At 68.8% G+C, this 43751-nt stretch carries 38 protein-coding genes and 1 tRNA gene; 23 read left to right on the forward strand and 16 right to left on the reverse strand.

All coding sequences use genetic code 11. The annotated features are described in order from the left end of the window. On the forward strand, window positions 1–691 hold a 691-nt coding region (locus G3N96_RS20610; RefSeq protein WP_206138293.1), incomplete at its 5' end, for a hypothetical protein. A gap of 100 nt (window positions 692–791) precedes the next feature. Then, entirely contained in the window at window positions 792–1412 is a 621-nt protein-coding gene (locus tag G3N96_RS20615; protein ID WP_206138294.1) for an HAD family hydrolase, read from the forward strand. A 9-nt stretch (window positions 1413–1421) separates the two neighbouring features. Here the strand turns inward: G3N96_RS20615 and G3N96_RS20620 are convergent, their stop codons facing one another. Beyond that, window positions 1422–2531 (reverse strand): fatty acid desaturase, encoded by a 1110-nt coding sequence (locus tag G3N96_RS20620; protein WP_206138295.1) that lies wholly within the window; start codon window positions 2529–2531, stop codon window positions 1422–1424. Window positions 2532–2736: 205 nt separating this feature from the next. On the opposite strand from G3N96_RS20620, the gene G3N96_RS20625 reads away from it, so the two are divergent. Then, complete coding sequence (locus G3N96_RS20625; RefSeq protein WP_206138296.1) at window positions 2737–3774, forward strand: AraC family transcriptional regulator; 1038 nt, start codon at window positions 2737–2739, stop codon at window positions 3772–3774. A 60-nt stretch (window positions 3775–3834) separates the two neighbouring features. On the opposite strand, the gene G3N96_RS20630 is transcribed toward G3N96_RS20625, so the two are convergent. The 5 genes from G3N96_RS20630 to cysD all read right to left on the reverse strand — a co-directional run bounded on the left by G3N96_RS20630 (window position 3835) and on the right by cysD (window position 10758). Continuing rightward, on the reverse strand, window positions 3835–4884 hold the full coding sequence (locus G3N96_RS20630; protein ID WP_206138297.1) for a beta-propeller fold lactonase family protein: 1050 nt from the start codon (window positions 4882–4884) through the stop codon (window positions 3835–3837). After that, the gene (locus G3N96_RS20635) at window positions 4871–6238 is read right to left on the reverse strand and encodes an MFS transporter (RefSeq protein WP_124585272.1); all 1368 of its coding nucleotides are present in this window, start codon (window positions 6236–6238) and stop codon (window positions 4871–4873) included. Before G3N96_RS20635 ends, G3N96_RS20630 begins: the two co-directional genes overlap by 14 nt. A 300-nt stretch (window positions 6239–6538) precedes the next feature. Next, complete coding sequence (locus G3N96_RS20640; protein WP_124585276.1) at window positions 6539–7726, reverse strand: helix-turn-helix transcriptional regulator; 1188 nt, start codon at window positions 7724–7726, stop codon at window positions 6539–6541. 129 nt (window positions 7727–7855) lie between these two features. Next, window positions 7856–9778, reverse strand: coding sequence for a sulfate adenylyltransferase subunit CysN (cysN, locus tag G3N96_RS20645; protein WP_206138298.1), 1923 nt, complete (start codon window positions 9776–9778; stop codon window positions 7856–7858). Then, window positions 9778–10758, reverse strand: coding sequence for a sulfate adenylyltransferase subunit CysD (gene cysD / locus G3N96_RS20650; RefSeq protein ID WP_277399451.1), 981 nt, complete (start codon window positions 10756–10758; stop codon window positions 9778–9780). The genes cysN and cysD overlap by 1 nt, the downstream gene beginning before the upstream one ends. Window positions 10759–10888: 130 nt before the next feature. Here cysD and G3N96_RS20655 point away from each other — a divergent pair, with 130 nt between their 5' ends. The 4 genes from G3N96_RS20655 to G3N96_RS20670 are packed head-to-tail and all read left to right on the forward strand — an operon-like array spanning window position 10889 to window position 15019. Beyond that, window positions 10889–11998, forward strand: a complete 1110-nt coding sequence (locus G3N96_RS20655) for a DUF1214 domain-containing protein (protein WP_206138300.1) — start codon at window positions 10889–10891, stop codon at window positions 11996–11998. Further along, window positions 11995–13188, forward strand: coding sequence for a sulfotransferase (locus tag G3N96_RS20660; protein ID WP_206138301.1), 1194 nt, complete (start codon window positions 11995–11997; stop codon window positions 13186–13188). Before G3N96_RS20655 ends, G3N96_RS20660 begins: the two co-directional genes overlap by 4 nt. Before the next feature lie 41 nt (window positions 13189–13229). Continuing rightward, entirely contained in the window at window positions 13230–14021 is a 792-nt protein-coding gene (locus tag G3N96_RS20665; RefSeq protein ID WP_206138302.1) for an SDR family oxidoreductase, read from the forward strand. 17 nt (window positions 14022–14038) lie between these two features. Further along, complete coding sequence (locus G3N96_RS20670) at window positions 14039–15019, forward strand: acetyltransferase (protein ID WP_206138303.1); 981 nt, start codon at window positions 14039–14041, stop codon at window positions 15017–15019. A 62-nt stretch (window positions 15020–15081) separates the two neighbouring features. Here the strand turns inward: G3N96_RS20670 and G3N96_RS20675 are convergent, their stop codons facing one another. Both G3N96_RS20675 and G3N96_RS20680 read right to left on the reverse strand, forming a co-directional pair. After that, window positions 15082–15534, reverse strand: coding sequence for a nuclear transport factor 2 family protein (locus G3N96_RS20675; protein WP_089440585.1), 453 nt, complete (start codon window positions 15532–15534; stop codon window positions 15082–15084). Between the two features lie 13 nt (window positions 15535–15547). Continuing rightward, window positions 15548–16027, reverse strand: coding sequence for an SRPBCC domain-containing protein (locus G3N96_RS20680; RefSeq protein WP_124585285.1), 480 nt, complete (start codon window positions 16025–16027; stop codon window positions 15548–15550). A 357-nt stretch (window positions 16028–16384) separates the two neighbouring features. On the opposite strand from G3N96_RS20680, the gene G3N96_RS20685 reads away from it, so the two are divergent. Then, entirely contained in the window at window positions 16385–17863 is a 1479-nt protein-coding gene (locus G3N96_RS20685) for a deoxyribodipyrimidine photo-lyase (protein WP_206138304.1), read from the forward strand. Between the two features lie 22 nt (window positions 17864–17885). Here G3N96_RS20685 and G3N96_RS39725 read toward each other — a convergent pair whose 3' ends face one another. From G3N96_RS39725 to G3N96_RS20695, 3 genes are all read right to left on the reverse strand, one after another. Then, window positions 17886–18008, reverse strand: coding sequence for a hypothetical protein (locus G3N96_RS39725; protein WP_260431426.1), 123 nt, complete (start codon window positions 18006–18008; stop codon window positions 17886–17888). Further along, a complete protein-coding gene (locus G3N96_RS20690; protein WP_241022748.1) occupies window positions 17999–19225 on the reverse strand; it encodes an MFS transporter in 1227 nt (408 codons plus the stop codon). Before G3N96_RS20690 ends, G3N96_RS39725 begins: the two co-directional genes overlap by 10 nt. A 186-nt stretch (window positions 19226–19411) precedes the next feature. Further along, window positions 19412–20353: a LysR substrate-binding domain-containing protein gene (locus G3N96_RS20695; protein ID WP_206138305.1), complete on the reverse strand. Its 942-nt coding sequence runs from the start codon at window positions 20351–20353 to the stop codon at window positions 19412–19414. A 187-nt stretch (window positions 20354–20540) separates the two neighbouring features. Here G3N96_RS20695 and G3N96_RS20700 point away from each other — a divergent pair, with 187 nt between their 5' ends. Together G3N96_RS20700 and G3N96_RS20705 are read left to right on the forward strand one after the other, a co-directional pair. Continuing rightward, entirely contained in the window at window positions 20541–21581 is a 1041-nt protein-coding gene (locus G3N96_RS20700; RefSeq protein ID WP_206138306.1) for an alpha/beta fold hydrolase, read from the forward strand. A gap of 152 nt (window positions 21582–21733) precedes the next feature. After that, window positions 21734–22489 (forward strand): 4'-phosphopantetheinyl transferase superfamily protein, encoded by a 756-nt coding sequence (locus tag G3N96_RS20705; protein ID WP_206138307.1) that lies wholly within the window; start codon window positions 21734–21736, stop codon window positions 22487–22489. Between the two features lie 21 nt (window positions 22490–22510). On the opposite strand, the gene G3N96_RS20710 is transcribed toward G3N96_RS20705, so the two are convergent. Then, entirely contained in the window at window positions 22511–23431 is a 921-nt protein-coding gene (locus tag G3N96_RS20710; RefSeq protein WP_206138308.1) for a glutamate/aspartate ABC transporter substrate-binding protein, read from the reverse strand. 213 nt (window positions 23432–23644) lie between these two features. On the opposite strand from G3N96_RS20710, the gene hutH reads away from it, so the two are divergent. From hutH to G3N96_RS20760, 10 genes are all read left to right on the forward strand, one after another. Then, window positions 23645–25168: a histidine ammonia-lyase gene (gene hutH / locus G3N96_RS20715; protein WP_206138309.1), complete on the forward strand. Its 1524-nt coding sequence runs from the start codon at window positions 23645–23647 to the stop codon at window positions 25166–25168. 4 nt (window positions 25169–25172) lie between these two features. After that, window positions 25173–25868: a histidine utilization repressor gene (hutC, locus tag G3N96_RS20720; RefSeq protein WP_039369341.1), complete on the forward strand. Its 696-nt coding sequence runs from the start codon at window positions 25173–25175 to the stop codon at window positions 25866–25868. 39 nt (window positions 25869–25907) lie between these two features. Then, on the forward strand, window positions 25908–27596 hold the full coding sequence (gene hutU, locus G3N96_RS20725; RefSeq protein ID WP_089425798.1) for a urocanate hydratase: 1689 nt from the start codon (window positions 25908–25910) through the stop codon (window positions 27594–27596). A gap of 2 nt (window positions 27597–27598) precedes the next feature. Beyond that, entirely contained in the window at window positions 27599–28210 is a 612-nt protein-coding gene (locus G3N96_RS20730; protein WP_206138310.1) for a HutD family protein, read from the forward strand. Between the two features lie 4 nt (window positions 28211–28214). Then, on the forward strand, window positions 28215–29438 hold the full coding sequence (gene hutI / locus G3N96_RS20735; protein ID WP_206138311.1) for an imidazolonepropionase: 1224 nt from the start codon (window positions 28215–28217) through the stop codon (window positions 29436–29438). A gap of 4 nt (window positions 29439–29442) precedes the next feature. Further along, window positions 29443–30819 carry a formimidoylglutamate deiminase gene (locus tag G3N96_RS20740; protein ID WP_206138312.1) on the forward strand — a complete coding sequence of 459 codons (1377 nt, stop codon included), beginning with the start codon at window positions 29443–29445 and terminating at the stop codon, window positions 30817–30819. A 59-nt stretch (window positions 30820–30878) separates the two neighbouring features. Further along, window positions 30879–31676 carry an N-formylglutamate deformylase gene (gene hutG, locus G3N96_RS20745; protein WP_206138313.1) on the forward strand — a complete coding sequence of 266 codons (798 nt, stop codon included), beginning with the start codon at window positions 30879–30881 and terminating at the stop codon, window positions 31674–31676. 760 nt (window positions 31677–32436) lie between these two features. Next, window positions 32437–33243 carry a gamma-glutamyl-gamma-aminobutyrate hydrolase family protein gene (locus G3N96_RS20750; RefSeq protein ID WP_206138314.1) on the forward strand — a complete coding sequence of 269 codons (807 nt, stop codon included), beginning with the start codon at window positions 32437–32439 and terminating at the stop codon, window positions 33241–33243. Window positions 33244–33255: 12 nt separating this feature from the next. Beyond that, window positions 33256–34593, forward strand: coding sequence for a glutamine synthetase family protein (locus G3N96_RS20755; protein ID WP_206138315.1), 1338 nt, complete (start codon window positions 33256–33258; stop codon window positions 34591–34593). A 28-nt stretch (window positions 34594–34621) separates the two neighbouring features. Further along, complete coding sequence (locus tag G3N96_RS20760; protein ID WP_206138316.1) at window positions 34622–36016, forward strand: aspartate aminotransferase family protein; 1395 nt, start codon at window positions 34622–34624, stop codon at window positions 36014–36016. A gap of 94 nt (window positions 36017–36110) precedes the next feature. Here G3N96_RS20760 and G3N96_RS20765 read toward each other — a convergent pair. Further along, a tRNA-Val gene (locus G3N96_RS20765) sits at window positions 36111–36185 on the reverse strand. A 98-nt stretch (window positions 36186–36283) separates the two neighbouring features. Beyond that, window positions 36284–37186 carry a LysR family transcriptional regulator gene (locus G3N96_RS20770; protein WP_206138317.1) on the reverse strand — a complete coding sequence of 301 codons (903 nt, stop codon included), beginning with the start codon at window positions 37184–37186 and terminating at the stop codon, window positions 36284–36286. Between the two features lie 173 nt (window positions 37187–37359). On the opposite strand from G3N96_RS20770, the gene G3N96_RS20775 reads away from it, so the two are divergent. The 3 genes from G3N96_RS20775 to G3N96_RS20785 all read left to right on the forward strand — a co-directional run bounded on the left by G3N96_RS20775 (window position 37360) and on the right by G3N96_RS20785 (window position 41823). After that, window positions 37360–39111 carry an acyl-CoA dehydrogenase family protein gene (locus G3N96_RS20775; protein WP_206138318.1) on the forward strand — a complete coding sequence of 584 codons (1752 nt, stop codon included), beginning with the start codon at window positions 37360–37362 and terminating at the stop codon, window positions 39109–39111. Further along, the gene (locus G3N96_RS20780) at window positions 39108–40304 is read left to right on the forward strand and encodes a CoA transferase (protein WP_206138319.1); all 1197 of its coding nucleotides are present in this window, start codon (window positions 39108–39110) and stop codon (window positions 40302–40304) included. Before G3N96_RS20775 ends, G3N96_RS20780 begins: the two co-directional genes overlap by 4 nt. Before the next feature lie 103 nt (window positions 40305–40407). Further along, window positions 40408–41823, forward strand: a complete 1416-nt coding sequence (locus G3N96_RS20785; RefSeq protein ID WP_206138320.1) for an MFS transporter — start codon at window positions 40408–40410, stop codon at window positions 41821–41823. A gap of 168 nt (window positions 41824–41991) precedes the next feature. Here G3N96_RS20785 and G3N96_RS20790 read toward each other — a convergent pair whose 3' ends face one another. Together G3N96_RS20790 and argA are read right to left on the reverse strand one after the other, a co-directional pair. Further along, entirely contained in the window at window positions 41992–42267 is a 276-nt protein-coding gene (locus G3N96_RS20790; protein WP_006478357.1) for an oxidative damage protection protein, read from the reverse strand. A 49-nt stretch (window positions 42268–42316) separates the two neighbouring features. Further along, a complete protein-coding gene (gene argA, locus G3N96_RS20795; protein WP_069248380.1) occupies window positions 42317–43696 on the reverse strand; it encodes an amino-acid N-acetyltransferase in 1380 nt (459 codons plus the stop codon). Window positions 43697–43751 lie beyond the last annotated feature (55 nt).

Genomic DNA, 43751 nt, shown 5'->3' on the forward strand with positions numbered 1-43751 from the left:
TACGGCGCCGGCCGAGGCGGTCGGCCGCGCGGTGTTCGGCGAATCGAACCATCCGCAACTCGAAGCGTGCTTCCGCGCCGCGCAGGCCAGCTTCCCGAATCTCTATCCCGACTACGCGCCGCGCATCGAGCGGCACATCCGGCAACTGGTGCCGCTCAAGCTCGCGACGATCGCGACGATCGGTGACGGCGCGCTGGAGACGGCGGGCAACCTCGTCGAAGCCGTGGCGGCCACGACGCGCGAGTTCAATGAACTCGGCGCGGCGGACATGATGGCCGGCATGCTCGCGCAGGCGACGCGCAAGGCCGGCATGTTCGAACGCTGGTTCGGCACGGCGACGGATCATGTCGACTACCGCGCGGCGATCGGGGCGCTCAAGCAGTCGCTCGGCTTCTTCCCGCGCCGCACCGAGGACCTGGCCGCGAAGGTCCGCCATGCGGAAGAAAACCTCGTGGTCGTGCTCGCGGCGCTGAGCACGGTGTCGGACGTCGTGCGCGCGCCGGACGATGCAGGGGTCGAGCGCACGCTGTTCGATCGCCGCAACATCGTCGGGCAGGCGGTGCAGCAGATCCGCATGCAACCCGCGCAATTGCGCGGGCTCGACGAACGCGTGACCGATCTGCTGTCGCGCGCCGATCATCTGATGAACGTCGTGCTGCCGGCGGCGTTGGCGGCGCGGCCGCAGCGCTGAGCACACGCTGCGCAGGCCGCGCCGCATCACGCCATTTCACGTGCACCGGCGCGAGTCTGCTATCTTCCCGGGCATCTCATCGCTTTCCCGCCGATTCTCCATGACTGACCGCATCGTTGCCGCATTCGATTTCGACGGCACCATCACGACGACCGACAGCTTTCGCCATTTCGTCCGCTATGCGGTCGGACCGCCGCGCTTCGCGTGGGCCGGATTGCGCGCGCTGCCGTGGATCATTGCGATGAAGGCCGGGCTGCTGTCGCGTGGCGATGCGAAGGCGAAGTTCGCGTCGTTCGCGTTCGGGCCGGTGCGCGAGGATACGCTCGATGCGCAGGCGCGCACGTTCGTCGACACCTATCTGCCGAGCCTCGTGCGCCCGGAAATGCTCGAACGCGTCCGCGAACATCGGGCACGCGGGCACGAAGTCGTGCTGGTGAGCGCGTCGCCGTCGCTGTATCTGGAGAAGTGGGCGACGACGGCCGGCTTCGATGCGGTGCTCGCGACGCGGCTGGCGTTCGAGCACGGCAGCTTCGCCGGTCGGCTCGACGGCGAAAACTGCTGGGGGCCGCAGAAGGTCGTGCGGCTGCGCGGGTGGTGGGGCGACCGGCCGCCGAAGCAGTTGTTCGCGTACGGCGACAGCCGCGGCGACAAGGAAATGGCCGAGCTCGCGAACTGGTCGTGGATCCGCGGCCAAGGGCCGATGCCGCCGATCGGCGGTTGAGGCGGTGCGTTACGCGTCGGCCTGAGCCTGGCGCGTAGCGCGCGCCGGACGATAGCCGCCCCAGCGATTCGCCCGTGCGAACGTGCCGACGTCGTTGAAGCGCACGCCGACTTCACGCAGCGCCGCATGGGCGGTGCGCACGGTCAGCTGGCGGATGTAGAACGGGTCGCGCACCACGAAGTGATGAATCGCGTGCGTGCTGCCGAAATTGAAGCAGAACAGCTGGAACGGCAGCATCCACCACGGGTTGAGCACCTGCGTCTGCTGGATCACGTTGCGTGAGTCGATATCGCCGAAGTAATGCATGTTCGAGCTGACGAAGTTGATGCAGAAGCTGCGCACGAAGTTCGGGCCGAGCCACACCACGGCCAGGAAATCGACAACGCTCATCGTGCGCTCGACCATGGCCGGCACCGTCACCGCGTAGCCGAACGCATGCAGCGCGAACAGGCCGACGTGATAGACGATGAACGCGTGCCACAGCACGTAATACACGTGACCGACCGGCATGTACGACGACACCTGCTCGACGCGCAACTGCAGGCGCTCGGACGGATCCTGCACCGGCTGCGCGGCCACATACTGCTTCACCTTGCGGCGCATCGCGGTGGGCCGCAGCACGACCGCGAGCATGCCGTCCGCGATCATCAGCAGCCGCTTCACGCCCCAGCGCTCGCCATTGGTGATGCCGAATTCCTCGAGATCCGATTCGCCGCCCGACACCTTGTGGTGATGCAGGTGCATGCGCCGCCGCGTCCACGGGTTGATCGTGCCGGGCCGCGTGAGCCAGCACAGCGCCATCATCAGGTGGTAGGCCCACGGCGTCTTCTTGAAGTACATCAGGTGGATCAGGTCGTGCTCGAGCTCGTGGATCAGCGACGTGACGAACGCGGCGAGCGGCAGCGCGACGTACCACGCGATCGATCCGCGCGCATGGAGCCACGCGATCGCGAGCATCGCGCTCACCGAGACGGCCATCACGGTCGCGCCGACGAGGTTCTGGTTGTCGAGCAGCGGAAAGCGCGCGCGAATCGCGTCGCTCGCGGCGTTGACCTCGCGGCGGACGTACGCGACCTTGTCCGCGTCGTGGCGAAAGGCGGTTCGTGCGGGTTGGCTCATCGACCGGGATTCCTGCGGAAAGGGTGGGGCGCAATGCCGATGTGACAAGCATAGGCGCGCACCGGACCGCACGCGAGGGCCGCGGGTGCCAATGGTGGTGTCATTTCGGGCCACGATGGCCGGCCGGCGTGGCTAGAGTCGCGCCCTGGTGTCATTACGGGCCAGCGACGCTACAATCCGCCGAAACCGCTCCGGAGTCCGCCGCATGGTCCTGTCCGTCCCGGATGCCGCGCGCCAGCTGAACAAGGCGACGGTGTCGTCCGCGTATGCGTTGTTCATGCTGATGCTGGCCGAGGAGCGCGGCATCGACGGCGGCCGCGTGCTGGCCGGCTCGGGCGTCGAGCGCGACCGGCTCGCGCAGCCCGATGCGCGCATCACGCCGCTGCAGCAGGCGGCGATCGTGTTCAACCTGCTCGACGCGACGGACGACCCGTCGATCGCGATCGAGATCGGCCTGCGCAGCAGCCTGACGAAAGCGGGACTGATCGGCTTCGGGCTGATGAGCTGCGCGACGCTCGGCGAGGCGATCTCGCTCGGCATCCGCTACCTGCCGACGCGCGTGCCGTTCTTCTCGGTGCGGCTCGCGCAGCTCGACGGAATCGTCGACATCGACGTGCTCGAGGCGTTTCCGCTCGGCCGGCTGCGCCAGTTCGCGGTCGAGAACTTCCTGGTCGAGACGGCGATCCTGTTCAACTCGCTGCTGCATCCGGTGCCGGGGCGCACGCTGCAGTCGCGTGCCGAACTCCATTTCGAATGGCCGGAGCCGCCGTGGTTCGAGCGTTATCGCGCGCGGCTGCCGCGCTGCCATTTCGACGCGAGCGCGAACCGCATCCGCTGCGACGCCGCGTTGCTCGACGAACCGATCGGCACCGCGAACGCGCACACCGCGCAGATGATCGTGCAGCAGTGCGAGGCCGAGCTCGCGCGGCTCGGCTATGCGGAAAGCATCGTCGAGCGCGTGCGCAACCTGCTGATCTGCGGCGAGGGCGGCTATCCGTCGGTCGACGACGTCGCGCGCGAGCTGCATGTGTCGGCGCGCACGCTCAAGCGCAAGCTCGCCGAGTACGGCGCGACCTATTCGACGCTGCTCGACGAGATCCGGTTGCGCGACGCGCTACGGTTGCTCGAAGGCACGCGGTTGCCGGTCGACGAGATCGCCGCGCGCGTCGGCTATACGGATCGCGCCAATTTCACGCGGGCGTTCAAGCGCTGGACGGGCGTCGCGCCGAGCGAGCGGCGCTGAACGCGGGCAAGCACGGGGTTGCGCGGCGCGTCTGCCGAGTCACGCCCGCGTATCGCCGTTTCAGACGATCTCGATCCAGTTCGCCCCGCGTCCGCCCGGCACGCGCGCGTGCGGCGACAGTGCGCCGTCGTCCGGCGCGATCGCATACACCGACACGAATTCAGACTGTTCGCCGCAGGCGACGAGCCAGCGCCCCGACGGGTCGATCGCGAACCCGCGCGGCTGCGTTTCGGTGGCGGTCGCGTGCGCGGGTTCGAACGTGCCGTCTCCGGTGCGGCGATAGCAGAGCAGGCTGCTCGACGTGCGTTCGCTCACGTAGGCGAAACGCTCGTCGGGCGTCAGGTGCAGGTCGGCGGCCCAGACGGACGGTTCGGCGGGCGCGGGCGGCCGCGCATGGCCTTGCGCGAGTTCGGCGACGGCCGGATGGCGCGCGCTCACATGCGCATCACCGAGCCGGCCGGTTTCAGGGTCGCGCGCGAACGTCGCGAGCGTGGCCTGGAATTCGCTGACGACGATGAGCGTGCGGCCGTCATCCGCGAATTGCAGGTGACGCGGGCCGAACCCGGCCGGCACGCGCGTTTCGCCGTGCTCGCGTGCACGCAGGCCGGCCGCGTCCTCGACGAGCGCGAAGCTGAACACGCGATCCGAGCCGAGCGAGCTGACGTACGCGAAACGGTTGTCCGGCGAGACGATCACCGCGTGCGCGTTCGCGATGCCGCCCGTGACCTGCAGCGGCGCGCCGTCGCCGTCGCGCACGCGCGCGGCGTCGTAGAGGCTCAGCGAATTCCCGCCGTACGACGCGCCGAGCAGCCAGCGGCCGCTGCGGTCGAGCGACAGGTACGCATGGCTCGCGTCGATCGCGGTGGTGCCGATGCGCACGAGCGCGCCGGTGGCCGGCACGACGCGGAACGCGACGATCGTCGGTTGTTCGCCGCGCGTCGCGACGTAGAGCCGCGCGCGGTCGGCCGGCACGGCGATCGGCATCGCGACGTCGGCCGCGGGATAACGGGCGAGCGGCGCCAGCGTGCCGTCGGCCGCGAGCGAGAAGGTGGCGAGGTCGCCGTCGGCGGCATTCGAGACGACGACGGTCAGGCGGTCAGTGTTCGGCATGACGGAGCATCGAAGCGTTCGTGAAGGACGCGTCGGCCGGCAGGCCGCGCGGCGGATCGCTGCGCCGATGCGTGCGCGCGAACAGCGCGGCGACCGCGGCGACGAGCGAAGCGATCGCGAGCGCATACAGCCCGCCCGTGATCGAACCCGTATGTTGCTTCAGATAGCCGAAGGCCGTCGGTGCGACGAAGCCGCCGAGGTTGCCGACCGAGTTGATCAGCGCGATCACGGCCGCGGCCACGCGCGTGTCGAGATAGCCCTGCGGGATCGGCCAGAACAGCGACGAGGCGGCCTTGAAGCCGAGCGCGGCGAAGCAGATCGACGCGAACGACCATACCGGATCGTGCGACGTCGACGCGAACAGCCCGCACGCGGCGAGCACCAGCGCGACCGCGAGCCAGCGCTGCGGATGCTGCCACTTCGACGACAGCACCGCGAAGCCGTACATCGCGCCGATCGCGATCATCCACGGAATCGTGTTGTACAGGCCGACCTGGAAATCGGTGAGCCCGCCCATCTTGCGGATGATCGTCGGCAGCCAGAACGTGGCCGCGTAGATCGTCAGCTGGATCGAGAAATACAGGAAGCAGAACAGCATGATCTGCGGGTCGCGCAGCAGCGCGGTGGCGCGCACCGGCACGTTCGAGCGGACGTCGCGCGTCGCGCGCTCCTCGTCGAGCGCGTGCTGGAGCGCCGTGCGTTCTTCGGCCGTGAGCCACGTCGCGTCGCGGATATGCGATTTCAGCAGCAGCCAGCTCGCGCCGCACAGGGCGACCGAGAACAGCCCTTCGATCAGGAACATCCATTGCCAGCCTTCGAGGCCGAAACCGCGGATCGACAGCAGCGCGCCGGTAACGGGCCCGGACAGCACCGACGCGAACGCGGAACCGCCGAGGAAGATCGCCATCGCCTTGCCGCGCTCCTGCGGCGGCAGCCATTGCGACAGGTACAGCACGACGCCAGGAAAGAAGCCGGCCTCGGCCGCGCCGAGCAGGAAGCGGAGCGCGTAGAACGACGTGTCGTTCCACACGAACGCCATCGCGGCCGCGACGATGCCCCAGGTCGCCATGATCCGGGCCAGCCAGATGCGTGCGCCGTAGCGCTGCATCAGCAGGTTCGACGGCACCTCGAACAGCGCGTAGCCGACGAAGAACAGCCCGGCGCCGAGGCCGTACGCGGCCGCGCCGATGCCGATCGACGCCTCGAGGTGGCGATCGACGAAGCCGACGTTCACGCGGTCGATGTAGTTCGCGATGAACATGATCAGCACGAGCGGCAGCACGTGCCACTTCACTTTCGAGACGGCGGACGCGAGCGGGTCGCGTCCGGACAGGGCGGGCGAGGGCGGGTTCAAGCGTGTCTCCGGTCGGGCGGCGGCGGACGGGGCGGTGGCCCGCGTCGGCATCCGGGTGGCGGTCGGTGTAGTATGTCGTCGTATGACATGCTACGCCTGAGTGACGATGATGAGGTCGCGGGTTTACCCGTGAATTGCTCAGATATTGGGGAATTTCATGACGCGTGTCGGTTATCTATTCACGTCTGATGACGTATGACATGAGGTGGGTGCGCGCTAATTGTTGCGTCTTCGGTGGCGGTTCGCCCTGCGCAGGAGGCATCGGACGGGCAGCCCGTCCGGCGGCTGCCGTCGCCTCTGCTACGCCATCGACACGACGCTGTTGAGCAGCGTCTTCACGAGCACGGCCTGTCGCGTCGCACCCGTTTTCGCGAAGATGCCGCGCAGGTGCGCGCGCGCGGTGTTCTTCGTGATGCCGGTCGCGGCGGCCGCTTCGTCGAGCGTCAGCCCGTCGACGAGCAGCAGTGCGATTTCGGTCTCCATCGGCGTGAGCCGGAACAGCCGGTGCAGCATGTCGCGCGACGTCTGCGGCGACGACGCCGGATCGCGGACGAACACGGCGACGGCCGGCCGGTGCTGGCGGTCCTCGGCGCCGCGGTAGGGCGCGAGCGGGCGCAGCAGCACGCTCAACGGCATCGCACCGCCGGGGCGCGACAGCGTGGTGGCTTCGATGCGCGCGAGCGCGCCCGCGCGGAAATGCTCGAGCGCGGCCTGCAGCGCCTTCTGCAGCCGGCGTTCGTCGAGCGGGCACGATGCGTGGAGCCGCTCCTGGCGCACGCACAGCCCGTCCTGCTGCTCGATCAGCCGTTCGGCGATGCGGTTGCGCTTGATCACGCGGCCGTCCTCGTCGACGATCGCGGTGCCGACGTCGAGCCGGTCGACGGTGCCCGCATACAGCGCGCGTTCGGCATCGAGCACGTCGAACGCCGCGTGCAGCTCGACCGCCCGCTGCAGGTGCGGCAGCAGCGTCGCGACCTGCGCGCGCTCGGCCGCGTCGAAATCGCGGCCGCCGTGCGCGCGGCTCACGAAGAACGCGCATTCGACGCCGCGTTCGCCGCGCAGGTTCGCGCCGAGGATGTAGCGCAGGTCGAGCGGCTGCAGGTACTGCCGGTAGAAATCGTGCGCGCGCCACGCGGTTTCGCCGAACAGCCGGTCGGCCGTGAAGACCTGGCCGGGCGGCTGGTCGAGAAACGGGCACAGCGCGTAGAACTGCTCGCTGTACGACGGCTCGCCGGGCAGCAGCGGGCCATGCGCCGACGCGTTGATGATGAGCCCGTGCCGTGCGCCGCCCGGATTGCGCAGCACCAGCGTCGTGAAGCGCGCATCGAGCCGCGCACGGACTGCTTCGAGGAAGCCGGCCCACGGGGTGGGCTCCGACGGGCCCTGATAGACGAGCCCGAGCCACGCGCTGAGTTCGCGCGCCGTCCACGCCGCGTCGTCGAAACCGTCGTGTGCGGCCGGATCGCCGGGCGCCAGCGCGATGGACATGCTCGTGTTCTCCTGGTCGGGATGAAGGATTCCCGGACCAGCATACCGGCCGCCCGGCGGCCCGCGTCATCCGAACGGAGTAGGTGACGCGGGCAGTCGGTCAACTGCCGGGCTGCCCGCTTGCCGCGCTTACGCCGCGCGCTCGCGCAGCAGGTACGCGACGATGCGGTTCGCCGCTTCTTCCGGCGACTCGGCGACCGTGTCGACGCGCAGTTCGGGCTGCGCGGGCGGTTCGTACGGCGAATCGATGCCCGTGAAGTGCTTCAGCTCGCCGCGCCGCGCCTTCTTGTACAGGCCCTTCGGATCGCGCTCCTCGGCCACCGCGAGCGGCGTGTCGACGAACACTTCGACGAACTCGTCGTGGCCGACCCGCGCGCGCGCCATGTCGCGCTCCGCGCGGAACGGCGAGATGAACGATACGAGCGTGATGAGCCCCGCGTCGAGCATCAGCCGCGCGACCTCGGCGACGCGCCGGATGTTCTCCACGCGATCGGCCTCGGTGAAGCCGAGATCGCGATTGAGCCCGTGCCGCACGTTGTCGCCGTCGAGCAGGTACGTATGCTTGCCGAGCGCATGCAGCCGCTTCTCGACGAGATTCGCGATCGTCGACTTGCCGGCGCCCGACAGGCCCGTCAGCCACACGATGCGCGGCGTCTGCGCCTTCTGCGCGGCACGCGCGGCGCGGTCGACGTCGACGGCCTGCCAGTGCACGTTGTGCGCGCGGCGCAACGCGAAGTGCAGCATCCCGGCACCGACCGTGTCGTTGGTGACGCGGTCGATCACGATGAAGCCGCCCGTGTGGCGGTTGCGGTCGTATGGGTCGAACGCGACCGGCCGGTCGAAGCTCAGGTTGCACACGCCGATCTCGTTGAGCGCGAGCGTGCGCGCCGCGAGATGCTCGCGCGTGTTCACGTCGATCTTGTACTTCGGCGTCGCGCTGGTCGCGCCGACCGTCTGCGTGCCGAGCTTCACGAGATACGGGCGGCCGGGCAGCAGCGGCGCGTCGTGCATCCACACGAGCGTCGCCTCGAACTGGTCGGCTACTTCAGGCGGCGCGTCCGCGCGCGCGATCATGTCGCCGCGGCTGATGTCGATCTCGTCGGCGAGCGTGAGGGTGACCGCGTCGCCGGCGCGCGCGAGGTCGCTTTCGCCGCGTTGCGTGATCACCGACGCGACGCGGCTCTCCTTGCCGGACGGCAGCACGCGCACGCGCTCGCCGACGCGGATCTCGCCCGATGCGATGCTGCCCGCGTAACCGCGAAAGTTCAGGTGCGGGCGGTTGACCCACTGCACCGGCAGCCGGAACGGTTCGTCGCGCGTCACGCGCGCGGCGAGCGGCAGCGTGTCGAGATGCTGCATCAGCGTCGGGCCCGCGTACCACGGCATCCGCGCGCTCGACGCGATCACGTTGTCGCCGCGCAGCGCCGACATCGGGATGCTGACGATCTCCGCCAGTCCGAGCTCGGCCGCGAACGCGCGATAGTCGGCGTCGATGCGCTCGAACACGGCGCGGTCGTAGTCGACCAGGTCCATCTTGTTGATCGCGAGCACCACGCGCTTGATGCCGATCAGCGCGACGAGATGACTGTGGCGGCGCGTCTGCGTGAGCACGCCCTTGCGCGCATCGATCAGGATCACCGCGAGATCGGCGGTCGACGCGCCGGTGATCATGTTGCGCGTGTACTGCTCGTGGCCGGGCGTGTCGGCGACGATGAACTTGCGTCGCGCGGTCGCGAAGAAGCGGTAAGCGACGTCGATCGTGATCCCTTGCTCGCGCTCGGCCGACAGGCCGTCGACGAGCAGCGCGAAATCGAGTTCGCCGCCCTGCGTGCCGACCTTTTTCGAATCGGCCTCGAGCTGCGTGAGCTGGTCGTCGAACAGCATGTTCGATTCGTAGAGCAGGCGGCCGATCAGCGTGCTCTTGCCGTCGTCGACGCTGCCGCACGTGATGAAGCGCAGCAGGTCCTGGGTGGGTGCGTGCGCTTCGTCGGCGGCGCTTGCCTCGGGGGCGTGGCGCGCGAGCGTGTCGGGCGCGGTGAGAACGTGTGCCATCAGAAATATCCCTCCTGTTTCTTCTTTTCCATCGAACCGGCCGAATCGCTGTCGATCAGTCGTCCTTGACGTTCCGACGTGCGCGTCGCGCGCATCTCCTGCAGGATGTCGTCGAGCGACGTCGCGTCGCTGTCGATCGCGCCCGTCAGCGGATAGCAGCCGAGCGTGCGAAAGCGCACCTTGCGCATTTGCGGCACTTCGCCGTCGCGCAGCGGCAGGCGTTCGTCGTCGACCATGATCAGCGCGCCGTCGCGTTCGACCACGGGCCGCTCCTTCGCGAAGTAGAGCGGCACGATCGGGATCTCGTGAAGCTGGATGTACTGCCAGATGTCGAGCTCGGTCCAGTTCGAGATCGGGAACACGCGCAGGCTTTCGCCCTTGCGCTTGCGCGCGTTGTACAGCGACCAGAGCTCGGGGCGCTGGCGCTTCGGGTCCCAGCGGTGCTGTTCCGAGCGCAGCGACACGATGCGCTCCTTCGCGCGCGATTTCTCCTCGTCGCGGCGGGCGCCGCCGAACGCGGCATCGAAGCCGTAGTGATCGAGCGCCTGCTTGAGCCCCTGCGTCTTCCACACGTCGGTGTGCACGGCCGAGCCGTGCGTGAACGGATCGATGCCGTTCGCGACGCCGTCAGGGTTGATGTGTACGCGCAGGTCGAGGCCGAGGCGCGCGGCCGTCTCGTCGCGAAACGCGATCATCTCGCGGAATTTCCAGGTCGTATCGACGTGCAGCAGCGGAAAGGGCGGCTTCGCCGGGTAGAACGCCTTCATCGCGAGATGCAGCATGACCGAGCTGTCCTTGCCGATCGAATACAGCATCACCGGGTTCTCGCTCTCGGCGACCACCTCGCGCATGATGTGGATGCTTTCGGCCTCCAGCCGCTCCAAGTGGGTCAACATCGTTCGTCTCCTTGTTTCATGCCGGCGCCGCGCGACATGTGCGGCGTTTCGTGCATGACACCGACGGTATCGAGCGAGCGGCATGCCGCTCTTCGTCCGGGTGGACTAAATCGCGGCACGGCGGTGGAGCGGATCTTTCCTTAGTCCACCCGGACGAAGTGGCGCGCGGCGGCGACGCCTAAGGTGAGCGCTCGACCATCGGCGGAGACGACACATGGCGGACGACACACGTGCCACGCAATTGCTTTCGGGCCAGACCTGGGCCGATTTCTGCGACACCCTGAAACGCAGCGGACAACAGATCCTGCGCGCCGAGGCGCCGGACGATCCGCTGACGCGTGCGGAAGGATTCCGCTACCTGAGCCGGCTGATGCGCATCGCGCTCGACATGCATGTCGAGTTCGCGGACGGCGCATGGCCCGGCTTTTTCTCGCCGTCGCACGAGACCGCGAAGATCGGTGCCGACAATCCCGACAACCTGTACCAGTACGCGCGTCTCGACGGCCGCTGCGAATACCGTGTGACGGGGCGGCGCGGCACGGTGGCCTATCTGAGCTTCGGCACGCAGAAGGGCGGCTACGAGACCGACGGCAAGATGCTGCAGACGGGCTTTCTCGACGCGAAGCAGCTCGAGATCGCGCCGGACGGCAGTTTCGAGATCGTGTTGAGCGGAACGCCGCGCGCGGGTAACTGGGTACGCATGGAGCCGGGCACCAACGCGTTGCTGGTGCGCCAGACCTTCCTCGACCGGCGCGCGGAAACGCCGGCACAACTGAAGATCGAGCGCGTCGGCGCCGACGATCGCCCGGCGCCGCTCGACCCGCTCGTGCTGCAGGGCGGCCTCACGCGCGCCGCGCAGTTCGTCGAGCAGACGTCGAAGCTGTTCGCGGACTGGGCCGCGAGCTACCGGTCGCACGTGAACGCGCTGCCGCCCGCCGACCAGGCGCTGTGCCAGTCGGTCGGCGGCGATCCGAACATCTACTACTACCACTCGTGCTGGTCGCTGGCCGATGACGAAGCACTCGTTATCGACGTCGACACGGTGCCCGACTGCGATTTCTGGAACGTGCAGCTCAACAACTACTGGATGGAATCGCTCGATTACCGGCACTTCGATATCTGCGTGAACAAGCACAGCGCGCGGCTGAATGCGGACGGCGGCGTGACGGTGGTCGTCGCGGCCGCGCGGCCCGGCAATGCGAACTGGCTCGATACGGCCGGGCATCGCACCGGCACGATCTGCTGGCGCTGGGTCGGCGCCGCGCAGCCGGTGCATCCGCGCACGCGGGTGGTGAGGCTCGCCACGCTGAAGGAGGCCGCATGAACGCGCCGCTGGATCGAACCCGCACGCTGCTCGCGCCCGACGGATTGATCGCCGAAGCCGTGTCGCGCACGGGCGGACTGACCGCGTTCGGTGACGGGCCGTATCGGGAAGCGCTCGACGTGATGTGCGCGTCGCTGATCGACGAAGCGAAGCTGTCCGCGCGCGGCGCGGAGATGATGCGCGAGAAGCTCGTCGGCCAGCTCGTGAACCGGCTCGTCATCGAGGACTACTTCCGGCGTCATCCGGAAATCGCGGAGATCGCGATCGACGATCCGCTCGTGATCGTCGGCCTGCCGCGCACCGGAACGACGCTGTTGCAGCGCCTGCTGGCCGTCGACCCGCGCTTCCATGCTGCGGCGTGGTGGGAAACCCGCTACCCGGCGCCGCTTGCAGGCGAGACGCTCGCCGAGCCGACGGTGCGCATCGCGCGTGCGCGGGCCGAGGTCGCGACGATGATCGACTGCATTCCGCAGATCCTGACGATCCATCCGCTCGATGCGATGCTCGCCGACGAGGAGTTCATGCTGATGGAGCATGCGTTCGTGTGCGCGATGGATTCGTACGCGAACGTGCCGCGCTACACGGCGTGGCTCGCGCGACAGGATCTCACGCCGGTCTATACGTACCTGAAGCGGATGCTGCAGTTCCTGCAATGGCAGAAGGCGCAGCGCGGCGTCGCGCCGGCCGCGCGCTGGCTGCTGAAGACGCCGCAGCACCTGCATGCGCTCGACGTGCTGTGCCGGGTGTTTCCGCGTGCGCAGGTCGTGCTCACGCACCGCGATCCGGCGCAGACGATTCCATCGATGGCGAGCATGGCGCACACGTTGTGGCAGATGTATGCGGACGATCCGGATCCGCTTGCGGTCGGCGCGCAGTGGAACGCGGGGATGGCACGCGCGATCGGTGCGGCGATGGCCGCGCGCGACGCGCTGCCGGCCGACCGCTTCCTCGACGTGCGCTTCGAGGACACGGTGTCGAATCCGCTCGGCGTGGCCGAGGCCGTGTACGCGTTTGCCGGGATGCCGCTCGATGCGCGGCAGCGCACGGCGATGACGGACTGGATGGCGCGCAACGGCCGCGACAAGCGTGCCGCACACGACTATTCGATCGCGCGCTTCGGCTTCAACGATGCGCAGCTCGCGCGCGACTTCGCCGCGTATCGCGCGCGGCACCTGCGGGCGGCCGGCTGACGGCCATTGCTCGCGAGATCAACGACAACCAGGAGACAACCATGTTGCTGAAGGACAAGATCGTCGCGATTTCCGGGATCGGGCCGGGGCTCGGCGTGAAGCTCGCCGTCGAGGCCGCGCGCGAGGGGGCGCGCGGCGTGGTCGTCGCGGCGCGTACGCTTGAAAAGCTCGACGATGCCGAAGCGCGAATCCACGCGCTCGGCGTCGGCTGCGACGTGCTGAAGGTGCAGACCGACATCACCGACCGAGCGCAATGCCGGCAGTTCGCGACGCAGGCCGTCGAGCGCTTCGGCCGGATCGACGCGCTCGTGAACAGCGCATTCGTGCACGGCACGTTTCCGGAACCGGTGGAGGAGGCCGACCTCGACGGCTGGCGTGCGGTGTTCGACACCAACGTGTTCGGCACGATGGCGCTCACGCAGGAAGTCGTGCCGCACATGAAGCGGCAGCAGCGCGGCGCGATCGTGATGATCAACACGCAGGCGACCCGCAAGCCGTTTGCAGGGGAAGGCGGCTACGCTGTATCGAAGGGGGCGCTCGCGGTTGCGGCAAAATACCTGGCGCGCGAACTCGGCGTGCACGGCATTCGTGCGAACAGCATCCACATGGGGTGGATGTGGGGCGTGCCGACCCAGGCGTATTTCCGGCAGGCGGCTGCCGAGTACGGCATGACGGAACAGCAGATCGTCGCGCCGATCGCGTCGAACCTCGCGCTCGCGAAGCTGCCGACCGACGACGACTGCGCACGCGCGGCGCTGTTCCTCGCGTCGGACTATGCGAATGCGGTGACGGGCGCGACGCTCGACGCGAATGGCGGCGATTTCATGCCCTGACGATGGAGCAAGGGAACATGCAGGACAACCACGACACACGACACTTCTTTGCATTCAACGGCGACGCGGACGGGCTGTGCGCGCTTCAGCAACTGCGGCTCGCGGAGGGCGTGCACGGCACGCTCGTGACCGGCGTGAAACGCGACATCAAGCTGCTCGAGCGGATCGACGCGCGGGCGGGCGACATCGTCACCGTGCTCGACGTGTCGCACGACCAGAATCGCGACGCGTGCGCGCGGCTGCTGCGCGACGGCGCGACGGTTCGCTATTTCGACCATCACTTCGCGGGCGAATTGCCCGACGATCCGTGCTTCGACGCGCACATCGACACGGCGGCCGACGTCTGCACGAGCGCGATCGTGAACCGCTATCTCGACGGCCGGCACGTGCGCTGGGCGATCGTCGCGGCGTTCGGCGACGAGTTGCCGGCGCTCGGCCGCGCGCTGGCGAGTGAGCACGGGATTGGCGACGCCGAGCGCGACACGCTCGCCGAACTCGGGCTCTACCTGAACTACAACGCGTACGGCGAGTGTGTCGGCGATCTGCATTTCGACCCGGCCGCGCTCGCCGATGCGATGCTGCCGTGCGTCGACCCGCTCGATTTCGTGCGCGAGACAACCGTGTTCGCCGCGCTGCGCGACGGCTACCGCGACGACATGGCGCGTGCATGCGCACTCGCGCCGCTGCGCGAGGTGCCCGGTGCGACGCTGGTCCGGATGCCTGATCATCCGTGGGCGCGGCGCGCGACCGGCATGCTCGCGAACGAGCGGATGCGCAACGCGCCGCATGCGGCGCTCGCGGTGCTGTCGCCGCGCGCGGACGGCGGGCTCGTCGTCAGCGTGCGCGTGCCCGATGGCCGGCCGCTCGGTGCCGACGAATTCTGTCGCGGCTTTCCGACCGGCGGCGGGCGCAAGCGCGCCGGCGGCATCAACCATTTGCCGGAAACCGAGTTCGACGCATTCGCCGAGCGATTCGAGGCCGCGTTCAGGCTCGATTGACGCAGCTGGCTACGATGGTGCGTGCGTCGTGCACCTTCGCACGACGCGCGCATCGTGATGGATCAACCGGTCGCGCCCGCAAGCACGGCCGGCACGTTGTGACCGTAACAACGTTCCTCCACGCGCTCGGCGATGCGCCAACCCTGCGCGGTGCGCACGAACCGGTCGACGTACCACAGCCCGAGAAACATCACCTGCGTGCCGCCGTCGGGCAGCGCGACTTCCATCGGATTGAAGCAGATCGTGCGGCTGCGCGCGGCGTCACCGTCGAGCCGGATCGACAGGTTGCCGACCATGTGCTGGTACTGCGGAAATTGCGGCAGCACCGTGCGCAGCCACGCCTTCACCTCCGGATAGCGGCCGGCGATGCCGCCCATCGCGCGATAGTCGATTGCAGCGTCAGGGGTGAACACCGCGTCGAGCGCGTCGAAGTCGCGCGTGTCGATCGCAGTCGAATACGCGACGATCAGCTCGCGGATGTCGTGATGGTCGGACAGCGTTTGCAGGTCGGGCATCGGCGGTCTCCGGTCACGCGCCGTTGCGCCGGCGTGCCGCGTGGAGCGCCTCGGCGCGCTGCTTCACGTCGCGCGCGCACTGGTCGAAACCCTGTTTCACCCAAGCGCCGTGGTTCTGCATGATCGTGTCCGCGTTGACGCCGAGGAACTGGTCGGTCGTGAAATAGCGGCAGCGCTCCGCACCGATCGCGTCGATGTACTGGTCGCGGCGCGCGGCGTCCTTGTTGTCGGCGGTCGGGCGCTGCTCCCACGACAGCAGGCGCTCGGGTTCGTACGCGACGAGGATCTCGTTGACGGGAATCACGGTCTCCGTGCCCGGGATGCGCACCTGCATGTGCACGAAATCGCCGATCCTGCCGGTCGTTTCGAAGCCGACGCAGAACGTGTTCCATTCGCCGTAGCGCGGGAAGTCGGTCAGCACTTCCCAGACGACGGCGGCCGGTGCGTCGATGTCGACGGTGATCGAGGTGACGAGATTCGAGGGTTTGGTCATGGCGATGTATCGGATCGGATGAAACCGCGCCTACCCGGGGTGGCGGGACGCTTCGCGGCGGTCGGAAGGCGCCGCGCCGGTATCGGTCGGCGCGCGTGACGGGTGGGGCTCGGGACGTGCGGGGCGTTTTCGCCCGCACGTGCCGCGCAGCGCACCCGACATCGAGCGTAGGCCGGCACACGCGGCGAAGAATCGTCGGAATGGACTAAGGCGTTTCACCGGGGCGGCGGGGTGGTGCGATTGTCGCGACGGTCGGCGGCAGGGACGCGCCGGCGCATCATGCGCGCAGACCGTCGACACCACGCAGCGCAGCCGCGACAATACGGGTCTCTTTCCGCTTTCGTCATCGAGGTGCCCGTGTCCGCCAAGTCGTCCGTTGCTCCCGCGATCGTCTGGTTCCGCGACGATCTACGCGTGACCGACCAGCCCGCGCTGACGCGTGCGGTGGAATCGGGCCGGCCGCTCATTTGCGTATTCGTCGACGACACGGGCGACGGCGCCGGGCGAGCGCTCGGCGGCGCGGCGCGCTGGTGGCTGCACGGGTCGCTGGCCGGGCTCGACGCGGCGCTCGCGCGTCATGGCGGGCGGCTGCTGCTGTTGCGCGGCGACGCGCCGCGCGAGATCGACCGCATCGTGCACGACACGGGCGCGCAAGCCGTGTACTGGAACCGCCGCTATGCGCAACCGCAGCGCGACGCCGACGCGGCGCTGAAGGCGTCGCTCAAGGCGCGCGGCGTCACGGTCGAGAGCAGCAACGGCAGCCTGCTGAACGAGCCGTGGGAGGTGCTGACGGGCAGCGGCACCCCGTATCAGGTGTTCACCGCGTACTGGCGAGCGGCGCGCCGGGATCGCACGGTCGCCGCGCCGCTGCCGGAACCTGAGCGGATCACGTTTCATCCGTGGCCGAAAGCCGCGCGCGACAGCGCGCTGGCGCTCGACGCGCTTGCGTTGCGGCCGCATTCGCCGGATTGGGCCGGCGGCCTGCGCGAGGCGTGGCCCCTGCCCGACGAAGCCGGCGCGCACGCGCAGCTCGACGCGTTCCTGACGACATCGCTCGCCGGCTATGCGGACGCGCGCGATCTGCCCGGCCGTCCCGCGACGAGCCGCCTTTCGCCGTTCCTGCGCTTCGGCAACGTGTCGCCGCGACAGGTGTGGCATGCGGTGCAGGGCGCCGCAAGCGCGGGCGGCGCGGCGGTTGCCGCGGACGCCGACAAATTCCTGAGCGAACTCGGCTGGCGCGAATTCAGCTACACGCTGCTGTACCACTTCCCGGCGCTCGCGACCGACAACTTCCGCGCGCAGTTCGACGCGATGCCGTGGCGTGACGATCCCGCCGCGCTGCGCGCATGGCAGCGCGGGCTGACCGGTTATCCGCTCGTCGATGCGGGCCTGCGCGAACTGTGGACGACCGGCTGGATGCACAACCGCGTGCGGATGGTCGTCGCGTCGTTCCTGATCAAGCATCTGCTGATCGACTGGCGTGCGGGCGAAGCGTGGTTCTGGGACACGCTGGTCGACGCCGATTCCGCGAACAACGCGGCGAGCTGGCAGTGGGTGGCCGGGTGCGGCGCCGACGCCGCGCCGTATTTCCGCATCTTCAATCCGGTCGCGCAGGGGCAGAAGTTCGATCCGGACGGCGCGTACGTGCGGCGCTGGGTGCCCGAGCTTGCCGGTCTCGACAACGCCTCGATCCACGCGCCGTGGGAAGCGTCGCCGCTGGAGCTCGACGCCGCCGGCGTGCGGCTCGGTGTCGACTATCCGGCGCCGCTCGTCGAGCATGCAGCCGCCCGTGCCCGCGCGCTCGATGCGCTGGCGGCATTGCCGAAGCGCCGCTGACCGCACGCTCCGGATTGCCGCATCAATTGCAGAACGCGACGTGTTCGAGCAGCGCGTACGCGACACCCGAACCGAAATAGGCCGCGCCGCACCACGCGACGAACGCGAGCGTGCCGGCGGCCAGCGCCGCGCGGATCATGCCCATGCCGCGTTGCCCGATGCGGGACGCGCGACGCGCGCGTCGTTGATCGGCAGGTGCAGCAACGCCGCGAGCACGCCGAGCGCGATCGAGCCGATCCACAGCGGCAGGTACGAATGCGTCGCGTCGTACACCACCGCGCCGAGCCAGACGCCGAAGAAGCTGCCGAGCTGATGCCCGAAGAACACGAAGCCGAACAGCGTCGCGATGTAGCGCACGCCGAACATCTGCGAGATCACGCCGTTCGTCAGCGGCACGGTGCCGAGCCACGTGAATCCCATCACGGCCGCGAACACGTAGACGCTCGCGGGCGACAGGGGGGCTGCGACGAACACGGCCATCGTGAGCGCACGCACGAGGTACAGCACCGACAGCACGTACTTGCGCCGCAGCAGCCCGCCGAGATGGCCGCACGCATAGGTGCCGGCCACGTTGGTCAACGCGATCAGCGCAAGCGCGACGCTCGCGTGGCGTGCCGGCAGCCCGTGGTCGAGCAGGTACGCGGGAAGATGCGTCGCGATGAACGCGAGCTGGAAGCCGCAGGCGAAGAAACCCGCGTTCAGCAGCCAGAAGCCGCGATGCGCGAACGCCTCGCGCACGGCTTCGCCGATCGACTGGTCGGGGCCGGCGGCGGCAGCCTGCGCGGGGCGGTCGCGTAGCAGCAGGGCGAGCGGGGCAAGCAGCGCCGCGACGAGCGCCAGTGCGACGAACGCGTGCCGCCAGCCGATGCCGCCGATCAGTTCCTGCGCGACGGGCACCATGCAGAACTGGCCGAGCCCGCCGATCGCGCCCGCAACGCCGAGCGCCCAGCCGCGCCGGTCCGGCGGAAACAGGCGGCTCAGCGCGCCATAGATCGACGCGAACGCCGAGCCCGACAGCGCGATGCCGATCACGAGCCCGGCGCCGACCGTGAACATGCCGGTCGTCGCCGCGTGCGCCATCGTGACGAGCCCGGCCGCATACAGCAGCATTCCGGCGACGATCACGCGCAGCGAGCCGAAGCGATCGGCGACCATCCCCGTGAACGGCTGCGCGACGCCCCAGATCAGGTTCTGCAGCGCCAGGGCGAGCCCGAACGCTTCGCGCGACCAGCCGTGGTCGAACGACACCGGCGCGAGGAACAGGCCCTGCACGTGGCGGATGCCGAGCGCGGCGCCCATGATCAGGCCGCCGGCCAGGACGGGCAGCCAGCGGCGGCGGACTTCCTGCTCGATCGGGGTCATGCGTGTCTCCGGATGAAGGCGCGCGGCAAGACGGCCGCGCTCGATCCGATTAGACGATCGGGCCCGTCGTCGCTCAAGCGATCATTCGGTCAGGTTGGCATGCGTGGCAGGAATGCGATGTGGAGCGCGCGGGAGGAGCGGGCGTGCCCGGCAGCGGTCGGGTCGATACGCAAAGGCCGCGCCGGCTTACACCGACGCGGTGTCGTGCGCACGCATCGCGGTATCGCATTCGGCCGCTTCGGCGAGCATCCAGTCGCGCACGTCGGCGACTTCGCGGCGCGGGGCCGGATCGTGCTGGAACAGCCAGTAGCCGTACGCATCCGACAGCGCCTGCGTGTGCGGCCCGAGCACCGCGAGCCGCCCGTCCGCCAGCATCGGCGCGACGAGCGCGAGCCGGCCGAGCGCGACGCCCTGGCCCGCGATCGCCGCCTGGATCACCTGGTCGTACTGGTTGAAGCGCAGCACGCCTTTCGGGCGCGCGCCGCCGAGCCCGGCCGCGTGCAGGTGCGCGCGCCACTGCAATTGCGGCTGCGGCGGCCCGTCGAATTCGAGCAGCACGTGGTCGGCGATCGCGGCCGCGTTCGTGACGGGCCGCGCGGCGAGCGCCGGATGCGCGACCGGCACGACGATCTCGTCGAACAGGCGCAGCGCGCCGGCCGGCGCGCGGTCGCGCGGACAGTAGCGGATCCCGAGGTCGATGCCTTCGGCGCGCAAATCGAGTACCTTGTCGTTCGCGGCGACGCGCAGGTCGATCTCCGGCAGGCGCGCCTGCAGCCGCCCGAGCCGCGGCAGCAGCCACAGCGCGGTGACGCCGATGCTCGCGGTGATCGTGACGGGCTGGCGCTCGCGCGTGGCCGCGAGCGAGGCGACGGTGTCCTGCAGCCCGTGCAGTGCCGCATCCGCGACGCGAAACAGCCGCTCGCCTTCCGGCGTGAACGCGATCTTCCGGTAGCCGCGCTGCAGCAATGCGACGCCGAGGTGCGCTTCGAGCGCGTGTACCTGGCGGCTGACCGCCGATTGCGTGACGCACAGATCCTGCGCGGCGAGCGTGATGCTCATGCGGCGGCCGACGGCGACGAAACCGCGGACGAGGTCGAGCGACGGGAGGCGGACGAGCGGCGTTGACATGCGCGTGACTCATGCGAACGGAGCAGCAAGATTGGTTGAGAACGCGGGGCGCGTCAAGTTCAATGGAGGCTGGTGCGGGCGGTGAAGGATGGGGCGGGCGACGCGCCGGCCGGCTGCGAAGCATGGGCGTGGGCAGGCGCTGACGCGCTCACCCGGACGGACCGCGAAGCATGGGACTGGAGACACGATGACGATTTCGAACGAAGGCAGCGAAATGACGCAGGGCACCCGCGCGGCGGACGCATTGCCGCCCGAGCCGGTGACGCTGCGCGCGGCCGACGGCTATGCATTGCGCGGCCATGTATGGCGCCATCGCGGCGGCAGTGTCGTGCGGCCGGTGACGGTCATCAATTGCGCGACGTCGGTGCGTTGCGACTACTACTTTCGTTTCGCGGCCTGGCTGTTCGCCCAGGGGCGCGACGTGCTCGTCTACGACTATCGCGGCATCGGCGGGTCGCGCCCGGCGCGGCTCGCGAAGCTGCGCGCGAACTGGCTCGACTGGGGGCGGCTCGATTGCGAGGCCGCGCTGCACTACGCACGCGACGCGTTTGCGGGCCAGCCGATCGACGTCGTCGCGCACAGCATCGGCGGGTTCGCGCTTGGGCTCGCCGCATCGAACGTCCACGTGCGGCATGCGGTGACGGTCGGCGCGCAGTATGCGTACTGGCGCGATTACCTGCCGGCCGAACGGCGGCGCATGTGGTGGAAGTGGCACGTCGCGATGCCGGTGCTCGCGGCCGTGTTCGGCTACGTGCCCGCGAAGCGGCTCGGCTGGATGGAGGACACGCCGCGCGGCGTCGCGATGTCGTGGGTGCGCGCGCAGGCACGTTTCGAGGAGGGCTATACGAGCGGCCCGCTCGCCGAACCCGCCGCGAGCCGCGCCGCGTTGCCCGCCCGCTTCGCGGGGCTGTCGGCGCCGATGCTCGCGATTGGCCTCGACGACGACGGGTTCGGCACGGTCGAGGCGATCGAGCGGCTGGTCGGCTACTACACGGGCAGCGACGTCACGCATCTGCGGATCGCGCCGGCCGACATCGGCGTCGACGCGATCGGCCATTTCGCGTTTTTCCACAGCCGCTTCACCGAAACACTGTGGCCGCTCGCGCTCTACTGGCTGCAACACGGCGTGCTGCCGGCCGATGCACCGGGCAACGTGCATGCGATTCACCCGGCATCGCGCGGGCATGGGCCCGGCAGCGGCGTGCCGGGCGTTGCCGCGAACGGGTGACAGGGCGGCCGCGCCATGCATCGCGCATGCCGAGAGGACAAGCGCCGGCGTAGCGCACGGTGCCGGCATCGACGCCGGCGGGCCGCAACGGTTCGCCCTGCCGCCTGATCGATTAACATCGGACGTTTCCTTCCACAGGCCGCCGCACGCCGATGCTCGTCCCGCCCGATTCCGTTTCTCCGTCCGACAGCCCCCGCGCCTGGCGCATGCTGCGGCTCGACGCGCCGCCCGCCGCGGCCCGCGCCGGCGTGCGGATCGCGCGCGTCGATTTCGACTGGCGCGTGCCGCTTGCGTCGCCCGCATATGCCGCACTCGGCAATGACGAGCGCGCGCGCGCCGCACGCTTCATGCGGCATGAGGATGCGGTGCGCAGCGCCGCGACGCGCGCCGCGCTGCGCGACGTGCTCGGCACGGCCCTCGGCATCGCGCCGCAGGCGGTGGCGATCGTCGTCGACGCATCGGGTCGGCCGTCGCTGGACGGCGCGCATCGCGCATCGCTCGACTTCAACGTATCGCATGCGGGCGACCATGCGTTGATTGCGTGGGCCCCCGCGGGGCGCGTCGGCGTCGATATCGAGTCCTGCAATCGCACGGCCGACTGGCGCGCGCTGACGCGCGAAGTGTGCGCGCCCGCCGAAGCCGCCTATCTCGACAGCCTGCCGCCGGCCGAACGGGCCGGCGCATTCATGCGCGTCTGGAGTGCGAAGGAGGCGCTGCTCAAGGCGCTCGGCACGGGCATCGTCGGCGGCCTGGGCGCGTTCGCGGTCATGCCGCCGCGCGATGGCGCGACCCCCGCGACGACGATCGTCGAGCCGGCCGCGCCTGCTGCCGGCGTCGTGGCGTTCGATGCGGCGTGGCTCGACGCGGCGCCCGGCTATGCGGCATGCGTCGCGTGGACGCGTGCGTGAGCCGCGCTCGGCGCGCGGCGCTCATTCGAGCGGCGCGTCGTTCGGCGCCGCATAGCGCGCCTTGATCGCGTCGCTCATCGCGAAGTCGAACGACAACCCCTTCGGCGGTACCGGCTTCATGAACCACTTGTCGTACAGCGCGTCGATCTCGCCGCGCTTCATCAACTGCACGAGCACGCCGTCGACGAGCGCCTTGAACGGCGGATCGTCCTTGCGCAGCATGAACCCGTAGGCTTCCGACGATTGCGGCGTGCCGACGATCTGCCAGTCGGCCGGCTTCGCGGCGAGCTGGCGCACGCCCGCGAGCAGCACGTCGTCCATCATGTACGCGGCCGCGCGGCCCGATTCGAGCGTGAGGCGTCCTTCGCCGTAATCCTTCGCGCTGATGATCCGCATGTTCATCTTCCTTTCCTCGTTCATCTTGCGCAGCAGGCGCTCGGACGTCGTGCCCTGGTTCGTCACGACCGTCTTGCCGGCGAGGTCGGGGAAGTCGCGGATGCCGGAGCTCGTGCGCGTGAGCAGGCGCGTCGTCGCGACGAAGAAGGTGGTCGAGAACGCGACCTGCGCGTGACGCGCGGCGAGGTTCGTGGTGACGCCGCATTCGAGATCGACGGTGCCGTTCTGCACGAGCGGGATGCGGTTCTGCGACGTGACGGGGATGAAGCGCACCTGCAGGTCGGGCTTGCCGGTGCGCGCCTTCACCGCGGCGATCACGCGGTCGCACAGGTCCTGCGAGAAGCCGATGACCTTGCCGTTCGCGTCGGCGTAGGAGAACGGCACCGACGTTTCGCGGTGGCCGATCGAGATCAGATTGCTTTGCCGGATCTTCTCGAGCGTGCCCGACAGCGGCTGCGCGGCGAGCGACGCGCCGCAGGCGAGTGCGCACGCGGCGCACAGCAGGGGGCGGCCGAACCGGATGGCGAGTCGTGACGGGAAGGGCATGGCGGTCTCCGTGGCGAATGATGAACCGTATGTTGCCAAATAAAAAATAATTGCAACACTTGTTAAGCCCCGGATCACACGGGCCGATGCGGCGGGCCGCGCCGGGCATCAGGGAAACTCCCGAGTCGAAATCGGTGAAAAACGGGTTGTCTAGACAAGTTGGCGTGGCTACACTTCAATCCATTCCGAACTTGTCTAGACAGGATTGCTCACATGATTACGTTGACCCCCGGCCATCTGACCCTCCCGCAACTGCGCCAGATCGCACGCGAATCCGTGCAGCTGACGCTCGACCCGGCCAGCTTCGCGAAGATCGACGCGGGCGCGAAGGCCGTCGCCGACATCGCCGCGAAGGGCGAGCCGGCCTACGGCATCAACACGGGCTTCGGCCGCCTGGCCAGCACGCACATCCCGCACGACCAGCTCGAACTGCTGCAGAAGAACCTCGTGCTGTCGCACGCGGTCGGTGTGGGCGAGCCGATGGCACGCTCGTCGGTGCGCCTGCTGATGGCGCTGAAGCTGTCGAGCCTCGGCCGCGGCCACTCGGGCATCCGTCGCGAAGTGATGGACGCGCTGATCAAGCTGTTCAACGCGGACGTGCTGCCGCTGATCCCGGTGAAGGGCTCGGTCGGCGCATCGGGCGACCTCGCGCCGCTCGCGCACATGTCGGCCGTGCTGCTGGGTGTCGGCGAAGTGTTCATCCGCGGCGAGCGTGCAAGCGCACTCGACGGTCTGCGCGTCGCGGGCCTCGCGCCGCTGACGCTGCAGGCGAAGGAAGGCCTGGCGCTGCTGAACGGCACGCAGGCATCGACCGCGCTGGCGCTCGACAACATGTTCGCGATCGAAGATCTGTACCGCACCGCGCTCGTGGCCGGTGCGCTGTCGGTCGATGCGGCTGCCGGTTCGGTGAAGCCGTTCGACGCACGCATTCATGAACTGCGCGGCCACCAGGGCCAGATCGACGCGGCCGCGTCGTATCGCGACCTGCTCGAAGGCTCGCCGATCAACCAGTCGCACCGCGACTGCGACAAGGTGCAGGACCCGTACAGCCTGCGCTGCCAGCCGCAGGTGATGGGCGCGTGCCTGGACCAGATGCGCCATGCGGCCGACGTGCTGCTGGTCGAAGCGAACGCCGTGTCGGACAACCCGCTGATCTTCCCGGATACCGGCGAAGTGCTGTCGGGCGGCAACTTCCACGCGGAACCCGTCGCGTTCGCGGCCGACAACCTCGCGCTCGCCGCAGCGGAAATCGGCGCACTGGCCGAACGCCGCATCGCGCTGCTGATCGACGCGACGCTGTCGGGCCTGCCTCCGTTCCTCGTGCGGGACGGCGGCGTGAACTCGGGCTTCATGATCGCGCACGTGACGGCGGCCGCCCTCGCATCGGAAAACAAGACGCTCGCGCACCCGGCGTCGGTCGACTCGCTGCCGACCTCGGCGAACCAGGAAGACCACGTGTCGATGGCGACGTTCGCCGCGCGCAAGCTCGCCGACATCGCGGACAACACGAAGCATATCCTCGCGATCGAACTGCTGGCCGCCGCACAAGGCGTCGACCTGCGCGCGCCGTACCACACGAGCCCGAAGCTGGCACCGGTGATGGAAACGATCCGCGCCAAGGTCGCGCACTACGAGCTCGACCACTACTTCGCACCGGACATCGCCGTGATCGCAAAGCTGGTCGGCGAGCGCGCGTTCGCGAAGGTCGCGCCGTTCTCGTTCGCATCGGAGCAGTAAGCCCATGAGCGCGCCGGTCTACCAGGAGATCAAGGATTTCATCCTGGCCCGCATCCACGCAGGCGAGTGGGAGGAGGGCGATCAGGTGCCGTCCGAGAACGAGCTGGCGCGCGAATTCAAGGTGGCGCGCATGACCGTCAACCGCGCGCTGCGCGAGTTGACGGCCGAGCAGGTGCTCACCCGCATGAAAGGGGCGGGCACCTACGTCGCGCGGCCGAAGTACGAGTCGACGCTGGTGGCGATCCGCAGCATCTCGGAGGAAGTCGGTGCGCGCGGGCACGCGTATCACGCGAGCGTGCTCGGCCTCGACACGATCCGCGCCGACGAGGCGCTCGCCGACGAGATGCAGGTCGCCGTGCGCACGAAGCTGTTTCATTCGCAGGTGCTGCACTTCGAGAATGACGAGCCCGTGCAGCTCGAAGAACGATGGGTGAATCCGGCGGTCGCGCCGGATTACGCCGAGCAGGATTTCACGAACACGACGCCGAACCTGTACCTGATGCGCGCGGCTCCGCTGCAGCGCGTCGAGTACCGGATCGAAGCGGCGGCCCCGGCGCCGGAGCGGCGCGAGCAGCTGCGGATGGACGACGTCGAGCCGTGTCTGGTTTTACATCGACGCACCTGGTCGCAGGGCGTCGTCGCCTCGGTGGCGAATCTGTGGCATCCCGGCAGCCGTTATCGCTTCACCGGGCATTTCTGATTCCTATTTGATAGTCATTTTCCTTCGGGAGCAGTCGTCATGAACCATCCGAAACACATCGATCCCCGTCTCGATCCGACGCGCACGATCCGCGCGCCGCGCGGCAGCGAGAAAGTCTGCAAGACCTGGCTGGCCGAAGCGGCCTACCGGATGATCCAGAACAACCTCGACCCGGAAGTCGCCGAGCATCCGCATGCGCTCGTGGTGTACGGCGGCATCGGCCGCGCGGCACGCAACTGGGAATGCTACGACCAGATCCTCGCATCGCTGAAGGATCTCGAAGAGAACGAGACGCTGCTGATCCAGTCGGGCAAGCCGGTCGGTGTGTTCCGCACGCACAAGGATGCGCCGCGCGTGCTGCTCGCGAACTCGAACCTCGTGCCGCACTGGGCGAACTGGGATCACTTCCACGAGCTCGACCGCAAGGGCCTGATGATGTACGGCCAGATGACGGCCGGCAGCTGGATCTACATCGGCAGCCAGGGCATCGTTCAGGGCACCTATGAAACGTTCTTCTCGGTCGCGAACCAGCACTTCAACGGCGATCCGTCGGGCCGCTGGATCCTGACGGGCGGCCTCGGCGGCATGGGCGGCGCGCAGCCGCTGGCCGCGACGATGGCCGGCTTCTCGATGATCGCGGTCGAATGCGACGAGACCCGCATCGACTTCCGCCTGAAGACGCGCTACGTCGACAAGAAGGCGACGACGCTCGACGAGGCGCTCGGCATGATCGAGGAAGCGAAGCGCACCGGCAAGCCGGTGTCGATCGGCCTGCTCGGCAACGCGGCCGACGTGTTCGCGGAACTCGTCACGCGCGGCATCACGCCGGATTGCGTGACCGACCAGACGAGCGCGCACGACCCGATCAACGGCTACCTGCCGCAAGGCTGGACCGTCGCGCAATGGCGCGAGGCGCAGAAGGTCGATCCGCAGAGCATCGTGAAGGTCGCGAAGCAGTCGATGGCCGTCCAGGTGCGCGCGATGCTCGCGCTGCAGGAACGCGGCGCGGCGACGCTCGACTACGGCAACAACATCCGCCAGATGGCGCTGGAAATGGGCGTCGAGAACGCATTCGACTTCCCGGGCTTCGTGCCGGCCTACATCCGCCCGCTGTTCTGCGAAGGCAAGGGCCCGTTCCGCTGGGTCGCGCTGTCGGGCGATCCGGAAGATATCTACAAGACCGACCAGAAGGTGAAGGAGCTGATCCCCGACGATCCGCACCTGCACAACTGGCTCGACATGGCGCGTGAACGCATTGCGTTCCAGGGCCTGCCGGCACGGATCTGCTGGGTCGGCGTGAAGGATCGCTATCGCCTCGGCCAGGCGTTCAACGAGATGGTCAAGAACGGCGAGCTGAAGGCGCCGATCGTGATCGGCCGCGACCACCTCGACACCGGTTCGGTTGCCAGCCCGAACCGCGAGACGGAATCGATGAAGGACGGTTCGGACGCCGTGAGCGACTGGCCGCTGCTGAACGCACTGCTGAACACCGCAGGCGGCGCATCGTGGGTGTCGCTGCACCATGGCGGCGGCGTGGGCATGGGCTTCTCGCAGCACTCCGGCGTCGTGATCGTCGCCGACGGTACCGCCGAAGCGCACGAGCGTCTCGGCCGCGTGCTGCTGAACGACCCGGCGACGGGCGTGATGCGCCATGCGGATGCCGGCTACGAACTCGCGCAGCAGACGGCCCGCGAAGCCGGCCTGAAGCTGCCGATGCTCGGCCGCTGAGCATGACGGCGCTCCACCCGGCGCCGGTGAACGCGACGATGATCCGCGCCGCGGATCTCGTCGCGTCGCCCTGGAAGAACGGCGGCGGCGTGACGCGCGAGATCGGCGCGTTCCCGCCGGGCGCCGCGCTCGACGCGTTCGCGTGGCGCGTGAGCGTCGCCGACGTCGGCACGCCCGGGCCGTTCTCGCGTTTCGACGGGATCGACCGCACGCTCGTGCTGCTGTCCGGCGCGGGCATGACGCTCGCCGAGGCAGGCGGCGCCCGCCACGTGCTCGACGCACCGCTGGCCCGCGCGGATTTCGCGGGGGAAGCGGCGATCGACGCGACGCTGCACGACGGCGCGACGCGCGACTTCAACCTGATGACGCGCCGTTCGGCCGCGCGCGGCGCGCTCGACGTATGGCGCGCAGGCGCGCACCGCATCGAGCATGCCGATACCGTGCTGCTGTATTGCGCGGCAGGCGAAGCCGCGGTCGAAATCGACGGCACACGCTACACCCTGGAAGAAATGGACACGCTGCGGCTCGACGGGCCGCGGCGTGCGTTTGACGTCGTCGTGAGCGGTAGCGGCGCGTTGCTCGCCGTGTCGCTCGCCATCGGCGAACGAGACTGAACGCATGAAACCGACTGTCTGGCATCACCTGAGGCTGTGTCCGCACGGCCATCCTGACGAGACGATCGACGACGCGGCGATCGCCGTCGACGAAACCGGCACGATCGTCTGGCTCGGCGCGATGTCCGCGCTGCCGCACGGTTACGCCCACTGGCAGCGCGAGGATCTGCACGGCGCGTGGGTGACGCCGGGCCTCGTCGACTGCCATACGCACCTCGTGTACGGCGGCACGCGTGCCGACGAATTCGCGCAGCGCCTCGCGGGCGTGAGCTACGAGGAAATCGCGCGGCAGGGCGGCGGGATCGTGTCGACGGTGCGCGCGACGCGCGCGGCCGACGAGACGGCGCTGTTCGTGCAGGCCGCAGCCCGCCTGCAGCCGCTGCTCGCCGAAGGCGTGACCGCGATCGAGATCAAGTCGGGCTACGGGCTCGACCTCGCGAGCGAACGCAAGATGCTGCGCGTTGCACGCCAGCTCGGCGAACGCTTTCCGGTCAGCGTCTACACGACCTTCCTCGGCGCGCACGCGCTGCCGCCCGAATATACGGGCCGTGCGGATGCGTACATCGACGAAGTGTGCAACCGGATGCTGCCGGCGCTGGCCGACGAAGGCCTCGTCGACGCGGTCGACGTGTTCTGCGAACGCATCGGCTTTTCGCTCGCGCAGACCGAGCGCGTGTTCGAGGCCGCCACGCGGCGCGGGCTGCCCGTGAAGCTGCATGCGGAGCAACTGTCGAACGCGGGCGGCACGGCGCTGGCCGCGCGTTATCGCGCACTGTCCGCCGATCACCTCGAATTTCTCGACGAAGCCGGCATCGAGGCGATGAAGGCAGCCGGCACGGTTGCCGTGCTGCTGCCCGGCGCGTACTACTTCATCCGCGAGACGCAACTGCCGCCGATCGAGCTGCTGCGCAAGCACGGCGTGCCGATCGCGCTCGCGACCGATCACAACCCCGGCACGTCGCCGCTCGAATCGCTGCTGCTGACGTTGAACATGGGCTGCACGCTGTTCCGCATGACGGTGCCCGAGGTGCTGCAGGGCGTCACGCGCCATGCGGCCGCGGCGCTCGGCCGCGCGGATCGCCACGGCGCGCTCGAGGTCGGTCGCCAGGCCGACTTCGCCGCGTGGTCGGTCGGCTCGCTGGCGGAGCTCGCCTACTGGATCGGCCGGCCGCTGTGCGAGCAGGTCGTACGCGGCGGCACGACCGTGTTTCGCCGGATGAATGGATAGCCTCATGACCGACACCACGTTGTTCGCAGACCATGCGTACCTGCCCGATGGCTGGCGCCGTAACGTCCTGCTGCGCTGGGACGCGGCCGGCACGCTGACCGGCGTGACGCCCGACACCGACGCACCCGCGGGCGTCGCACGCGCGGCCGGGCCGGTGCTGCCCGGCATGCCGAACCTGCATTCGCACGCGTTCCAGCGCGCGATGGCGGGGCTCACCGAATATCGCGCGAATCCGTCCGACAGCTTCTGGAGCTGGCGCGACCTGATGTACCGCTTCGCGCTGAAGATCACGCCCGACGCGCTCGCCGCGATCGCGCGCTGGCTGTATGTCGAGATGCTCAAGTGCGGCTACACGTCGGTGTGCGAATTCCACTACGTGCACCACACGCAGGACGGCTCGCGCTATCCGCAGATCGCCGAGCTCGGCACGCGCGTGATCGACGCCGCGCGCGCCGCCGGCATCGGCATCACGATGCTGCCGGTGTCGTACCAGTTCGCCGGTTTCGGCGACAAGCCGCCGCGTGACGACCAGCGCCGCTTCATCAATACGCCTGACGGCCTGCTCGAACTGCTCGACGCGATGCGTCGCGTCGCGCCGGAGCACGGCGGGCTGCGTTACGGCGTCGCACCGCACTCGCTGCGGGCGGTATCCGAAAACGGCTTGCGCGTGCTGCTCGACGGGCTGCCCGGCGATGCGCCCGTGCATATCCATATCGCCGAGCAGACGGCCGAAGTCGACGACTGCGTGCGTGCGTACGGCGCGCGCCCCGTGCAATGGCTGCTCGATCGTTTCGACGTCGATGCACGCTGGTGTCTGGTGCACGCGACGCACGTCGACGCGGCTGAAACGACGGCGCTCGCGAAGCGTCGCGCGGTTGCCGGCCTGTGCCTGACGACCGAAGCGAACCTTGGCGACGGCGTGTTCCCGGCGGTCGACTATCTCGCGCAGGGCGGCGTGATCGGCGTCGGCTCCGACAGCCACGCGTCGGTCGACTGGCGCGCCGAGCTGCGCCTGCTCGAATACGGCCAACGGCTCGTGCACCGCGCGCGCAACGTGCTGGCGAGCGAGTCGCAGGCACATGTCGCCGATCGCCTGTTCGACGCGTCGCTCGCCGGTGGCGCGCAGGCCAGCGGGCGGCGCGTCGGTGCGCTGCAAGAAGGGTGCCGCGCCGACTGGCTCGTGCTCGATCCCGATCATCCGGCGATCGCCGAACACGACAGCGCATCGTGGTTGTCGGGTATCGTGTTCGCGGAGCACGGCGACACGCCGGTGCTCGACGTCTACACAGGCGGCGAGCGCGTCGTGAGCGGCCGCCGTCATCGCGACGAAGCCGTCGCGTATGCCGACTACCGCGCCGCGCTGGCGCAACTGCTGCGCTGACGCGCGCAACCGGCGCACGCCGCAAGCGTGCGCCGGCAGACCTCCAACGGTGATGCGACATGACTGAACAACCGGCTGTATTCACGCTGAAGCAGGGCACGCTGCCGCTGCTGATCTCGATTCCGCACGCAGGCACGCACATTCCCGACGACATCGCCGCGACGATGACGGCCGACGCGCGTTTCGTCGACGATTGCGACTGGCATCTCGAACGGCTGTACGGATTCGCGGCCGACCTCGGCGCATCGATCCTCGTACCGTCGCATGCGCGTTACGTCGTCGACTTGAACCGGCCGCCCGACAACGAGAACCTGTACCCGGGGCAGGACACGACGGGGCTCGTGCCGGTCGATACGTTCGACAAGGCGCCGCTGTATCCGGCGAACGCGCTGCCGGGCAACGACGAGATCATGCGTCGCCGCGATCGCTACTGGCTGCCGTATCACGAGGCGCTGCAAGGCGAGGTCGCGCGCCTGAAGCGCGAGCACGGCCGCGTGCTCGTGTGGGAAGCGCATTCGATCCGCTCGCACGTGCCGCGCTTCTTCGACGGCCGCCTGCCTGACTTCAACTTCGGCACGTCGAGCGGCGCGAGTGCCGCGCCGGGCCTGGCCGAAGCGCTGGCCGCGCGCGTGCTCGAACATGGCGGCTATACGGCGGTCGCGAACGGGCGCTTCAAGGGCGGCTACATCACGCGTCACTACGGCGTGCCCGCTACCGGCGTCGAGGCCGTGCAGCTCGAGCTCTCGCAGATCACCTACATGGAAGAGACGCGGCCCTACGCGTATGACGAAGCACGTGCGGCGCGGATCGTGCCGCTATTGCGGACGCTCGTCGAAACCGCGCTCGCGCATCGTTGAACGCGGGCCGCTCGGATGCGGCAGCGCGGCGGAGCAGGCGCGTCATGGCCCGCCGGCACGCGGCATGCCGCACCGATGCAGTGCACAACACGGCATCGATCCACGGGATCGATGCCGTTTTTTTTTCGTAGGGCTTTCGTCTGTTCGATGACGTCATCGGCACCTGAAAATTTGACGCAATTTTTAGGTGATATAAGCTGAATGTCAGGAAGTCGTCACGCGCGCAGGCGCGGCGGGGCCATCGATCGTGGCCGCAACCCGCCGGAATGCGCGGCGAGACACCTTGCCGACGTGTCGCCGCGCGGCATTGCCGCATGCGCTTGATCGCGACACGTGTCCTGCCTTCATCCGTCAGTCGAGTACGATCGTGAAAGCCGCCAGCCCTTCGATACGCCGGACGCGAAGTCCGTCGGCGGGCGCGCCGCCTCAGGCCGGGCCGTCCCGGCATGCTGATCGCGGCACGCGTGCCGCCTTTTTACGCGAGCCTCGCTTCTTCGCCATTTCCCATCGCAGCCTGCGCCGCTTCAATCTCGTGTCCGCGCACGTATTCAGCGCGGTGCAGTGCGACGGCAGCGCGTCGTTGTTGCCCTAGCGTCGTTTTCCGCTTCCGTTCCGGGTCGCACCGCCTGTTGCCGCATCGTCCGCGCGGCAGGATCGCGCATGGGCATGCGCCGCGTCGTGGCGCGCGCGTGCGGCGCCGGCGCGAACCTTCAACGTCCCGCGTGCAGACGCATCGCGCGCGATTACCGGAGAGCCGCCCATGCGTGCGCGCCCGATCGTAGCCGTCACCGCCGACCGCATCCTGCGCGGTGCGCATCCGAACCATACGGCGGGGGAGAAGTACCTGGCCGCGCTCGTCGACGGCGCCGGTGCGCTTGCGTTCGTGCTGCCCGCGCTCGGCGCGCGCCAGCCGGCCGACGCGATCGTCGCGGCAGTCGACGGGTTGCTGTTCACCGGCAGCTATTCGAACGTCGAGCCGCATCATTACGGCGGCGGCGCGAGCGTGCCCGACACGCTGCATGACCCCGCGCGTGACGCGACCGCGCTGCCGCTGATCCGCGAGGCGATCGACGCGGGCGTGCCCGTGCTGGCGATCTGTCGCGGCATGCAGGAGCTGAACGTCGCCTACGGCGGCACGCTGCATCAGCGGCTGCACGCGACCACCGGCTTCGACGATCACCGCGAGCGGCCCGCCGATCCGCTCGAACGGCAGTACGGCCCCGCGCACGTCGTGCAGTTCGCGCCGGGCGGCCTGCTGCAGCGGGTCGCGCGCGGCGCGCAGGAAGCAACGGTCAATTCTCTGCACGACCAGGGCATCGCGCAGCTCGGCGTCGGGCTCGTCGTCGAAGCCAGTGCGCCCGACGGACTGGTCGAGGCCGTCAGCGTGCGCGGCGCGCGCGCGTTCGCGCTCGGCGTGCAGTGGCATCCCGAATGGCGCTACGCGGAACAGCCGCTGTCGCGCGATATCTTCGCGGCGTTCGGCGCGGCGTGCCGCGCGCGCATGGCGCATCGCATTCATGCCGCCGGCGGCGCGATGCCGTCGCCGGCCGCATCCGACGTCGACTGACAGAGGCCGATCATGCAACCCGAACTGAGCGAATTCCTGCGGCAGCACCGCATCACCGAGGTCGAGGCGATCATTCCCGACATGGCCGGCATTGCGCGCGGCAAGATCATTCCGCGCAACAAGTTCGAATCCGGCGAATCGATGCGCCTGCCGCAGGCGGTGATGGTGCAGACCGTCACCGGCGACTATCCGGAGGACGGCACGCTGACCGGCGTGACCGACCCCGACATGGTGTGCGTGCCCGATCCGTCGACGATCTGCCTGATTCCGTGGGCCGTCGACCCGACCGCGCAGGTGATCCACGACTGCGTGCACTTCGACGGCTCGCCGGTCGAGATCTCGCCGCGCTATGTGCTGCGACGCGTGCTCGACCTGTACCAGGCGAAGGGCTGGCAGCCGGTCGTTGCACCCGAGCTCGAGTTCTATCTCGTCGACATGAACGCCGATCCCGACTTGCCGCTGCGTCCGCCGGTCGGCCGCACCGGGCGTGCGGAGACCGGCCGGCAGTCGTATTCGATCGAGGCCGTGAACGAGTTCGATTCGCTGTTCGAGGACATCTACGAATACTGCGAGATGCAGGGGCTCGATATCGAGACACTGATCCACGAGGTCGGCGCCGCGCAGATGGAGATCAACTTCGTGCACGGCGATGCGCTGTCGCTCGCCGACCAGGTGTTCCTGTTCAAGCGCACCGTGCGCGAGGCGGCGCTGCGCCACAACATGTACGCGACCTTCATGGCGAAGCCGATGCAGGACGAGCCGGGCTCGGCGATGCACATCCACCAGAGCCTGGCCGACGCGCGCACGGGACGCAACCTGTTCTCCAACGAGGACGGTACGGTGTCGCCGATGTTCCACAGCTATCTCGCGGGGCTGCAGAAGTACACGCCCGCACTGATGCCGATCTTCGCGCCGTACATCAACTCGTATCGCCGCCTGTCGCGCTTCATGGCTGCGCCGATCAACGTGCAGTGGGGCTACGACAATCGCACGGTCGGTTTCCGCATTCCGCAGTCAGGCGCGTCGGCGCGCCGTATCGAGAACCGGATCCCGGGCGTCGACTGCAATCCGTACCTCGCGTTCGCCGCGACGCTCGCGGCCGGCTATCTCGGCTTGACCCAGCAGCTCGCGCCGACCGAGCCGATCGCGTCGGACGGCTACAACCTGCCGTACCAGCTGCCGCGCAATCTCGAGGAGGGCATCTCGCTGATGGCGGCCTGCACGCCGCTGGCCGCCATTCTCGGCGACAAGTTCGTGAAGGCCTATCTGGCGCTGAAGGACACCGAATACGAAGCGTTCTTCCGCGTGATCAGCTCATGGGAACGCAGGCATTTGCTGCTGCACGTCTGAGCGTGCGGCACGGTTATCCGGAGGAAACATGACCGATAAAAACGACGCTGTATCGCCGCCATCGACCGCGGATTATCGTGCGCTCGACGCCGCACACCACATCCACCCGTTCTCCGACATGGGCGCGCTGAACCGCGCCGGCAGCCGCGTGATCGTGAAGGCCGACGGCGTCTACCTGTGGGACTCCGACGGCAACAAGGTGATCGACGGGATGGCCGGCCTCTGGTGCGTGAACGTCGGCTACGGCCGCAAGGAACTCGCCGACGCCGCGTATCGCCAGATCCAGGAACTGCCGTTCTACAACACGTTCTTCAAGACCACGCACCCGCCGGTGATCGAGCTTTCCGCGATGCTCGCGGAAGTCACGCCGGCCGGCTTCAACCACTTCTTCTATTGCAACAGCGGCTCGGAAGGCAACGACACCGTGCTGCGCCTCGTGCACCAGTACTGGCGCGTGCAGGGCCAACCGCAGAAGAAGTACGTGATCTCGCGCAAGAACGGCTATCACGGCTCGACGATCGCCGGCGGCACGCTCGGCGGGATGGGCTACATGCACGAGCAGATGCCGTCGAAAGTCGAAAACATCGTGCACATCGACCAGCCGTATTTCTTCGGCGAAGCAGCGGCCGGCGAAACGCCGGAAGCGTTCGGCCTGGCGCGCGCGCAGCAGCTCGAAGCGAAGATCCTCGAACTCGGCGCGGAGAACGTCGCGGCCTTCATCGGCGAGCCGTTCCAGGGCGCGGGCGGCGTGATCTTCCCGCCGTCGACGTACTGGCCGGAAATCCAGCGGATCTGCCGCAAGTACGACATCCTGCTGGTGGCCGACGAAGTGATCGGCGGCTTCGGCCGCACCGGCGAATGGTTCGCCCACCAGCACTTCGGTTTCGAACCCGATCTCATCACGATGGCCAAGGGTCTCACGTCGGGCTACGTGCCGATGGGGGCGGTCGGCATTCACGAGCGGATCGCGCGGCCGATCATCGACAACGGCGAATTCAATCATGGCCTCACGTACTCGGGCCACCCGGTCGCGGCGGCCGTCGCGGTCGCGAACCTGAAGCTGCTGCGCGACGAAGGGATCGTCGAGCGCGTGAAGAACGACATCGGGCCGTATTTCCAGCGGCGGCTGCGCGATGCGCTGGGCGACCATCCGATCGTCGGGGAGATTGCGGGAGCGGGGCTGGTCGCGGGCGTTCAGCTGGCGCGCGACCGGGAGCGGCACGAGCGGTTCGGTGCGAACGTCGATATCGGCACGATCTGCCGCGACTTCTGTTTCAACGGCAACCTGATCATGCGTGCGACCGGCGACCGGATGCTGCTGTCGCCGCCGCTCGTGATTCGCGAGGCGGAGGTCGACGAGATCGTCGACAAGGCAAAGCGCGCATTCGATGCGACGGCGGAGCGGGTGGGGCGCGCGGAGTAAGTAAGCCGGCGCAGCATCGCGTGTGCGCCGAGGGGCAAGCGCGACGCCAAAACGAAAAGGCCCTGCGTCGTGAGACGCAGGGCCTTGAATTCTTTGGTGGGCGGTACTGGGATCGAACCAGTGACCCCTGCCGTGTGAAGGCAGTGCTCTACCGCTGAGCTAACCGCCCAAAGAAGCTGAAATTATGTCAGTGCTTTGAGGGTCTGTAAAGTACTTTCTGCAAATATTTTTCAGATCCCTGCACATACCTGCCAGCCGGCCGTTCGCTCAGCCTGCGAGCGCGGGCAGGGCGTCGATCGACGCGCGCACGTAATCCGCGAAGCGCAGCGCAACCGGCTCGGTGGTGCCGCTGCGCTTCAGCGCGAGCGTGCGCGATTCGAGCGACGCATCCTTCAGCGGCCGGAACGCGAGCCGGTCGCTCTTCACCTGCTGCAGCACGCGCGGCACGAGCGCGATACCCATCCCGAACTCGATCATCGACAGGATCGTCTGCCACAGCCGTGCCTCGTGGCGGATCAGTGGACTGAAGCCGGCATTCACGCACTGCGCGATGATCAGGTCGTGATAGTGCGGCGCCGCTTCGCGCGGGAACAGGATGAACGGTTCCGCGGCCAGTGCGGCGAGCGCGACCTGCCTGCGCTGCGCGAGCGGATGCGCGGCCGGCAGGCAGCACACGAACGGTTCCGCATAGACGGGCGTCGATTCGACCTCGGGCGGGAAGTGGCCCCAGTGCGCGTAGCCGAGATCGATCTGGCCGCGCTGGATCGCCCGCACCTGCGCCTGCGTGTTCATTTCGCTCAGCACGACTTCGACGCCGGGATAGTCGGCCTCGAAGCGTCGCACGGCATCGGGCAGCCCGCGATACAGCATCGAATGAACGAAGCCGATCCGCAGCCGGCCCGCGAGCCCCGACGCGGAGCGCACCGTCAGGCGTTCGGCCTCGGCCGCCTGCAGCAGCAGCCGGCGCGCTTCGCCGAGCAGCACCTCGCCCGCGTTGGTCAGCGCGACGGTCTTGTTGGTGCGCGAGAACAACTGTACGCCGAGCGCATCCTCGAACTTGCGGATGTCGAAACTCAGCGCCGGCTGCGAGATGAACAGGCGCTTCGCCGCGCGCCCGAAATGCAGCTCCTCGGCGACCGCCACGAAGTAGCGCAACTGCCTCAGTTCCATCGTGTCTCCTCGCGGCGTCGGCATCGATAAGCGATATCTATCGTACCGGATAAATCCTGTATTGGACGCTTATCGATCGCACGCCTACGCTCTGCGGAAGGCTTTGCACGGGACTGGCCGGGCGCCGCGGCGCCGCGCCCAGCCGACGTGCAGGCAACCCAGGAGACGCATGCATGAACGACACCGCTCGCACGCCGGACGCCGGCGCATCCAATATCCCCGACAGCCGGGGCATCAATTTCTTCACCGTCGATCCCGATCTCGGCGCGTTGCTGAAGCTGCATCTCGGCGAGGCCCGCTATGGCGAGTTCGAGCCGCAACTGCGCGCGCTCGGCGCACGCGTGTCGGGCGAACTCGACGAATGGGCGTCGCGCGCGGACAAGCACCCGCCCGTGCTCGAGCACCGCAATCGGCGCGGCGAGGCCGTGCAGCGGATCGACAAGGATCCCGCGTATGTCGCGCTCGAACGCGTCGCGTATGCCGAGCTCGGGCTTGCATCGCTGAGCCACGGGGCCGAATCGGTGCCGCCGCTCGTCAAGTACGCGCTGACGTTCCTGTTCGTGCAGGCGGAATTCGGGCTGTGCTGCCCGGTCAGCATGACCGATTCGCTGACGCGCACGCTACGCCGTTTCGGCGATCCGGCGCTCGTCGCGCGTTACCTGCCGATGCTCGCGTCACGCGATTTCGACACGCTGTACCAGGGCGCGATGTTTATGACCGAGCAGGCGGCGGGCTCCGACGTCGGCCGGATCGCGACGCGGGCGACGCGCGAGACCGGCGCGCACGGCGAGACCGTCTGGCGCCTGACCGGCGACAAGTGGTTCTGCTCGAACGCGGACGCCGAGCTCGCGATGGTGCTCGCGCGGCCCGACGGCGCGCCGGACGGCATCAAGGGCCTCGCGCTGTTCCTGCTGCCGAAGACGCTGCCGGACGGCAAGCGCAACCGCTACCGGATCGTGCGTCTGAAGGACAAGCTCGGCAGCCGTTCGATGGCGAGCGGCGAGATCGCGCTCGAAGGTGCGCAGGCGTACCTGATCGGCGAGATCGGCCGCGGCTTTCACCAGATGGCCGACATGATCAACATGTCGCGGCTGTCGAACGGCGTGCGCGCGGCGGGGCTGATGCGGCGCGCGCTGAACGAGGCGCTGCACGTCGCCGCGCACCGCGAGGCCTTCGGCCGCAAGCTGATCGAGATGCCGCTGATGCAGCGCCAGTTGCTGAAGATGCTGCTGCCGGCCGAGGCCGCGCGCGCGATGTTCATGCAGATCGCGCTGCTGCTGCCGCAGGCCGATGCGGGCGACGAGCAGGCCGCGCGCTGCGTGCGGATCCTGACGCCGCTGATCAAGTTCCGCGCGTGCCGCGATGCGCGCCGTGTGACGGGCGATGCGATGGAGGTGCGCGGCGGCACCGGCTACATCGAGGAGTGGAGCGACGCGCGCATCGTGCGCGACGCGCATCTCGGCTCGATCTGGGAAGGCACGAGCAACATCGTCGCGCTCGACGTCGCGCGGGCCGCGCAGCGCGAGTACGCACTCGATGCGCTGCGCGCGTTCCTCGGCGACCGCCTCGGCGCGGCGCCGCTGCCCGATGCCAGCCGTGCGGCGCTGCGGCGCATTCTCGCGCGTGCGTGCGACGCGCTCGCGCGGGTCGCTGACGAAGGTGACGACGCGCGCGTGCGGCAGGCCGCGTCCGCGCTGTACTACGCGAGTGCGGCCGTGCTGATGGCGTGCGAGGGCGTGCGGCTCGCGCCGGATTTCCGGCGGCTCGCGCTCGCGCATCTGGTCGTGCGCCACAAGCTGCTGCCGGTCGATCCGCTCGCGCCGGCGTCGCGCGACGACGAATCGGCCGCGTACGACGCACTGCTGCGCGGCACGCCGATCGCGCTCGATACCGCGCTCGACCTGCTGCCGGAGGTCGAACGATGAGCACGACGCGCGGCGCACTGGACGGCCTGAAGGTCGTCGACCTGAGCCGGGTGCTCGGCGGCCCGTACTGCACGCAGGCGCTCGCCGACCACGGGGCGACGGTGGTCAAGATCGAGCCGCCGGACGGCGACGAGACGCGCGGCTGGGGGCCGCCGTTCCTCGGCGATACCGCGTGGTACTTCATGGGCGTGAACCGCAACAAGGAAGGGCTCGCGCTCGACCTGTCGCGCGACGAGGGGCGCGCGATCCTGTGGCGCCTGCTCGACGACGCCGACGTGCTCGTCGAGAACTTCAAGCCCGGCACGCTCGCGCGCTGGGGGATGGACTACGCGCGCGACCTGCAGCCGCGCTTCCCGCGCCTGATCCACTGCGCGGTGACGGGCTTCGGCGAAGGCGGCCCGCTCGGCGGGCTGCCCGGCTACGACGCGGTGATCCAGGCGATGGCGGGGCTGATGAGCGTCAACGGCGAGCGCGACGGCGACGCAACGCGCATCGGCCTGCCGATCGTCGACATGGTCACGGGCCTCAACGCGTTGGCCGGCATCCTGCTGGCGCTCGCCGAGCGCGAGAAGAGCGGGCGCGGGCAGTCGATCGACATCGCGCTGTACGACTGCGGCGTGTCGCTGCTGCATCCGCACCTGCCGAACTTCTTCGGTTCCGGGCGCGTGCCGGCGCGCAGCGGCAACGCACATCCGAACATCGCGCCGTACGACAGCTATCGCACCGCGACCGTGCCGATCTTCCTCGCGATCGGCAACGACCGGCAATTCGCGCGGCTCGTCGCGCATCTCGGCGTGCCGGCGCTCGCCGGCGATCCGCGCTTCGTCGACAACCGCAGCCGCTGCGCGCACCGTCCCGAGCTGAAGGCCGAACTGGAAGCACGGCTCGCCGAGCACGCCTGCGAGCCGCTCGCACGCGACCTGATGGCGGCGGGCGTGCCGTGCGGGCCGGTGCGCACGGTGGCCGACGTCGCGCACGATCCGCATGCGCTGCACCGAAACCTGTTCGTCGAGATCGGTGCGTATCGCGGCACGGCGTCGCCGGTGAAGCTGTCGCGCACGCCGGCCACCTATCGTTCGCCGCCGCCCGCACTCGGTGGCGATACGCGCGCGGTGCTCGAGCGCCTCGGCGTCGATCCCGCGCTCCAGCAGCAACTGCTCGACGCCGGCGTGCTGCGGGAGGCGCCCGGCTAGGCGCCGCCGACCGACACGACGCCGCCGGCCGGCGGCGCGATGCCGGCCACCCGGGAAAGGCGCGCGACAGTCGCGTCCCCGACACACCAACATGGAGACATCGATGAGCCGTCCGCAATCCCCGACCGCCGCGCCGCAACCGCGGCCCGGCCGCGCCGCCTTCGCGGCGTTCGTCGGCACCACGATCGAGTGGTACGACTTCTACATCTACGGCACGGCCGCTGCGCTCGTGTTCGGCAAGGTGTTCTTTGCGAGCACGATGGATCCCGGCGTCGCGACGCTGCTGGCGTTCGTCACGTTCTGGGCCGGCTTCGCCGCGCGGCCGCTCGGCGGCATCGTGTTCGGGCATCTCGGCGACCGCGTCGGCCGCAAGACCGCGCTCGTGATCACGCTGGTGATGATGGGGCTCGCGACGACCGGCATCGGCCTGTTGCCCGGCTATGCGCAGATCGGCGTCTGGGCGCCGGCCGGCCTCGTCGTGCTGCGCGTGCTGCAGGGCATCGCGGTCGGCGGCGAGTGGGGCGGCGCGGTGCTGATCGCGAGCGAGAACGCGCCGAAGCATCGCAGCATCCTGTATGCGGCGTTCGCGCAGCAGGGTTCGCCCACCGGCAACCTGCTGGCCACGGCCGCATTCTTCGCGCTGAGCGCGCTGCCCACCCCGTCGTTCCTGATGTGGGGCTGGCGCATTCCGTTCCTGCTGTCGGCCGTGCTCGTGATCATCGGCATGGTGATCCGGCTGAAGCTCGAGGAGTCGGCCGACATGCAGCGCGTGCTCGCGCGCAAGCGCACCGTGAAGCTGCCGCTGCGCGACGTCGTGCGCGATCACTGGGTCGTCGTGCTGCTCGCGGCCGGCACGCTGCCGGTGATCAACGTCACGTACTTCCGCAGCACGTTCGCGCTGTCGTGGGCGACCAGGGAACTCGGTTACGCGCAGGGCACGTTCCTCGGCATCCTGTCGATCTCGCTCGTCGTGCAGTTCCTGATGCAGCCGGTCGGCGCGTGGTTCGTGTCGAAGGTCGACATGCGCCGCGCGATGTGCTGGATCCTGATTCCGGAAATCGTGCTGATGCCCGTGATGTTCCATGCGCTCGCGACGCGCTCGTACTGGGTGGCCGTCGCGGGCATGTGCATCTCGACGATTCCGTCGGCGATGTTTTATGGCGCGGTCGGCGGCGTGCTCGCGCGCGTGTTTCCGGCCAACATCCGCTACACGGGCCTGTCGCTTGCGTATCAACTGAGCGCGCTCGTCGTGGGGGGCGGCACGCCGGTGCTCGCGCAGGCGATCCTCAACGCGACCGGCAGCATCGTCGGCGTCGCGGTCGCATCGGGGCTTTATGCGCTCGTGTCGCTCGTGTGCATGCTGGCGCTGCTGAATCGCACCGGGTATCGCGCGGACGAACTGTCGACGGCCGAACGCAGCGACGCGGCCGAATGGGGCACGGAAGGCGCCGCCGCCGACACCCCGGCCGGTGCGGTCCCGCCGCCGGACGATCGCGGCACGCTGAAGCCGGTGGGTTGAATCGGGCGGTCGGTGTGACCGGGGGGCCGGCGGTATCGCATGCCCCGGCCGTGTCGCATCGCATCGGTTCGGATGCGCCAAAAGCAAACGGCACCGTGCGATGACACGGTGCCGTTTGTCGTTTCCCGCGAGGCGACCGGCGCGGCCGGCCGTCGCGAATGATGCCGGTCAGCCTTCCGTCGGCGGCACGTAGCCGGACGCCTGGTCCGCGCCGTCGCCGAAGAAGTACTTCTCGGTCTGTTTCATCAGGTACTGGCGCGCACGCGGGTCGGCCATGTTCAGGCGGTTTTCGTTGATCAGCATCGTTTGCTGCTTCAACCAGCCTTGCCACGCTTCCTTCGAGACGCTCTCGTAAATGCGCTTGCCGAGTTCGCCCGGCAGCGGCGGGAAATCGAGGCCTTCGGCTTCCTTGCCGAGCTTCGCGCATTGGATCATTCGAGCCATCGTGTACTTCTCCTGTAATCGGACTGGGGGAGGGCAGTCGTGCCTGCGCTCAGAGCTGTTTCATCAGCACGAGCGACTTGCGCTGCCAGTTATAGAGTTTGCGGCGGTCTTCCGGCAGGTCGTCGACGCTGACCTTGACGAAGCCGCGCTTGAGGAACCAGTGCTCGGTGCGCGTCGTGAGCACGAAGATATGCGTGAGGCCGCGCGCGCGGGCACGCTGCTCGATGCGCTTGAGCAGGCGTTCGCCGTCGCCCGAGCCCTGCGCTTCCGGCGCGACCGTCAGGCACGCCATCTCGCCGATCTTCTCCTGCTGGTACGGATACAGCGCCGCGCAGCCGAACAGCACGCCATCGTGCTCGATCACCGAGAAGTGGTCGATGTCGCGTTCGATCTGGTGGCGGCCGCGCCGCACCAGCGTGCCGTCCGACTCGAGCGGCTCGATCAGCGACAGGATGCCGCCGACGTCGTCCGGCGTCGCTTCGCGCAGGCTCTCGAGGTTCTCGTACGAGATCATCGTGCCGACGCCGTCGTGCAGGAACAGTTCGAGCAGCATGCTGCCGTCGAGCGATTGCGGGATCAGGTGCGCCCGGGTCACGCCGCCGCGGCACGCACGGATCGAATGCTTCAGGAAAAATGCGTCGTCGCCCTGGACGTTGCCGGAATCGAGCAGCTCGGCCGCCGCGTCGAGCGACATTTCACGCACCAGCTCGCCTTCGTCGTCGACGATGCCGGGCGCTTCGGTCAGGAAGATGATCTTGTCGGCGCGCAGCGCGATCGCGGCGGCCGACGCGACATCTTCCATCGACAGGTTGAACGCTTCGCCGGTCGGCGAGAAGCCGAGCGGCGACAGCAGCACGAGCTTGCGGCTCGCGAGCGAATGACGGATCGATTCGGCGTCGATCTTGCGCACGATGCCCGTATGCGCGAAATCGACCCCGTCGAGAATCCCCACCGGCCGTGCGGTCACGAAGTTGCCCGACACGACGCTGATGTGCGCGTGCGCCATCGGCGAGTTCGGCAGACCCTGGCTGATCGCGGCCTCGATGTCGAGACGCACTTCACCGGCCGCTTCCTTCGCGGATTCGAGCGCGCGCGCATCGGTGATGCGCAGCCCGTGCGAAAACTCGGATTCGACACCGTGCAGGCTCAGCTGCTCCTCGACCTGCGGGCGCGAGCCGTGCACCAGCACGATCTGGATACCCATCGCCTGCAGCAGCGCGATGTCGGACACGAGCGCATTCAGCAGCCCCTGCTGCACCACCTCGCCGCCGAACCCCACGACGAACGTGCTGTTGCGGAACTTGTGGATATAGGGCGCGACGGAGCGCATCCAGTCGACGAACTGCGCGTGACTGGCGGTCGAGTCGTCGGCAGCCGGCGGCGTCGTGGCGCCGGTCTGGGCGGGAGGGAGGTCGGTTTGGGAATTCATGGGCGGGATTATAATGCGCCCCCATGTCGAATGTACCTAAAAGTCCCGCGCCGAC

It is taken from the genome of Burkholderia sp. Se-20373 (assembly GCF_017104705.1).
Taxonomy (GTDB): Bacteria; Pseudomonadota; Gammaproteobacteria; order Burkholderiales; family Burkholderiaceae; genus Burkholderia.

Bases quoted from the DNA above. Each gene is read 5' to 3' on its own strand.
- G3N96_RS20615 (WP_206138294.1), top strand. From the start codon at position 792: ATGACTGACCGCATCGTTGCCGCATTCGATTTCGACGGCACCATCACG.
- G3N96_RS20620 (WP_206138295.1), bottom strand. From the start codon at position 2,531: ATGAGCCAACCCGCACGAACCGCCTTTCGCCACGACGCGGACAAGGTC.
- G3N96_RS20625 (WP_206138296.1), top strand. From the start codon at position 2,737: ATGGTCCTGTCCGTCCCGGATGCCGCGCGCCAGCTGAACAAGGCGACG.
- G3N96_RS20630 (WP_206138297.1), bottom strand. From the start codon at position 4,884: ATGCCGAACACTGACCGCCTGACCGTCGTCGTCTCGAATGCCGCCGAC.
- G3N96_RS20640 (WP_124585276.1), bottom strand. From the start codon at position 7,726: ATGTCCATCGCGCTGGCGCCCGGCGATCCGGCCGCACACGACGGTTTC.
- cysN (WP_206138298.1), bottom strand. From the start codon at position 9,778: ATGGCACACGTTCTCACCGCGCCCGACACGCTCGCGCGCCACGCCCCC.
- cysD (WP_277399451.1), bottom strand. From the start codon at position 10,758: ATGCCGCTCGCTCGATACCGTCGGTGTCATGCACGAAACGCCGCACAT.
- G3N96_RS20655 (WP_206138300.1), top strand. From the start codon at position 10,889: ATGGCGGACGACACACGTGCCACGCAATTGCTTTCGGGCCAGACCTGG.
- G3N96_RS20660 (WP_206138301.1), top strand. From the start codon at position 11,995: ATGAACGCGCCGCTGGATCGAACCCGCACGCTGCTCGCGCCCGACGGA.
- G3N96_RS20665 (WP_206138302.1), top strand. From the start codon at position 13,230: ATGTTGCTGAAGGACAAGATCGTCGCGATTTCCGGGATCGGGCCGGGG.
- G3N96_RS20670 (WP_206138303.1), top strand. From the start codon at position 14,039: ATGCAGGACAACCACGACACACGACACTTCTTTGCATTCAACGGCGAC.
- G3N96_RS20675 (WP_089440585.1), bottom strand. From the start codon at position 15,534: ATGCCCGACCTGCAAACGCTGTCCGACCATCACGACATCCGCGAGCTG.
- G3N96_RS20680 (WP_124585285.1), bottom strand. From the start codon at position 16,027: ATGACCAAACCCTCGAATCTCGTCACCTCGATCACCGTCGACATCGAC.
- G3N96_RS39725 (WP_260431426.1), bottom strand. From the start codon at position 18,008: ATGGGCATGATCCGCGCGGCGCTGGCCGCCGGCACGCTCGCGTTCGTC.
- G3N96_RS20690 (WP_241022748.1), bottom strand. From the start codon at position 19,225: ATGACCCCGATCGAGCAGGAAGTCCGCCGCCGCTGGCTGCCCGTCCTG.
- G3N96_RS20695 (WP_206138305.1), bottom strand. From the start codon at position 20,353: ATGTCAACGCCGCTCGTCCGCCTCCCGTCGCTCGACCTCGTCCGCGGT.
- G3N96_RS20700 (WP_206138306.1), top strand. From the start codon at position 20,541: ATGACGATTTCGAACGAAGGCAGCGAAATGACGCAGGGCACCCGCGCG.
- G3N96_RS20705 (WP_206138307.1), top strand. From the start codon at position 21,734: ATGCTCGTCCCGCCCGATTCCGTTTCTCCGTCCGACAGCCCCCGCGCC.
- G3N96_RS20710 (WP_206138308.1), bottom strand. From the start codon at position 23,431: ATGCCCTTCCCGTCACGACTCGCCATCCGGTTCGGCCGCCCCCTGCTG.
- hutH (WP_206138309.1), top strand. From the start codon at position 23,645: ATGATTACGTTGACCCCCGGCCATCTGACCCTCCCGCAACTGCGCCAG.
- hutC (WP_039369341.1), top strand. From the start codon at position 25,173: ATGAGCGCGCCGGTCTACCAGGAGATCAAGGATTTCATCCTGGCCCGC.
- hutU (WP_089425798.1), top strand. From the start codon at position 25,908: ATGAACCATCCGAAACACATCGATCCCCGTCTCGATCCGACGCGCACG.
- G3N96_RS20730 (WP_206138310.1), top strand. From the start codon at position 27,599: ATGACGGCGCTCCACCCGGCGCCGGTGAACGCGACGATGATCCGCGCC.
- hutI (WP_206138311.1), top strand. From the start codon at position 28,215: ATGAAACCGACTGTCTGGCATCACCTGAGGCTGTGTCCGCACGGCCAT.
- G3N96_RS20740 (WP_206138312.1), top strand. From the start codon at position 29,443: ATGACCGACACCACGTTGTTCGCAGACCATGCGTACCTGCCCGATGGC.
- hutG (WP_206138313.1), top strand. From the start codon at position 30,879: ATGACTGAACAACCGGCTGTATTCACGCTGAAGCAGGGCACGCTGCCG.
- G3N96_RS20750 (WP_206138314.1), top strand. From the start codon at position 32,437: ATGCGTGCGCGCCCGATCGTAGCCGTCACCGCCGACCGCATCCTGCGC.
- G3N96_RS20755 (WP_206138315.1), top strand. From the start codon at position 33,256: ATGCAACCCGAACTGAGCGAATTCCTGCGGCAGCACCGCATCACCGAG.
- G3N96_RS20760 (WP_206138316.1), top strand. From the start codon at position 34,622: ATGACCGATAAAAACGACGCTGTATCGCCGCCATCGACCGCGGATTAT.
- G3N96_RS20770 (WP_206138317.1), bottom strand. From the start codon at position 37,186: ATGGAACTGAGGCAGTTGCGCTACTTCGTGGCGGTCGCCGAGGAGCTG.
- G3N96_RS20775 (WP_206138318.1), top strand. From the start codon at position 37,360: ATGAACGACACCGCTCGCACGCCGGACGCCGGCGCATCCAATATCCCC.
- G3N96_RS20780 (WP_206138319.1), top strand. From the start codon at position 39,108: ATGAGCACGACGCGCGGCGCACTGGACGGCCTGAAGGTCGTCGACCTG.
- G3N96_RS20785 (WP_206138320.1), top strand. From the start codon at position 40,408: ATGAGCCGTCCGCAATCCCCGACCGCCGCGCCGCAACCGCGGCCCGGC.
- G3N96_RS20790 (WP_006478357.1), bottom strand. From the start codon at position 42,267: ATGGCTCGAATGATCCAATGCGCGAAGCTCGGCAAGGAAGCCGAAGGC.
- argA (WP_069248380.1), bottom strand. From the start codon at position 43,696: ATGAATTCCCAAACCGACCTCCCTCCCGCCCAGACCGGCGCCACGACG.